Below are 56,684 nucleotides of genomic sequence, written 5' to 3'. Positions count from 1 at the left end.
TCAGTGCCCAGCGGTTGATCTCAAGATCAGCAATCGCGGCGGCCACAGTTTGGGTGATAAACATGGAGGAGAGCGCGTAGGCGAACACTTCGGCGGTGGCGATCACCAGCATGATCATCACGCTTTCACGCAGCGAGTCGCGCATGATCAGTTTGATCGGCCCCAGCTGCCACATGCGGTAGATCAGAATAGCCAGCGCCAAACACAAAAATGCGCCTACACCTGCTGCTTCTGAAGGTGTTGCCACCCCGCCATACAAGGCAAACAGGATACCCGCGACCACACCCAGGAAAGGTAGAACGCGCACTAGCGCTTTCAGGTTGGTATCAACATTCTGCTTAACGTTCTGTTTTAGCCGTTCGACGGACTCAGCCATGGGGTTGTTATAGCCACCGGCCATCTTGCAGGCGATCATCGTCCAGATCATAAACAGCCCCGCAAGCATAAAGCCTGGCACCACCCCGGCAATAAACAGCCGACCAATGGAGGTTTCGGTGGAAATGCCGTAGATAATCATGGTGACCGACGGTGGAATTAGAATGCCCAAGGTGCCGCCCGCGGCAATACAGCCCGCCGCCACGCCATCCGGGTAGCCGCGCATGCGCATTTCGGGAATGCCCATTTTACCAATCGCCGCACAGGTGGCCGGTGACGAACCCGAGAGCGCAGCAAAGATAGAGCAAGCGCCGATGTTGGAAACTGCCAAGCCGCCGGGCAGCTTACCCATCCATAAGTCCAGCGAGCGATAAAGATCACGCCCGGTGGGGGAGGAGGCCACCGCGGCCCCCATCAGAATAAACATTGGAATGGCGACAAAACCAAACTCGGCGATGCGGTCAAAAAAGGTTTCACCGAAGTAGGTGAGCTCGGAAAGGCCGCGATCATAGAGCAACGCCAGCAGCGATACACCGCCCAGGGCAAAAGCGATAGGGGTGCCAATGGCCATCAGCGCAATCAGCGCGATGGCGACAATAATGCCTAACGTAATGGGATCCATGCTTAGCTCTCCCCGCGCAAAATTTCAGCCACATACTGCAACGACAGCAGGGTGGCGCCGACGGCCATGGGCAGCAGGGCAGGCCAGAGCGGTGGGTTCCAGACGGAACCCGTGGTCCAGCCGCCGTGGAGCGCCTCAAATACATATACCCAGCTGGCATATGCCAGGGCGGCACAAAAACCCAACCCAAACAGCGAAGCGATCAGTCGCATAATGGTGCGGGTAATACCGCCCAGGGCATCGGGAACAATAGTGATGGCGACATGGCCGCCGGTCATCAGTACATAGGGGCTGCCCATTAACATCGCCGCCGTCACCGAGAAGATGGTGAATTCGGTCTGCCAGCTGGTGCTCATCCCCAGTAAGTAGCGAATAAAGACCATCTGGCAGATCACTAATACGCCAGCGATAAACATGGCACAGGCCAAATAGGCGGAAAGCCGCGAGAGCTTATCCATGACGCGAATGTAGCCGCCGATGATGCCCCCGCGCGCCAGGGCATTGTGAGTCGTTGCAGGTGCCATATTTCCCTCGTCAAGCTGGTTATTTCGCCAAGCTAAGCAAGCATCAGTTGAAAACGGCCACCCCGAAGGGCAGCCGAGCCGTTAGGCGTTTATGGGTTGCTTACTCGACGGCCAGCGCTGCATCGATAATGGCCTGGCCATTGGGAACATTGTCGGCAAAGTTTTTGTAGGAGGTTTCCTTGGCGATATCGAGCCAGGCGTTGTAGTCGTCTTCGCTCATGCTGACCACCTCAACGCCGTTCTCCTCGTATAGATCGACCATTTCCTGATCAATGGCGGCGGCCTCTTCAGCAAAGAAGGCTTCTGCGGCTTCACCGGCTTCTATCAGCGCCGCCTGCTGTTCCTCGTTAAGCTCTTGCCATACCTGCTCAGAAATAAGAATGGGTTCGTACATGTACCAGAGCGCGAAGTCACCCGGTTCGGTCAAGCATTCAACCTGTTCATAAAGCCGGAAAGAGATAAACGACATCGACGAGGTATTGGCGGCATCCAGCACACCTGTTTGCATGGCGGTATACACCTCGGAAGAGGGCATGGAGGCAATGGAGGCGCCAGCGGCCTCAAGCATTTGTTCAAACGCAGGTCCCGCAGCACGGAAATTTTGGCCCTCGACGGTATCCGGGGAGGTAACGCACTGTTCGCTAGATGCAAAGCCACCGGATAACCAGGCATCTGCAAGTACTCGAGCGCCGCCTTCGCGAATGACTTCTTTAATCATGTCCATATATTCAGAGTCATTCAGACGTTGGGCATGGGCCTGATTACGCACTAAGCCCGGCATCAGCGTAGCCGAAAATTCCGGATGCCGACCACTAGCGTAGTCCAGCGGTAGAGAGGTGATATCGAGGCGACCACGAGCGATAGCGCCCCACTGTTCACGCGCTTTGAACAGCGATTGGCCCGGATAAACTTCTATGGTCAGCCCTACATCCGCATCGGCTACTTTGCGGGCCATCATTTGCACCATTTCGTCGCGAACATCTCCCTGCCCCCCGGGGAATTGATGCGACGCGCGTAGCACGGTATCGGCAGAGGCGTGGGAAGCGGCAATGGCGAGACCGAGAGCGGCAGCAGTTGAGATCAAATAGCGTTGCATGAGGCGTCTCCAACAGTTGTTGTTGTGTGTTTGGATGGGCTATATGTATCTATCAGTCGAGCTGATATATATATCAATAGGCGCTATGTATGCTAATGTCAACTGTATGACAGCATTAAAACGGCTAAGACGAGCCGCGATCCAAGGAGGTAAAAGATGACCGGCACCAAGCGATCCAATGCTCAGCGATTAAGAGATTCTCTTGAGGATGACATCATCAATGGCCGCCGTTTACCGGGAGAGCGCCTGGATCCAGAGGCCTTGGGGCGCGAGTTTCAGGTTTCGCGAACGCCTGTGCGCGAAGCCTTTCAACAGTTGGTCGCCAGCGGCTTGGTCACCGTTTCCCCGAAGAAGGGCACCTTCGTTGCGAAAGTGGGGATTGATCAACTGATCGAGATGTTCGAGGTGATGGCGGAGTTGGAGGGCATGTGCGGCCGCTTGGCGGCACGCCGCATTACCGAGCTGGAATTGGCCGCATTACGCGAAGCGCATCAGCGCTGTGAAGCAGCGGCCCTGGCCGGCGACAGCGACGAGTATTACTACGAAAACGAAGGCTTTCACGACTGTATCTACACCGCTAGCCACAACACTTTTTTGGCCAGCGAAGCGCGCCAACTTAAACAACGTTTAAAGCCTTACCGGCGCTTGCAGCTCCAAGTGCGCCAGCGGGTCAATAATTCCCTCAGCGAGCACCAAACCATCGTCGAGGCTATTGAGCGGGGTGACTCTGTGGCGGCCCAGCAAGCACTGAGCGACCATGTATTGATTCAAGGCGAGCGCTTTAGCGATTTCGTTTCCAGTGTACGCAGGATGGAGTCACCGTTAGAGAGAACGGGCTGATTTATCTTATAGCTTATTGATTGGTATGCCTGTATCGGTTGGGTCGCGGTTGTCTTCACAGAACATAGTTTTTCACAAAGGTTTTTTGAGAAAAGCTATTCAGAAAAACAGGGCGGCAAACGATATTTCCAACTGGGCAAGATTGATTGGTAGGCTTGACCAAGTTGCAATAGCGCTAGCTCGGCTCGATGGGGTGCGATTACCTGAATGCCCATCGGTAGGTCGTTATCATTAAAGCCCGCAGGTACGTTTAATACAGGGCAGCCTGAGAGAGAGCCAGGTATGACAATTTGCATCCACCGGTGATAGGTATCCATTGGTTTGCCTGCAATTTCGCTTGGCCACTGGGTTGTCACAGGAAAGGGGAAGCACTGCGCGCTGGGCAGCATGACATAGTCGTAATGCAAGAACAGTTTATTTAGCTCTGTATACCACTGGCTGCGCGTCACATTGGCTTTATGGACATCCAGTGCAGACAAGGCAAGCCCTTGTTCTATTTCCCACTGCGCTTCTGGTTTCAATAAACGCCGCTTTTCAGGGGCTTGATAAGTGTCTACCAAGTTACCGGAAATAGCCCATTGCCGCAGTGTCAGCCAGCTTTCCCAAAGTGATTCCATCGACATCGGCATATCAGGTTGCTCAATGGTGCAGCCAATCTGTTCAAACTGTTTAACTGCGTTTTCGCATAGCTCAAGTACGCCGGGTTCGAGGGGCAATTCTCCCTGCCAATCGCCAAGCCATGCAATGCGTTTACCGTGCTGGCAAGCGTTCAAAGAGCCAGAAAGGTTGGTTAAGGAGTCGGTTATAGAGAGTGGAACACGTGGGTCGTGACCAGATTGCGTGACCAGTAGACCTCGAAGGTCTTCGATATTTCTGGCCATAGGACCTTCGGTGCTCAACTGATGCCCAAAAAGATCGGGTGCTGATACTGAAGGAATGCGCCCAAATGTAGGTCTAAGACCGTATAAATTTTGATAAGCAGCCGGGTTACGTAAAGAGCCCATCATATCGCTACCGTCGGCGACCGGTAGCATGCGAAGTGCCAGGGCTACCGCGGCTCCGCCGCTTGAGCCACCGGCTGTTAGATGTGGGTGATAGGCATTGCGCGTCGCACCGAAAACAGTGTTGAAGGTTTGGGAGCCCAAGCCGAATTCAGGGGTATTGGTTTTTCCTATGATAATGGCGCCATCGCGCTTAATCCGTGACACCATAATCGTATCAGTGTCAGGTATTTGGTTGGCCATAAGGGGAGAGCCAAGCGTCGTCCTTATACCTGCTGTAGAAGATAAATCCTTGATGGCTTGAGGAATCCCGTGTAGCCAACCGCGAGATTGCCCTTTAGCAAGTTCCCTATCTAATTGCGTGGCTTCAGTAAGCAAATCATCAGTGTCACGCAATGAGACAATCGCGTTAACGATAGGATTGAGTAGTGAAATATGGGCGAGATAATCCGCGATTACTTCTTTGCAACTAATATCACGTGAGTGAATCGCGTTCGATAGTTCTATCGCATTCATCCCAACGGTAGGAGGCATGCTATAGGCCTTGGGCCAAGGAAGAGGTTCGGGTAGTGAAAGCGGGGAAGGTGAAAGTATATTCATCGGTGAGAAATATCCATTTTTTGCTAAGTTATATACTTCATAAGCTATAATGGATATTTAAAGGGCTGGCAAGCCGCTTTAAGATTTGAAGTAAAAGTAAGTAAGCATCAAGGAAAATAAATGCTTCTATCCTCCGACATGATGAAACTCTCCCTAAAGGTGCTACTCCCTGCAGTTGTAGGTACATCAGTGAGTGGATAAGTTACGCTTGGCAAGCTGTAAGCTGTCATGGCAGCTCCGTTAGATAAAACAGGCTGATTAATACTCTTCGAATAGCGTATCTAGCGAAATGTCCATATCGGTGGGGTAATAGTCCTTGCCGACATTGGGTGCAGCGCTGACACTCTCTCTAATGCTTCGATTCCCCGTTAGCGGAGAGAGACTGTGACTCGCCATGTTGCTCTATTTGCCTACCCCGACTGCCAACTGCTGGATGTCAGCGGCCCCTGGCAGGTGTTTGCCAGCGCCAATGCGCTAAGCCTCCAGCCGTTGTATCAGTTGACCCTGGTCGCCGATGCCGTCGGCCCGGTTGTCACCAACGGCGGCCTAGCCGTACATGCTACGCACACCTACCATCAACTTACTCATTTACTGCCCCTGGATACGCTGTTGGTGGCGGGTGGCAGTGGCGTGATGCAGCAGCGTGAAATAGCCGCAGTAAAGCGGGTGCTTTGTGAGGTCGCCCCAGAGGTGAGGCGGCTCGGCTCTATCTGCTCCGGGGCATTTTTGTTAGCCGCTGCAGGGTTGCTGGATGGCTGCCGCGTCACCACTCATTGGCGCCATGCACCTCAACTGGCAGATGAGTACCCCGCACTAAGCATCGAGCCCGATGCACTCTATATCGAAAGTAACGGCCGCTACACCAGCGCCGGTGTAACGGCGGGGATTGATTTGGCGCTTTCGCTGGTAGAGGCAGATCACGGTGCTGATCTGGCTGGCCGAGTGGCCCGTGAGCTAGTGGTGTTTTTACAGCGCCCAGGAGGGCAGTCGCAGTTCAGCGAGATACTGCGACACCAACAAGAGGCGGGGCCGCTGCGCCGCTTGCTGGATCAGCTCCACGCCGACCCCAGCGTAGATCACGGGCTTGAGAGCATGGCCGACCTGATGGCGGTCTCCCCGCGCCATTTAACCCGGTTATTTAGGCGCTACTTAAATACCACCCCCGGCGCTTACCTGACCCAGCTACGCCTCGAGCAAGCGCGCTTGGCGCTGCTCAACGGGCGCGAAAACGTATCCCTCGAGCGCCTGGCACAACGCTGGCGGCTGGGCGGCGCGGAGCAACTGCGCCGCCAGTTTCAGCGCTACTACGGCGTATCACCCTCGGTATATCGCCAGCGCTTTGCGTCTTCCCATACAGATGATTCTATTCAGGAGAGCGTTTCATGCCTTTAACCGTCACCCTATTGTCGCTCTGCCAGGCGCTACTGGTTACCGGTAATGTTTTGCTGATTGCCGTCTCGCCGCTGATTGGGGCGTCTTTGGCGCCAAGTGCGTCATGGTCGACCGCGCCGGTCGCCACCCAGTGGCTGGGGCTGATGTGTGCCACCATTCCCGCCTCGTTAATTATGGCCAGGCTGGGCCGAAAGCGCGGCTTTATACTGGGCAATCTTTTGGGATTGGTGGGCGCACTGGTTGCCGTGCAGGCGCTGATTGGCGAGCGTTTTGGGCTATTCTTGCTGTCGACCTGGCTAATCGGAATCGGCATTGGCTTTGGCCAGCTCTATCGCTTTGCCGCGGTGGAAGCCGCCCCCGCGCCGATGCGTGACCGGGCGATTGGTTTGGTGATGGGTGGCGGTGTGTTAGCCGCGTTTGCCGGGCCATGGCTGGCCAGGGTGAGCCGTGAGCTGGGTGAGGTGCCGTTTCTGGGCAGCTTTGTAGGCTTGGCAGCGCTCTACGCACTGGCGTTAGTGGTGCTGATGCTGACGCAACTACCGCCTGCTTCCCGCACCCACGGCGAAGGCAATGCACTGCCGCTGGGTAAGATACTCCGCCAGCCTGGATTTATTGTGGCGGTGAGCGCGGCGATGGTCGGATACGGCGTGATGAATCTGGCCATGACCGCCACGCCGCTCGCCATGGCGGGGGCTGGACACCACTTTAACCATGTTTCAATGACCATTCAGTGGCACGTGGTAGCGATGTTTTTACCCTCATTCTTTACTGGCCATTTGGCCACCCGCTTCGGCGCCAAGCAAGTCATTGTGGCAGGCTGTCTGCTGCTGGTGGCAAGTGCTTTGGTCGCTCAGTTGGGTATCAGTTTAGCCGGTTTCAACGTGGCGCTGATTTTGCTGGGCTTGGGCTGGAATTTTACCTTTCTGCCCGCTACCGGGCTGCTCACTGAGAGCTACCGCCCGGTGGATAAAGCGCGCACCCAGGCCGCCAACGAGTTTTTAGTCTTTGGCACCGCCGCTATCACTGCGTTGCTCGCTGGGCCCTTGGTCAGCGGCTTAGGCTGGGCGACACTTAATCTACTGTTGATCCCTATCTCGCTGGTGCCCTTGGCGGTGCTGGTGTGGCAGCACCGAACCAAGCTGGCAAACGCTTAAAAATCCCCCGGCGCGCACTGCAGGCAAGTAAGCCCGAGCGCGCGCCACTGGGCGACCACGGCATCACGGTCATCCAGCACCAGCCAAGGCGTAAAGCCGTCGCTGCGCATTTGATTGAGTAGCGCGGCTTTCACCTCTTCATCATCTATATGGTCATCGCCCTCAGGGCGCAGGTACATGGCATCAAAGGGGATAGTGTGGCGCTCTAGCCAGCGCTGGGTATGCTCACGATGGCTATCCGGGCGGCCGCTGCAAATCACGATCTGCTGGCCTTGGGCCTTCAGTATCTTGACCAGCTTGGCCACCGCTTCGATCACCGGCGCTTCGGCCATATGGGCAAAGAAGGGCTCCCACTGTTTTTGGCTGCCCAGCACCCAGTCACTGACCTGGTGGGGGTGAAACTCGGCTAAGGTGCCGTCAACATCAACAATTACTGCGGACATGCAAAACTCCCTAAACTGGAAAGGGTGACTAGACGTGAATGAGCAGATAAACGCTGGGCAGTGCAGAGGCGCTCGCCTAGTAGTCCATGCCAGGCATTCAATTCGTTATTGGCAAGCTGGGTAAATAGCGGCACCACTTGAGTGGCGCCCAACTGATCGGCAAGCGCCACCAGGTGCGACGCGCGTAGGTGAACATTCCAGCGCTGCCAACTGATTTGGCCTGCCGCTAGCTCGGCGCGGCGATCAGGAGTCAGATAGCCGGTGTGGAGCAGGTGGTGGTCGGGCCACTGTTCCGGCGTATCGCTGCGATCGCACATCAACATAAGGGTTGGCGGGCAAGCGTTTTGCCGCGCTAAAAGCGAGCGAATCGAGTGGTCGAGCCCAGGCCGACGCAGTGTTGCAGGCAGTGCCAATAGCGCGGCCAGGTTGTCGCGAATCACCGGGTCGATGGCGAGCGTTAACTGCCGCTGGTCAGCTTCTTCCGCCAGCCATAGTGCCATTTCCAGGGCACGGCCGGTTTCCGGCACTGGAAATGCCAGCGGCTGATAAAGATGCTCACTAATGGCCTGTACACAATGTGCTTGGGGTTGGTCGTAGCTGCCGTAGGAGGCATCCAGTAGCGCAATAGCCGCTTTCGGCGGAGTATCAAAAGGAAACAGTCGCGACTCAAAACAGGCGTCGCCGCTATAGTAAACACCGCCCCCTACCGCTAAATGTAGCCACACACCGCCTAGCGAGTGCCCCGCTTGGCCGGTAGTAACGGTGATGCCTTCCACCTCTAACGTACCGCGTTCGGGCAAGGAGCGCCACGCGCGGTTGTGAGGCAAGGCCTTGGCTACCAGCGGTGTGCAATAAAGTGGCACGTTCTCCGCTAGCTCGGCCACGCCGCCGATATGGTCAATATGGTCGTGGCTAATCAGCACGGCATCCACATTCAGGTTGTTTGCCCAAGTAATGGCGTCATCCGGGTGGAGTACACCGCCTGCATCTAGCAGTAAGCGTTTTCCCTGGGCTGCTACCACTATCGCGGCAGGCCCTTTGGCGCCTAAACCACTGAGAATCTCGATAGTGACACTCATTGGTCGGGCTCCAGGCACCAGCCCTGCTGAAGGTCGACGGCAACCTGGCTACCCAGGTCGGGCGCGGTGTGGTGGTAGGCCAGCAGTGTTTCCCCGCTGGGCAGGCGCAGTGTGAGCTCATAGCGCTCGCCGCGGAAAATCACGCTCTCCACCTGTGCGGCAAGCTGGTTATGAGTGGGAGCCGCGGAGGATGCTAGTGCCGCGCTGATCTGAATATGTTCCGGGCGCACCAGCACGCTTTGGGTTCGTTCGGACTCGATGGCGTTCAGCCCGCGCATCAGGGCCGCGCCCTCAAGGAGCTTCCCTGGGTGACCGGCGGCGACCTTTAATTGGCTGCCCTGGCCGATAAAGCCCGCCACCCAGGCGGTTCTCGGCTGCCTGTAAAGGGTTTCAGGGGCGCCCCATTGAACCAGCTTGCCCGCTTTCATCACGGCGATTTTGTCCGCCAGCGCCATGGCTTCGGTTTGGTCGTGGGTGACATAGACCAGCGTGGCGCCAGTGCGCTGGTGAAAATCGCGGAAGCTGTGCTCCATGGTGGCGCGCAGGTGCCGATCAAGGTTGGCCAGCGGCTCATCCAGCAGCACCACCGAAGGGTCGCTCACCAAGCAGCGCGCCAGGGCCACCCGCTGGCGCTGGCCGCCGCTAAGGGCTTGGGGCATGCGATCGGCGTAGGCATCGAGCTCCACCAGGGCTAGGGCCTGCTGCACCTTTTGCTGATACGCCGCCCCGCGCAGGCCGCGTAGCTTGACCGGGTAGCCGACGTTGTCAGCCACGCTCATATGCGGCCATAGCGCATAGGATTGGAACACCATGGCCATATTGCGCTGTTCAGGTGGCACATGGGTATCGGCGCTGGCCAGGGTGCGATTGGCTAATTGAATCGTACCGTCGTTGATCGTTTCAAAGCCTGCCAGCATGCGTAGCATGGTGGTTTTGCCACAGCCGCTGGGGCCGAGCAGGGCGACAAACTCGCCTGGATTGATCGTCAGCGACAGCGCATCAACGGCCGTCTGCTCGCCAAAGCGCTTGGTGACACGGTCGATCGTTAGCCCTGCTGTGCTTACCGCTGATGTGTTCAGCTCTGCCATGGAATGACTCCTTTAGGTAAACGCGGCGCCAGTAAACTGAGTGTCAGCATCAGCGAGGCGACCATGATTACCACCAGCACTGACACCGCAGAGGCCAGCACGCTTTCGCCGCCTTCGTCGAGGTTGAAAATCAGCACGCCGAGGGTTTCGTTACCGGCGCTCCATAGCAGGGCTGACACGGTCAGTTCGTTGACCGCCAGCAGAAACACCAGCAGGCCGCCTGCGAACAGCGCGGGCGCGACCAGGGGTAAAATAATGCTGCCCAGGCGCCGCCAGGGGCCTGCACCCGCGAGCTGTGCCGCCTCTTCAAGGGAAGGATCCAGCTGCGCCAAGCTGGCGGCGACGGGCTTGACGCAGACCACCAGAAAGCGCGCCAGGTAAGCGATAAAAATCAGCCCCAAGGTGCCGTAGAGCGCCACATTGATAATCGGCAGCGGGCGAACAAATAGCAGGATGCAGGCAATGGCCAATACCACGCCGGGAAGCGCATAGGGAATCTCAATGGCACTGAGTACCATACCCCGCCAACGCTCCGGCAGGCGCTGTAGCCGGTAAGCCAATGGCAGACTGAGCAGCATCAGCACCACAGCCGCGCTGCCCGCCAGCCACAGACTGTTGTTCACCGCTCGCCATGTGGCGCCTTGGCGACCCACCACTTCGGCGTAAGCGTTCAGGGTGGCGGTCTCGGCGTTTAATGGCACGCCCATGGCGGGTACCAGCGAGCTGATGATCAGGGCAAGCAGCGGCGCGACCAGAATAATCAGTAAGATCCCGACGAGCGTGGCGGTCACCAGCGAGCGCCAGCTTCCCAGGGTGAAATCATGGGAGCGCCCACTATGGCCGCCCAGCCCGAAGCGGCTGCGATTCATCAATTGCTGCTGCAACGCCACCCCGGCCAGTGCCAGTAAACCAATCAGCAAGGAGAGCGCAGCCATTTCTGCCAACACCCCGGTGCCAAAGTTGGCCATACGCTGGTAGATCAGCGTGGGCAGCACGTAATAGCCTGCGGGAATACCCAGCATGGCGGGGATGCCGAAGTTGCCGAGACTTGAGATAAACGCCATCGCGCCCCCGGCGATCAAGCCGCTACGGGTCACGGGTAGAATAATATGACCCCACACTTGGGTTTGTTTGGCGCCGCTAATGCGAGCGGCTTCAATAAGCTCCCGGGGCAGCGAAAGCAGGCTGGTGCGCAGGGCCAGAAATACCAGCGGAGCGCTCTGAATGCCTAGCAGTAAAGCGATCCCTTCAGCTGAGTAGAGCGGCTGCGGGCTGCCCAGTGGGGGCGCCAAGCCTATGCTTTTCAGTAGCGGGCTGGCCGGACCAAAGAGCTGCAGCCAGCTCAAGGCGGTAACCTGGGGCGGAATCATCATTGGCAGCATAAAGCAGAACACCAGCCACGATTTTCCGCGCACATTGGTGAGCGTGATGGCAAAGGCGAACAGGCTACCCAGGATCAGGGCGATCAGCATGCCGAGCCCCGATGTATATAGGCTATGCCAGAGTGCTCGCCAAGTGCTGGCACTGCTGAGCACCTGCCACAGCGGTGACTGGCGGCCCTGAGCAAGATCGCTCAACGCCTCCATCAGCAGACGCAGGCTGGGTGCCAGGCTCAACAGTACAATGGCGATCAGCAGGCTTGAAAGCAGCCAGCGGTGCTGGCTGCCGTACTTGTTGTCGCTGCCGTACTTATTGTCATAGTTGAGAGCGGACGTCATGATTACCCGCCGAAGAGGTCACTAAAACGCTGTTTAAGCTCTTCTTCCTGCGCCAATGCCTGCTCGGTATCAACCGGCATCAGGGTAATACTATCGCGCTCGGGGAAGCCTTCCGGTGGGGTAACGTCGTTGTGAGCAGGCAGATAGCCTTGCTGGCTGACCAGCTCCTGACCCTGCTGGGAAAGCACAAAATCAACAAACTTTTGCGCGGCATCGACATTCTCTGCGCCTTGCATAATGGCGACCGGCTCGGTCACCGCGCTTACGCCCTCTTCCGGGAACACGAATTCGACCGGCGAGCCTTTGGCTGCTTCACGAATTGGCAGGAAATCCACCACGATGCCGTAGGGCTTGGTGCCCGCGGCCACGGCGTTAAATACGCCGCCATTGCCGCCCTGGGCTTCGGTGCGGTTTTCATGAAGCGCTTCGTAATACGCCATGCCAAGGTCAGGGTTGGCAGTGATCGCCGCCATATGGATCAGTGCCGCGCCGGAGTAAAGCGGACTAGGCATGGTGACCAACCCTTCGTAGTCAGGCCCCAGCAGGTCTTGCCAGCTCTGCGGCTGATGCTCGGCGCCGGTGTTATAGACAATCCCGGTGGTGATCAGCTTGGTGCCGTAGTAGTAGCCTTCTGGGTCATACAGGTCGGCGTCATAGGCCTGGCGCTCATCGCTTAGGTAAGGCTGTAAATGGCCCTCTTGCTTAAGTGATTCCATGGTCATGCTGTCGGCAATCAGCAGCACGTCAGGGTTGCTCACCCCGGCCGAAAGCTCCGAGCGCAGCCGAGTCATCAAGCGCGTGGTACCGTCGCGTACCCACTCCACTTCAATATCGGGATAGGCTGCTTCAAAGGCGTCAACGGTTTGCTGTGCATCGCTATTGGGCTGGCTGGTGTAGAGCGTTAGCGTTTCGTTCGCCGCTACCTGAGCCGAAAGGGAAAAGCTGGCTACCGCGATGGCAGTAGTAAGGGCAGATGTCGGAATAGATAACAGGGGGCGCTTCAACATGGGTAAACCTCCAGTGAGTGAACCCCACCTAAGCTACTGTCATCTGCTTACAACAAAGTGACACTATGCTTTCGTTCAACATTTTGTGGCTTTCGTTTGCTGCACTTTTTGCTTTCGTTGTGCCGAGAGGGGTTATGCGCCAGTTCGAACGTCGACAACAGCTGTTACAGCGAATCCACTCACAAGGGCGCCAGTCGGTAGACAGCCTGGCAGGCGAGTTTGGGGTTTCTGTGCAAACCCTGCGTGGGGATATTCGCCACCTAGCCGATAAAGGCCTGGTGCTGCGCCGCCAAGGGGAGGTGCTGCCGTTTCCCGAGCAGGAAAATATCGGCTACGACCAGCGTCAGATCGTTAACGTGGCGGGTAAACGGCAGATCGCGGCGCGGGCAGCGAGCTTGGTACAGGATCATCAAGCACTGTTCTTAGGCACGGGCACCACGGTTGAGCAGTTGGCCGATGCGCTGAGTGATAAGCAAGGCCTGCATATCATGACCAATAACCTGCATGCGCTGATTAAGCTGTGCCAGTTGAAGTGTGAGTTAGTAGTAGCCGGTGGGCGAGTGCGTCGTCGCGACCAGGATGTGATTGGCGGCGATGCCTGGCGCTTTTTTCAACGCTACCGTGCCGATGTGGGGATTGTGTCGGTGGGGGGAATGGATAGCCATGGCCAGCTTTATGACTACAACGACGACGAAGTGATGGCCCGTGAGGCGCTGTTGGCCCATGCCGGTTATCGCGTGTTAGTGCTGGATAAAACCAAGTTCGACCTGCCACTACGCTGCGCCGCGGGTCAACTGGGTGATTATGATGCCGTAGTGACCGATGTACCGCTGCCAGACAAACTACGCAGCCCCTTGGCTGCCCAAGGCGTTCGGTTTTTGGGCTAACGGTGCACGCTTCTCGTTACTGCTATGCTGATAGATTGCTAGTGCCGAAGCGAGGAGTGCGATTATGGCAGGTGGATGGGCAAAAGATGGCGCCGAACAAGAGCAGATGGAAAGCACGCTAGAGGATGCGGTGCAGCGTGCGCGTAGCCAGTTGCCCCGCGGCGAAAGTCTTGAGGTTTGCGAAGAGTGTGGCAATCCCATTCCTGAACCGCGCCGTAAAGCGATTCCGGGCGTTAGACTGTGTGTGGTGTGTCAGGGTGAATTGGACAAAAAGCAGTCGGCCTATAGTGGCTACAACCGTCGTGGTAGTAAAGATAGCCAACTGCGTTGAACGGGCTTGTGTCTAAGCGTCCTGGTCGGTGTCCGGCAACTGCTTAAAATAGACATAGCGGTGAAGGCGAATCGCTGGGCGAATCAGCAGTTGGATGCTACCTATCACAAACAGCCACACGCCGACAGTTTGAACCGCACCCTGGTAAAAAAAGCAGACACTGCCGATCGTAAACCAAATGCCCAGCATAAAGTCGTTGATCATGCTAAGCACCTCATAGCGTTGGTGCACAACGAGTTCGCGATGCCCAATGATGAAAGTCCAGTCGTTAGTCACCGGATCCTGTTGGCGCTGCATCATTAGTCTCCTGGTTGAATGTTCAATTAATGAAAATTGGGATGAGTTTCGTTTAACATGTGTACCAATATTCATTTTAACTAAACGCTATTGTGGCACACTATCGTCGTACTCAAAGGTAGTATTAGGCTTCTGATGTTCATTGATGATACATGAAAGCCACAAGTAACCGGGTGAGGCATTGAGGGCGAGTAATGATCAATGACACGCTGCTGACAGCGGTGGAAGATGAGTTGCGTAGAGGGCCTTGGCGGTTACGTTTTGCTGATGAAGTGGAAGCAAGGTTTGAAGAAGATACTCAGCGCCAACGTAGCCGTAGCATGGTCATGGCAGGGTTGATATCGGCGATCATCTACTGCTTGTTTTTGATCAACGACCACAGCTTTCGACCGGATACTTTCACCACCGCGCTGGCGTTAAGGGTGGGGGTAATGCTGCCTTTTGGTATGCCAATTCTGTGGTGGGTTTACCGTGGCGTGTCTCCAGCCCAACGTGAAACGTTAATGGCGAGTACGGTGATCGTTGCTACGGTGATTTCATGTTTGATTTTGGTGGAATCCACCGTTCCTTACTCTTACCTGGATGTTTTCTCTTTCGGCCTTATTTTGCTGGTGGGTAATATTGTTTACTCACTGCGGTTTAACTATGCCTGCGTCTCATCTGCCATTTGTATATTTATAATACTGCTTTTTGTTCTATCTTATGACCCCATGCCGCCAGAGGCGAAGCGGCTAGCAATATTTACTATTATCGCTCAGACGCTGTTTACGTTAGTGGCCAACTATCGTTTCGAGCAGAGCGAGCGAACCTCCTACTTGCATGTATTGAAAGAAAAGCTCCGCGCTGGCTATTACTTAAAAGATAACCAGGAACTGTCGCGCATGTCGGTGACTGATCCTTTAACCAATCTTGCCAACCGGCGCCAGTTCGATACGGTTTTTCCTGTGCGCTGGCAGGAGGCTACCGATAAAGGCCTTTGTTTAGGGCTGATGGTGATCGATATCGACCATTTCAAAGCTTACAACGACTACTATGGGCATCCTCAGGGTGACGAGTGCTTGCGCCAAGTCGCTACTGCCATGCAGGCCAATAGCCGTGATGCCGATTTAGTGGTGCGTTTTGGCGGTGAAGAGTTTGTAGTGCTAATAGCCAATGCATCGCCTGAGGCGGCAAAACCGGCGGCCGAGCGTATCCGGTGCAACGTGGAGGCCTTGGAAATTCCTAATCACGGTGTCTCGGCGCAAAGCGTTGTTACCGTTAGCGTTGGCGTTGCAGTACTCTACCCGAAAGTTAGCCTTGCCCCAGCCGAACTATTATCCCAGGCAGATGACGCGCTTTATGAAGCCAAGCGGCAAGGCCGCAACCGTGTATGGGTGGCTAGTGCGATTGATTCATCATCTGGCGATAATGCTATTGATGGCTTAAGCGTATCAGCCTAGTCGCGGAGATTAACGGGCCAACTGGCGGCTAGCCAAACACGTAAACGTTTGTGAGGAGAGAACTGTGGAGATTGATCAACATTACCGCGCGCTAAGCGTTGACACTCTATCCCAGCGGCTTGGTGATGTTGAGGCGGTGGTTAGACGTGTGGGCGAAGAACCCGCGAGCTGGGACATTCGCGAGGTGGGTGACGGCAACCTCAACCTAGTGTTTATCGTCTCCGGTGACGCGGGCAGTGTAGTGGTTAAGCAGGCGCTTCCCTATGTACGTATGGTCGGCGAGAGTTGGCCGTTGCCGGTCTATCGTGCCCACTTTGAGTACTACGCCTTGGTGCGTCAGGCCAAGCGTGCACCGGGCATTGCCCCTGAAGTCTACTACTTCGACAAGCCCCAGGCGCTGTTTGTGATGGAGTATCTGCACCCCCACACTATCTTGCGCCGTAAGTTGATCAACGGTGAGCGAGTCGCTCGACTTGGCGAAACCATCGGCAAGTTTTGCGCCCGCACGGCGTTTCGTGGCTCAGAGCTTTCGCTGAGTAGCCCAGAGAAAAAGGCGGATGTGGGGCTGTTTTCCGGCAATGTGGCGATTCCTGCCATTACCGAATCACTGGTATTTACCGACCCTTATTACGGCGCTGAAATGAATCACCACACCCCGGAGCTTTCACCGGTGGTGGACGAATTGCGTCGTAACGCGCGTTTAAAGGCCAAAGTACAGCGGCTGTTGATGAAGTTCACCGCGAACACCGAAACCATGCTGCACGGTGATCTGCACTCCGGCTCGATCATGGCCACGGATACCGACGTGCGGGTCATTGACCCCGAGTTTTCCCAGTACGGGCCGATGGCTTTTGACCTGGGAATGGCGGTGGCCAACTTCCTGATGGCCTACTTCAGCCAGCCCGCTCACCGTCAAGAAGGTGAGCTTGATGAGTATCAGGCGTGGATCCTTGATGTGGTCGATGCGTGCTTTAGCCACTTTGATGCCGAGTTCCGCCACCTGTGGCAAACCGAGCGGACGGGCATTCTGTTTCCCAAGTCGCTATTTGAAGAGCAGGGCAATAGCGCCGACGATGCTTGTGATGCACTGCTTGAAGAGATACGCCTGGATGCGCTGGCCTACTGCGGCATCGAAATGCATCGCCGTGTTTTATCACTGGCCCACAACGCCGATTTCGAAGAGATTGAAGACACCGCGCTGCGCGCCAAGCTTGAAGCGCGCAATGTGCTGATGGGCCAAACGCTGATTATGGAGCCGGAAGCCTATAGTGACCTTACCGCGCTGGTGGATTTAGCCAGGGCGTATAACCAGCAAGAGGTGCTGTAAGCGGTTTACAGGGGAGTTAGAACGAGCAGGTAGGGCCGGAACAAACCGTAGCGGGGGTCTTTCGCCATGGATGGCGAAAGTAGCGCCCAGGGATGGGTTTACAGCGCCCCCGCGTAGGTTTGTTCCGGCCCTGCCTAGGCTTACAGCAGAACTATTTAAAGCTGATCCAGGCGATCGAACTTCCCGGCGATATCGCTTTCGGTCCAGTGGGGTACCCAGCCTTCCACATTATCGAAGAAGCGCAGCGCAGTGAATTCTGGCGCAGGGCCCATATCGAACCAATGGGGCGTGTTGGTGGGTACGCTGATCAGGTCATTGCGGGTACACAGCACCTGATACACCTTGTCATCAATGTGCAGACAAAATAGCCCTTGTCCTTTGACGAAGAAACGTACTTCATCTTCATGGTGGCGATGTTCGTTTAAGAACTTTTGGCGCATGGCGTCTTTGTCTGGGTGCGTGGGCACCATATGCAACACATCAACGGTTTGATAGCCGCCTATGGCTTTGACGCGGTCGATGTCGTCTTGATAAAGCGCCAAAATATCTTCCTGGGTGGCGTCGTCGGCAATTTCGCCCGGCGCTGCCCACCGCTCAAACAGCACGCCCACCTTGTTTAGCTCAGCGCTAATCTGCTCGCCGTCGGTGGTGTCGATCAGGGCATCGTTAGGGTTCTGATCAGCAAATACTTTTAGTTGCGACATCGTAGGGTCTCCTAAAGCGCAATTTCATCAAAGCGAGTAACGCAAGCATGGGTGTTGCCCGCCTGTGTGCCTTCGCGCACCAACTGCAGGGTTTGCATGCCTGCCTGTTTGGCGGCGTCCAGTTCTTCGACCACGTCAGACAAGAACAGCACCGCTGCTGGCGGCAGGTCAAGCTCGGTGACAATGCGATGGTAAGCGGCAGCCTCACGTTTATGACCAATATGGGTATCAAAGTAGCCGCTAAATAGCGGGGTTAGATCGCCCGCATCGCTATAGCCAAACAGCAGCTTCTGCGCCTGCACCGAGCCGGATGAGTAGACGTACAGCGCCTTGCCCAAGTCTTTCCACTGGCGCAGTGCCGGTGCTACATCGCTATAGAGATGGCCTTTAAAGTCGCCGCGCTGGTAGCCATCGGCCCACACCATACCTTGCAGTGCTTTCAGCGGAGTAACTTTTTGGTCAGTCTCGATCCAGTGCAGCAATTGGTCGATCACTGCCTCCAGGGGGGCGTTAGGGGCGTCCATTTCGCTGCGCACGGCATCAATTTGCTCGGCAACTGCAGGTGTGTCTGCATTCGCACGTAGAAAGTCGGGCAACTTGGCGTGGGCGTAGGGAAAAAGCACCTTATGGACGAAGTTAATGTCCGTGGTGGTGCCTTCAATATCGGTCACAATGGCGCGAACAGTTGAATTACTCATTTAAGACCACCGACTCTCTTCAAGCACACAGGCAAGTAAAAACTCAATCGCTTCCAGGTGGCGGCGACAGCTGGCAATACTATCGCCCACGGCATAAATGCCATGCCCTGCGACCAAAAAGCCCCAGGGCATCGGCCAGCCGCTGCGTACGTGCTCGGCCAGTTCTTCCATATTCTGGGAGTTGGGCACCACCGGTAACCAGATGGTAGCCTCGTGGGTCACGTTGCCCGCTAAGGCTTTTTGCATTTCAAAGCCGCTGAGCTCGATGCCCTTAGGAAATCGCCGCGACAGCACCGTGCTGGCCACGGTGTGAGTGTGCAGCACGCAGTTAATCGATGCGTCTAAGCGATAGAGCGCGGCATGCAGATCGCTTTCCGCGCTAGGCTTACCATCACCTGATAGCACCTTGCCATCCAGGTTGCAGAGCAAGAGGTCATCGGCCTGAATGCGGGTTTTATCCCGGCCAGAGGCGGTGACAAGATAGCCTGTCTCGGTACGGGCGGAAAAGTTACCGCCAGTGGCTGGCGTCCAGCCTTGCTGCGCCGCCCATGAAATGGCGGCCAGCAGTTCAGTTTGTAGCGTCATCATAGGATCTGCGTCGCCTCTTCTAGTGGCAGCCATTCTATATGATAAGCTTCGCGCCTGATAAGCCGCGCCGTTGTTACGCTAGTTAAGTGCTCAAGGAGTCCATCAATGCCCCACTTACAGTCACGCAGTTTACGGGTCTATGCCGACCACCTTGAGTATTTGGATCAAACCCAACTGCCCCAGGTGGAGCAGTGGGTGCGTTGTGACTCGCCAGAAGAGTGGCAGCATGCGGTGAAAACCCTGGCGATTCGCGGGGCGCCGCTGATTGGTTTGAGCGCCGCCTTTGTGCTGGCCCAATACGCCGCTCGCCATCCACAAAGTGATTGGCAGTTGGTAAGTGATCGCTTACGCGCCACACGCCCCACTGCAGTCAACTTAATGTACTGCCTGGATGCCATGGAAGCCTGCTTTGAGCAAGGCGCCAACGCCCTGGCCGAACGTGCCGCTGAGCTGTTTTCAGAAGACCGCGCGCTATGCCAACGCATGGCTGAGCGGGGTGCTGACTTGCTGAAAACGGGTGACCGTGTGCTGACCCACTGCAATACTGGCGCGCTGGCGACCGCCGGGGTGGGGACGGCCATTGGCGCGTTGGCAGTGGCCAAACAGCGCGGTGTAGAGCTGCATGTGTTTGTGGATGAAACCCGCCCGCTGCTGCAAGGCGGCCGCTTAACCGCCTGGGAAATGGCCGACCTGGGTATTCCCTACCAGCTAATTACCGACAGCATGGCCGCCAGTCTAATGGCAGCAGGGAAAGTCGACAAAGTGATGGTGGGCGCCGACCGTGTCTGCGCCAACGGCGACTTCGCCAATAAAGTGGGTACTTACATGCTGGCGGTGATCGCTCACTACCACCAGGTGCCGTTCTATGTGGTGGCTCCCTACACCACGGTTGATCCCGCTTGTGCCACTGGTGCGGACATTCCTATTGAACAGCGCGACCCCGCCGAGATCCGCGGCGTCGCTGGCGCCTTTGGTGAGGTTACCTGGGCACCCGATAATGCACCGGTATGGAACCCCGCCTTTGACGTCACTCCCGCCAAGCTCGTGACGGCTTGGGTGTTGGATACCGGCGTATTTGATGCCGCCGCGATAGCACGCGGCGAACACTGCCTGGGGCGCGGCGAAAATTAGGAGCGAAAGTTAATCGCTAGCCCAATAGCGTTAGCTCATAGACATGGCGGATATGCTGACCATCCCAGTCATAGCCAAGATGCCGTCCTTGCCTTGTGGCGGAGAGCACGGGCGGCCGTAGCACAGCGGCACACTCGCCTTCAGGGTCTCGAACGCTAGGGTAAACGATGCCGTCCGTGTGTTCCTCCCAGGCTTTTCTCCCCAAGGTTTGCCCAGCTGCCCAGCTATCCGGTCTGAGAAGCGTTTGGGCCGCATCCTGTCGGCGTAAATCAATTAGTTGGCCCGTTAAATCTGACAGATAAACACGCTGCTGAAGCATCATGGGCGGTTCGTTTGACTCCCCCATAAAGCGCTCTGCGTGGTAAACGGTTTCGGCAATGGCGGTGGCTTCGGTGAGTGCGCAGTAGTAGGCGCCAAAGGTGCCATCGCTAAAACGCGAACCGGTCGCGGGGAAGTGGCAGAAGGCCGCCATGACGGGCGTCCAGCCGGGGCCGTAGCGACGGTCGTCATCACGAACCAAGTGAATAGCTCCCGTTTCCTCACGTAGCCTTGCGGAGGTTTCACCCTCCAGCTCATTGAGTAAGTCCCAGTCATCAGCGTTGCTGTTGACGCCTTCGAATAAATCAATGGGAGGGAAACGCGAGGGAATAACGCGGTAACTGGGCCGCCACGTAACGTTGCTCAACGGGAATGTCACGCATGCCCCCCACCACGCGCGGCATCCAAATGCTGGCGAACAACGTAGAGGTCGGAGACTTGTCCGTTTAACAGGCGCTCCATTGGTGTGTGACCGGCAAAAAGAGGGTTACGGTTGGCTCGCTGCAACCAACTGTTAGCCGCTTCTTTGTTGGGCAACAGTATATGCAGCGCTTTGTAGATGCCGAGGATCAACGACATTCGCTCCAGATGATTGGCATCCAGGCGGGCATTCTCTGGTGCCTGCTTCCAACGCCGATAGGTGGAATCAGGCACCCCGAGCAGAAGAGCAGCTTCACTCTCTTTCAAACCCCATGCGTGTGAAATGTTGGGGTAGGTGCGCATCGCAGCGACCCCCATTTCGCGGCGCTTGTCGGCGGTTTTGTGTTGAATAGCCATCTATCTTCCTCCTCACTTATGTATAGAATACGCCAAGTGAGCGATTTTTGAAAATATTGACCATTTGAGCTTTTTTTAATGCCCGGCGCGCTGGTTCAACTGCTTTGCTCGGTTTCCTGATGCGCCAGAATGACGTCCAGAAAGCCCTCGCCGTAATCCGCCAGCTTGCGTGCGCCGATGCCGGAGATCGCGCCTAGTGCCGCTAGGCTTTGGGGTTTCTGCTCGATCATTTCAGCCAGGGTGGCGTCGTGGAAGATCACATAGGCTGGTACGCCCTGGGCTTCGGCCAGTTCCCGGCGGTGCTGTCGCAGGGCTTCCCACAGCGGGCCGTGGCCCTGCGGCGCAGAGGCATTTTTGCTTCCTCGTCGCGCGGTTTTGGCTTTGCTGGGTTTGTTGCTTGGCTTGCGCAGAGTGAGGCTCTGCTCGCCGCGCAACACCGGCTTGGCATTGGCAGTGAGCTTAATGCCGCCGTGGCCCTCCATATCCACGCTCAAAAAGCCGCTGGCAATCAGCTGGCGAAAGAGCGCCTTCCATTCGTTGGCGGAGAGGTCTTTGCCTATGCCGTAGGTGCTGAGGCGGTCGTGGCCAAAGCGGGTGATGCGCTCGTTGCTTTTACCTAGCAGCACATCCACAAGGTAGGTTACGCCGAAGCGCTGCTCGGTGCGGTAGACACAGGAGAGCGCCTTTTGCGCCGCCACGGTGGCCTCCCACGTCTCGGGTGGGGTCAGGCAGTTGTCGCAGTTGCCGCAGGGGGCGTCCAGATGATCGCCAAAATAGTGCAACAGCGCCTGGCGGCGGCAACTGATGATTTCACACAGCCCCAGCATGGCGTCGAGCTTCTGCTGTTCGATGCGCTTTTGATGGTCAGCGGCGCTGGAGTCTTGCTGCATCTGGCGCAGCGTGATCACATCCTGAAGACCAAACGCCATCCAGGCATCGGCGGGCAGGCCGTCACGCCCGGCGCGGCCGGTCTCTTGGTAGTAGGCTTCGATACTCTTGGGCAGGTTGAGGTGGGCCACAAAGCGCACGTCGGGCTTGTCGATGCCCATGCCAAAGGCGATGGTGGCCACTACCACGACACCATCTTCACGCAGAAAGCGGGTCTGATGCTGCTGGCGCTGCTCGGGGGGAAGCCCCGCGTGGTAGGGCAGTGCCGTCAGCCCCTGGCGTTCCAGCCAGGCGGCGGTCTCCTCCACCTTGCGCCGGGAAAGGCAGTAGACGATACCCGCCTCGCCGTCGTGGTGCTCGCGAATAAAGCGCAGCAGCTGTTCCCTGGCGTTGCCCTGATTCTCGGCGATATGGTAGCGAATGTTGGGCCGGTCAAAGCCGCTGTTGTAAAGCGCCGCCTCCTGGAGCTGCAGATGCTCCATGATATCGCCCCGGGTGGGCACATCGGCAGTGGCAGTGAGGGCGATGCGGGGCACCTGGGGAAAGCGCTGATGAAGCTGGGAGAGCTGGCGATACTCAGGACGAAAATCGTGGCCCCACTGGGAGACGCAGTGGGCTTCATCAATGGCGAACAGCGCAATCCGGGTCTGCTCCAGCAGCATCTGCATACGCGCAGTGGCCAGTCGCTCGGGCGCGACATATAACAGATCCAGCTCGCCCGACCGCAGGCGGTTCTCCACCTCGACCGCCTCGTGATAATCGAGGCTGGAGTTCAGGTAAGCCGCCCTGACCCCGTTCTGCTGAAGCGCCGCCACCTGATCCTGCATTAGCGCGATCAGCGGCGAGACCACAATTGCGGTGCCTTCGCGCAGCAGTGCAGGGATCTGATAGCACAGCGACTTGCCGCCGCCGGTAGGCATCAGCACCAGCGCATCGCCACCGGCCATTACATGCTCGATGATGGCCTGCTGTGGGCCGCGAAAGCTGTCGTAACCAAATACTTCCTGCAACACCTTGAGGGCTGCCGGGTGAGGGTCGCCGTGCATCAATGCTCTCCTTATCTCGTGCTTGAGGAGGAATTGTCGCACGAAAACTCAAGGGATTTTGCCTAGCGAATCCCTGCGCGCAGATAACGACTGCACAAACTGGCGCTGGAAGAGCAAAATCTCTACCGAGTTGGTGACCTATAATGGCCGGATAAAGTTGTTCCAGTGGTGGCTAATCGAGACCAGCCCGTAAGCAAGGTAGGTGGGCTTGGCGAGCGGTACATACACCTTCCACAAAATTTCCAGCCAGTACGAGAGGGAACCGCGCTCGCCAGCAGGCGAGCGCGCGGATAGCCAAGACTCAGGCCAGGAACTGGCTGCTCTCGACCAGTTCGGCGATGCCAATGCTCTCCACCGTGACATAGAGGCCGTCCCGGGCGATGACCACGTCATTGTCCATCTGATTGGCGCTGCCGAGCAGATCTTCCTGATCCGCGAACAACTCACCCATGAACACCAACCAGTCCTGATCCCCCGCATGCTGGTTGAAGTCCTTGATCACGGCACTGCCTTGATACCCCTCGTCGAACATGAACAGGTCATCGCCCACTCCTCCATAGAGTACATCGTTGCCGCCACGCACAATCAAGGTATCGTCGCCCTCACCACCATAGAGTTGATCATCGCCCAGGCCGCCTACCAGCGTGTCATCTCCCTCGCCGCCATGTAGCAAACTACCGCTCTCCAGCGCCGTCAGGGTGTCGTTTCCTACACCGCCGAATGCCACTGTTCCAGTGAGTTCGTCGTCGCCAGCGCTGCCTTCTACATGCTCGCCATACTCCAGGTCTTGGCTGAATAGACCGAATGGGTCGAAGCGTTCGTCCTCGAGTCCGCGCTCGCCGACACTGTAGCGCTGCTGGGTCAATGAAATGTCGAGTAGCGACAGGCCTTCGAACTCCACGTAACTGACATTGTCCACTTGCTTCAATCCAAGATCCTGCTTGGAATTGAGGAACAGCGTGCCGTCCGAGAGTTGATAGGCATCCCAATCCGCCCCATCGCCTTTGAGGCGCAGAGTGTTGACTCCCGAGCCACCATCGACGCGATCGGCACCGCTGGATAGCCGAATCAAGTCATCTCCCCCACCAGTGTAGATGTAGTCGCTATTCTCACCGCTGCGAACCTTGTCAGCATGTTCGGTGCCAATTAGAAACGCGGGTTGGCCGAAATGGTTCGAGCTCGAGGTCTGCTTGTCCTCTACCCAGACCGACGAGCGTGATAGAGAGGAAAGACTGGAAACAACCACCGCGCTGTCACGGTCGGTGTATTCATAGAAGGGCGAATCAGCGATACGCTGAATGGCATCCGTGATTATGCCATCGACATGGGCATACCAGCTCACCGGAATGTTCAGCAGTGAGAAAGCTGGTAATGGCCACAGTGGTGAACCATACATATCGTTGAACAGTACGACATTGTCCCCGCTCGACTCGTAAGAGGTGTTGGGGTGGGTCAGCAGTGGCCCTTCTTGTTCCTGCAGCGCCTCAAGGAAGGTATCTGCGTCTCCTGCCACACGATGCACCGCATCATTCTCGTAGCCGTAGTTGTACACCACTTCGGGGTCGTCATAGATCAGTGGCGACTCGTGACCGATATAGTTGGCCTCAGCGAAGAAGCCGTCGGCCAACTCCTCGCGAAAGCGCGCCATAATGTTCACCATCCCGCCCCCCAGGCTGTAGCCGGTGATCAGTGTGTCCTCAGCCTCCAGGCCGTTGGTCTGACTGTAATTCTTGAGCGCAACGAGCAGCGGCTCAAGGTTGGGTGCGATGGTGCCAGCATTGAGTTGCAGGTAGTCGATAATATCCACCGGCGAGTTGGTGCCGGTGAAGGTCAGCGATACCCGGGTCAGCTGTCCCTGCTCATCGAACTCGCCCAGCAGCTTGGCTTGGGGGCCAGTCGGCAGGGTGCCGGTAATCGGGCTCTCGATGATGTAGTGGCCGGCCCCATCGAGGGCGCTCGCGGGTAGGCCAAGCTCGGTCGGCGTCAGTTCCCGCCATCCCCCGGGCAGTCCGGTATCTATCTCATTGGGGTAGGCACCATCGGGGAACAGGTCTGTGAATCCTTGTACTATTTCCCGAGTCTGCGGAATGCCAAGGGCGCCCGACAGGCTGGCGTAGGTGGCGAGCTTGTGGGATGTCAGCAGCAATTCGATGGATGCTTCACTGGTATAGTTTTTGTAGTCGAGCATTGCCATTAAGATACCTCCGTATCTCGTGCTATATGGTTGTTATTGTTGATCCATGATGCTGAAGTCACTGCATCTACGAGTGTGCCAAGGGCAACTCGAGGTATGAAATGACTGATTAAAACACTCGTATCATTCGAGTGTTTTAATAGCACAAGATATCCCCGCAGGAGGCAATGCGACATTAGTGGCGAGACCTTGGTCGAATGAGACAGGCCGCCTTACTGGGTAAGTTGTGGAGGGGGGGGTAAAACAGGGAGTGCAAGGCGCCCCCATCCTTCGTTGTTGGCTTGCCGTCTTGAATAAAGCGGGTTTACCTAATCCCCGCCCGTAAAAACGACTGCACAAACTGGCGCTGGAACAGCAGGAAGGCGACCAGCAGCGGGGCGATACTGAGCAGTGTTGCGGCGCTGACCGTGGCCCAGTTAACGCCGGTTTCCGGGGCGGAGAAAACCCCAAGGCCGACCGTTAACGGGCGGCTCTCTACCGAGTTGGTGACCACTAACGGCCAGATAAAGTTGTTCCAGTGGTGGCTAATCGAGACCAGCCCGTAAGCAAGGTAGGTGGGCTTGGCGAGCGGTACGTAGACCTTCCACAAAATTTCCAGCCAGTTGCAGCCTTCGATGCGGGCGGCGTCTTCCAGCTCTCGGGGGATGGTTTTAAAGGTTTGGCGGAGCAGAAAAATACCCAAGGCGCTGGCCACGTAAGGTAAGCCAATCCCGGTGATGGTGTTGATCAGCCCCAGTTCGCTGGCGATGCGGTAGTTCTCGACAATCAGCACTTCGGGGAACACAAAGAGCTGAATCAGCACCAGCATAAACAGAACGTTTTTGCCGGGAATCGGAAAGCGCGCAAAGGCAAACGCCGCCAGGGTACAGACCACAAACTGACCTATCACTACCCCTGTCACCAGCGCAAAGGTGTTCAGGTAGTAGCGGGCAAAGGGCGCTTGAGACCAGGCGTTAGTGAAGTTCTCCAGCGTCAGTGGGGCGAAGAGCTCAAAGTTCACCATAAACTCGCTGGGGTGGAAGGCGGCCCAAAAGGCATACAGCAGCGGAAAAATCCAAATAATCGCCAGTAGCCACGCGGCCACTGTTTCCAGCGCTGGCATTGAAACGAAGCGAGAGCGGGGCGCATAGGTCGTGGTCGTATTCATTGATAGTGCGTCCTGCGATCTAAAATCGTGAACTTAAGCGTGGCCACTACCGCGAGCACCAGCAGAATCACCACCGTAATGGTGGCGGCCGTGGTGCGGTCAAAGAACGAGAACGCATTCTCGTAGACGTAATAAAGCAGCAGGTTGGTGGCGTTGTTGGGCCCGCCCTTGGTCAAGATAAATAAGTGATCCACGACCCGCACCGAGTTAATCAGCGCATTGATGAGCACAAACAGCGTGGTGGGCATGAGTAGCGGAAAGGTGACACGCCAAAAGAAGCTCCAGCGGCTAGTGCCTTCTAAGTCAGCTGCCTCTTTTAACTCGAGTGGCATGCTCTGTAGCGCCGCCAGGTAGAAAATCATAAAAAAGCCAGCTTCTTTCCACACCGACATTACGATCACCGAGCTTAACGCAACGCTTGGATCGCCCAGCCAGTTCACCCCAGAAAAGCCCAACATGCCGAGCAGTTTATTGAATAGGCCAATCTGCGGCGCGTAGAAAAACATCCAGATATTGGCCGCGGCAATCATGGGTAGAATGGTCGGAGTGAAATACGCCATGCGCACAAAGCCCCGCCCGCGAAGCTTGCCATTGACGAACAATGCCATGCCTAGCGCCAGTGCGATGGAAGTAGGAATCGTACCGACTGCGTAGATTAAGTTGTTACGAGCTACTTTCCAAAACGTCGGATCGTCGAACAACACCTGATAATTTTCAAGGCCTACGAATTCAGTGGGTGCACCGCGAAAGCCGGGTAAAAACAGGCTGTTAATGACCGTTGTTACGGTCGGTAAATAAGCAAAAGTCGTTAGCAGTACCGCCGCGGGCAGCAGCAGAAGCGTGCCATAGAGCTGCATTTTGCGGTGGTTGGTGAATGACATAGAGACGTACCGCACGTTGGAAAAGCCGGGGCATGCCCCGGCGAACAGTAAAATGCCTAACGATTAGCGGGCGTAGCGGCGCAACACGCTGTCGGCTTCTTGCTGCGCCTGACTAAGCGCTTCTTGCGGCGTCATTTGACCGGTTAATGCCGCTTGCACGGCGTTATCCAAGGCGCGGCGAATGCGGCCACCCTGATAGGTGGAAAGCTCCGCCGTGCCGTGTTCAAGCTGGTCGCGTGCGACCGCTGCTGGCGCGAACTCTTCCACGTAGCTTTGCAGCGCGTCGGTCTCATAAGCGGCGGGGCTAACGCCCATATAGCCAGTCTCAATCGACCAGGCAGCGGCACGCTCGGGGGCGGTCATCCAGCGAATGAAGGTCATCGCCGCGCGCTGTTCTTCTTCCGTCGCATCTTCAAAAATGTAGAAATTGCCGCCGCCGGTGGGGCTGCCGCGCTGGGTTTTCATCGGCAGCATGGCGACGCCAAAATCAAAATTGGCTTCGCTGCGTACCGCGGTCAGGTTGCCCGTGGTGTGCCACATCATTGCCGTGGACTCTTCAAGGAAGTTCTGGCGCAGGGTGCCCCACTCGATGGTGCCGTCGGGCATGGCATTGTGCTCGGTGGCCAGTGACACCCAGTACTCCAGCGCTTCAACCGCTGCGGGGTCGTCGAAGTAGACCTCGGTGCCATCTTCGCTCATCAAGCGGTGACCGTTCTGAAAGGCGAAGGCCTGGAACATCCAGTAGGGGTAGCCAGTCGACGGCACCATCACGCCCCACTGCTCACCGTTGGAGGCTTCGCGCACGGTAGCGGCCATCTCGGCCATCTCTTCCCAGTTTTCCGGGGGTGTTTCGGGGTCTAGGCCAGCGGTTTCAAAGGCGTCTTTGTTCCAGAACAGTACGATAGTGGAGCGCTGGAAGGGGATGCCGTAGGTTTTGCCATCCAGTTGGCCATTTTCCATCAGCCCTGGGTAGAAGCCATCGAGCCATTCGCGCTCTTCATCGGTTTCGACCAGGTCGTCAAAGGCGACGATGGCGTTCTGCTCAATCAGCTCGTACAGATCGATGGAGAACATGACCGACAGCTGGGGCGTTTCGCCCGCTTCCATCGCCGACATGGCGCGCACGCGGGTGTCGTCGTAGTTACCGGCGTAGATCGCTTCCACGTTGATATCGGGGTGTTCGCTCTCAAACTCCTCCACCAGATTATCAACGACGTCGGTGAGTGCACCGCCCACCGCGACCGGGTAGTACATGGTCAGATCGACGCTATCCGCGTTTACCTGGGCGGCGCTTAACAAGCCCGCTGCCAGGGCGGTCATTGCAAAAGGGGTACGCAAACGCATAAGGGACTCCGCAAGTGTCAATACTGCTGTCAGTGTTGGAAAGAGCCCACCGCCGGTGGACGAGGAACGCTTCGAGATGAGCTGGGTAAGGGGGTCGGTGTCAGGTCGTCCCGCCGCAGGCCGTCGGCATCGAAAAGGTGTGTATTCTTTGAAGTCCAATAGAGGCTGCATGGCTGGCCTGTCAGTGCCTGCTTGCCGCTAAGTCGCACGCGTAGGGTGTGCGACCCCACCGCGACATAAGCAATGGTGTCCGCTCCCAGATACTCTTCACTTAATACGTTAGCGGGTACGCCGGAACCGGGTGCGATTCGCAGCTCGATATCTTCCGGGCGGATGCCCAAGTGGCCACCAGCGGCTTCCATGGGAGCAACTGGCGTACTCGGTTCGCCTTCGATAACGGCACCCTGTTCACCTTTAACGAGTGGTAGCAAGTTCATCGCGGGGCTGCCAATAAAGCTGGCGGCAAAAGCGCTAGCGGGGCGGTTATAAAGCTCGTCTGGGGTACCGTCCTGCACGATTTTGCCGTGCTGCATCAGAATGACGCGATCGCCCATGCTCATGGCTTCCACTTGGTCGTGGGTGACGTAGATAACCGTCATATTCAGGCGGTTCTGTAATGCTTTGATTTCCCGGCGCATGTCGCTGCGCAGCCGGGCGTCCAGGTTGGATAGCGGTTCATCCATCAGGCAGATCGGGTGTTCGGAAATAACCGAGCGCGCCAACGCAACCCGTTGGCGTTGGCCGCCGGAAAGCTGGGCAGGTTTGCGGTTCAGATAATCGGTTAAATCAACCAGTTCGGCCACTTTGGCTAGCCGCTCGCGCTGCTCGGCTTTGGGTACCTTGCGGCTGCGCAGGCCAAACACGATATTGTCAGCCACACTCAAATGCGGAAACAGCGCGTAGGACTGAAACACCATGCTCAGCCCACGGTCGCCGGGCGGCAGGCGTGTGACGTCGCGCTCGCCGATATGAATACGTCCGTTGCTGGCCTCTTCCAGGCCCGCGATCATGCGTAGCGTGGTGGATTTACCGCAGCCTGAAGGGCCGAGCAAAATGACAAATTGCCCAGGCGTGACGTCGAAGGAGATTTCATCGACGGCAGTGGTCGCGTCCCAACGTTTAGTGACGCGTTCCAGGCGAATACGCGATTGGTTTGACATAGCACACACATCACCGGCTGTTGGTTGTTATTGGTTCAGCTTGTGTTGAAGGTGTTGCCGTTTCATGACACTTACATGGATGGTTTATGACAGCCGCTGTGTCAAGCAGAAAATCACTTGGCGACTTTAATGCCATAGCGCTGCAACCGACGCACCACGCTGGATTGACTAATGCCCAGCCGCTTGGCAATGGCATAGGTGCTGGGGAGCGTGTTGCACAGCTCTTCTAGCGTTTCACGCTCCAGCCGCGCTAGGTATTGCTTGAGGGTTTCCTGGGGCTCGAGTGCTACTGCCGACCTTGCTGGCGAGGCGCTCGGTAAGTTGGCCGGATGCTGCTCGGCGTGAGGGAGTGCGGCGGGTACTTCGATTTGATCGGTGGGGCTGGAAAGCCAGGCTCTCTCTAGCCAGTTCTCCAGCTCGCGGACATTCCCTGGCCATTCGCCACCCATCAGCGTCGACCAAACGCGGGTATCAAGGATTTTTTGCCGGCCATAGCGCTGGTTGAGCCGATTTAAGCACGCTTCAACCAGGTCGGGGATATCCTCCCGGCGGTCACGCAGCGGCGGCAGGGTGACCGGGATCACATTGAGGCGGTAGTAAAGATCCAGACGGAAAAGTCCGGCCTCTACTCGCTTGCCCAAATCCTGGTTGGTCGCCACGACCAAGCGAAAATTGACCTTGCGTGATCGGGTGTCACCCAGCCGAGTCAAACTACCGTCCTGAATCACCTTGAGCAGTTTGGTTTGCATCAACAGCGGCAGCTCGCCGATTTCATCCAAAAACAGCGTGCCGCCCTCTGCCTGCTCTAACAGCCCGGCTTTGCCCTGGCGGGCGGCACCGCTGAAAGCGCCGGGCTGGTAGCCAAACATCTCGGACTCAAACAGATTCTCTGGAATCGCCGCGCAGTTAACGTCAATAAAGGGGCCGTCACAGCGCTGGCTCCAGCGGTGTAGTTGCTTGGCAAAGGCGGTTTTACCCACACCTGATTCCCCCAGCATCAGCACGTTGGCATCCGAAGGGGCGACCCGCTTAAGCAGCAGCGCAATTTCACGCATCACGCTGCTGCGCACCTGCAAATTGTCCAGGGCGTCATCCAACGCCTGTTCTTCCGCGTCTGGCGCTGCCTGACTGCGCTTTAGGTGTTCGCTAAAGCGTTTTTGTAGCAGCGCATACTCGTCCTGCAATAGCTGCAAGTCGGTTAAGTCCCGCGAGCGGCTGATAATGCGCTCCAGCTTACCGTCGACGAATACAGGGTAGGCTTCGGCAATCACCCGGCGACCTGTTCCGGTGACCTGCATAAGCTGCGCAGGCCGTCGGGTGCGCATCACTTCCATGGTGATGGAGGGCTTGAGTACCCCGGCCGCTTGCAGTTGCTGCACACTGCTGGAGAGCAGCTCTTCTCTGGATACCCCGTAAACCGCTTCGGCCCCTGGGCTGATGTCGACTACTTGCCCATCGCCACTGACGATAAAGAAGTGGTCGTTTGCGGTCTCCACAATGGTTTGCAGTACACGTCTGTCTATTTCACTCATCACAGCCGACCCCCCTGAGTAATTCATTTTTGAATCTTCGATGCAAAAATGAATTGATAAAGCCCCTGATTGATTCATTTTTGCATCGTTTGGTCGTTAATTACACCACTTTATAGGCATCTTCGACTTGGCATGGTCTGTGCAATGTCTTTAGAGGAGTAGTGAAAAGAGCTAGGCCAATACCTACACCGTGCTCACCACCAAAAAATATAAGGAGATGTGTATGTCGGAGTTTAATCAGCCTCTGGGCGGAAACACCATGCCGCGCTTTGCAGGCCCTGCCACCATGATGCGCCTGCCCACCCAAGAGACAGCCGAGGGTCTGGATGCGGCATTTATCGGCATTCCTATGGATATAGGCACTTCAAACCGCCCCGGCACGCGGCTTGGGCCGCGCCAGATTCGCGACGAGTCGCGCATGCTGCGCCCCTACAACATGGCGACCCGCGCAGCGCCCTTTGAAAGCCTGCAGGTGGCCGATATCGGCGACGTGCCTATCAACACCTTTCATCTGCCAAAAAGCGTCGACATCATCACCGCCTTCTATGACGACGTGCTCAAGCACGATTGCATTCCGCTGACCCTGGGTGGGGAGCACACCCTGACGTTGCCAATTCTTCGCGCCATGGCCAAAAAACACGGCCCGGTGGGGCTGATTCATATTGATGCCCATGCCGATGTCAATGAGCACATGTTCGGCGAGCCAATTGCCCACGGCACGCCGTTTCGTCGCGCCCAGGAGGAGGGCTTATTGGCCCATGGCAAGGTAGTGCAAATCGGACTGCGCGGTACCGGCTATGCCGCTGAAGATTTTGACTGGTGTCGCGACCAGGGCTTTCGTGTCGTGCCCGCCGAAGAGTGCTGGTATCGCTCGCTAGCGCCCTTGATGGCCGAGGTGCGTGAGCAGATGGGTGATATCCCGGTTTACATCAGTTTCGACATTGACGGCCTGGATCCTTCTGTTGCCCCCGGAACCGGAACGGTGGAGATGGGTGGACTGACCTCTAGCCAAGGATTGGAGCTGGTTCGCGGTGCCGCTGGGCTGAATATTGTCGGCGGCGACCTGGTGGAAGTGTCACCACCTTATGACCCCAGCGGCAACACCGCGCTGATGGGCGCCACGCTGCTGTATGAAATGCTTTGCGTACTGCCGGGCGTTAAACACAGCGAGTGACGCCGACCAAATAGCTAACAAAGAAATAGCGACTAAATAAAAAAGTACTGACCTAGCTACGCCGCCAGCCACCTCCAATAATCACTTCCAATGGGTGACCCCTATGTCGTATAGCAACGTTAAATCGGAACAGCCGACCTCGTCGGCACCGATACCCCGCGCGCACTTACTGAAATTTATCATTCCATCGCTAATTGGGGTGCTGCTGTTTCTCGTCCCTTTTCAAGTGGGCGATACCATCAATATCGGCATGGGGCTCATGGCCGATAGTCTGCAGGCTTTGCTGGGCTCGGCGCTGCCGGCCATTGCTGTCGTTGTGCTCTGCCTGTCGGTGGTAGCGACGATTTACGCCAAGCTAGCTAACCCTTCCTGGGCCAAAAAGGGCATGCTGCACGAAATGTTTCATGTCGGGCCAGTGTGGTTGGTGATGCGCGTTTTAGGCGCGCTGTTTGCTGTGATGACCTATTTTCAGTTCGGGCCTGAGTTCGTGACCGCTTCCTTTACCGGTGGCGTGATGCTCAATGACCTGGCGCCGGTACTGCTCACCTTCTTTTTCTTTGCCGCGCTGCTGCTGCCGTTTCTGGTCGAGTTTGGCTTTATGGAGTTCATCGGCAGCATGGTACGTAAACCGTTTCGGATAATTTTTAACTTGCCGGGACGCAGCGCCATTGATGCCACCGCTTCATGGATGGGCTCGGGCACTGTCGGTGTGCTGATCACCACGCAGCAGTACGAGCAGGGATTCTATAACCGCCGGGAAGCCTCGGTGATTGCCACCAATTTTTCCGTGGTGTCGATTGCGTTTGCGCTGCTCGTTACCAGCTTCGTGGATATCAACCACCTGTTCGTGCAATTCTACTTTACGGTGGTGGTTTCGGGGTTAATCGCTGCGGTCATTGTGCCGCGCTTGCCGCCCCTGTCGCGCAAATCCAATGACTACTACGAGCCTGTAGGCTGCCAACTGAATGAGGAGCGGACGGAGAAAGTGGGTCTGTTTCGTTACAGCTTGATTCAGGCCACCAATCGCGCCGCCGGTGCTCCCGGCCCCCGTGAGCTGGCACGTTTGGCGCTCCTCAACGTGATGGATATTTTCCTCGGCTTACTTCCTCTGGTGTTTGCCATTGGTACGGTGGCGCTGATTCTGGCGGAATTTACCCCGCTATTTACCTGGCTTTCCTACCCCATGGTACCGGTGCTTGAGCTGCTGCGGATTCCTGAAGCAGAGGCGGCGGCGCCTGCCACTCTGGTGGGTTTTGCCGATATGTTCCTGCCCGCGGTGCTGGCGACCAATATCGAAAGCGAACTCACCCGCTTTGTGATTGCCTGCCTGTCGCTCACTCAGTTGATCTACATGTCGGAAATCGGCGCACTGCTGCTCAAGTCGAAAATCCCTATTAAGCTCTGGGAGCTGGTCGCCATCTTCCTGCTGCGTACGGCCATTACGCTGCCGATCATTGCCTTTATGGCCCATACGTTTTTCTTCTAAGGGGCCTGTAATGAACGCTGATGCAACGAATACTGATGTAACGAGCAATCAAGCGACGATGACCTGTGCCGAACTGCTGATTCACCTGCTGCGCGATACTTACGGGGTACGTGCCCTGTTCGGCATCCCGGGCGTGCATACGGTGGAGCTTTACCGCGGCCTGGAAGGCAGCGATGTGAGGCATGTCACGCCACGCCATGAGCAGGGCGCAGGGTTTATGGCCGATGGCTATGCCCGAGCCAGCGGCCAGCCCGGGGTGTGCCTGATTATTACCGGGCCGGGGATGACCAATATGGCCACCGCCATGGGCCAGGCCCTGGCGGACTCGATCCCTATGCTGGTGATCTCCAGCGTTAACCGCCGCGATACCTTGGGCTTAGGGCAGGGGCGTTTGCATGAACTGCCTAGCCAGCAGCAGATGATCAGCGGCGTGGCGAGGTTCAGCCACACACTGTTGGACGCCAATACGCTACCCGAGGTGCTGGCCCGCGCCTTTGCCGTGTTCAACGGCGCGCGGCCGGGCCCGGTGCACATCGAAATTCCCATCGATCTGTTCAATGCACCGGTGAACGCGCCGGTGAGTTGGCAGGCGCCTAGGCTTTACCGCGCCGCGCCTGATCCAGAAGGGCTTGCCGAAGCCGCTCGCTTGTTACACGCGGCGAAACAGCCCCTGGTGCTATTAGGCGGTGGCTGCGTTTCAGCCCCAGAAGCAGCGCGAGCATTCGTCGACAAGCTAGATGCCCCCACGGTGACCACTATCAACGCCAAAGGCCTGCTGGGCCGTGACCACCCGCTGGATTTAGGTGCCAATGCCGCGTTGCCCGCTGTGCGCGAGCTGGCGGCCAATGCCGATGTGATTCTGGCGGTGGGCACCGAACTTGGCGAGACCGATTACGACGTGGTGTTTGATGGCGGCTTTCACCTCAACGGCACGCTGATTCGTATTGACCTCGACCCAGAGCAGCTGGTGCGCAACCAGCGCGTAACGTTGGGGCTAGTCGGCGATGCCGGGCGTAGCATGGAGCTTTTGCTAGTTCACTTTCCCGAGAAGCTGAAGCGTAATGGCATTGAGCGAACCGCTGCGGCTTTGAGCGCTTTAAATCTGGAAAACGACCCTGCCTTTAGCGATTTCGTGCCGCTTTATAAAACGCTAGCTGATTATCTGCCTGAGGCGATTTTGGTGGGCGATTCCACCGCGCCGGTGTATGCCGGTAACCACCTGGTCAGCCAGCCGGCCCCCAGGCGTTACTTCAATGCCTCTACCGGCTACGGCACCCTGGGCTATGGGCTACCGGCGTCGCTGGGCGCACAGCTGGCGCGAGCGGATCTGCCGGTGGTGGCACTGGTGGGCGATGGCGGGGTGATGTTTACGCTCTCGGAAATCGCCACCGCCGTAGAAGAGCGCCTGCCCGTGGTGATTGTGCTCTGGCATAACGCTGGTTACGAAGAGATTCGTCGCTATATGGATGCCAACGGTGTGGCGCGCCTGGGTGTGGATATTCAGGCGCCCAATTTCCTCACCCTGGCCGAGGGCTTTGGTTGTCCCGGCGTACTGGTAGAAAGCCCCGTGGAACTTGCCAAGGCGCTCGCCAACCGGGAAACCAGCGGGCCTCTACTGATCGAAATTGACGCCGCTGCCTGGCAGAAAAACCTGATGTCACCAGGAGATAACAATGAAGAATAACCATGTGCTCGGCCAGGACACCCTATCTGCCGACGACGTTGAACACAGCCTTGGGCTGCCGGGAACCTTTGCGCTGTGGCTCGGCGCCAATGTGGTAGTGACCACTATTCTAACCGGCATGTTTTTAGTCCCTGACCTGACCTTTCAGCATGCGATGTTGCTGATATTGATCGGTTCAGCGGTAGGGATTATCCCGCTGGTATTGATCGGGGTGATGGGCCAGCAAACCGGCATGACCACCATGGTGCTGGCGCGGGGCACCTTCGGCAGAAAAGGCGCTAATTTCCCCGCCTCGGTGAATCTATTAGCGCTGATTGCCTGGAGCTGGATCCAGGCGCTGCTCGCCGGCATGAGTCTGGACTACGCCGTGGAAAGCCTGACCGGTTACTCCAATGTCGCGCTCTTCACAGTCATCTGTGAATCACTGGTGGTGCTGATTGCCCTGCGTGGTCACCTGGGAATCGAGAAAGTCGAGAAAATAGCGGCATTACTGATGCTGGGGCTCTCGGCGGTGGTGCTGTTCGCGCTCAATCGCCATTATGATCTGCCGAGCATCACCCAGTTGGAACCCGAAGGCGTGTTGGGCGGCGGCGTGGTGTTCGATATTGTGGTCGCGACGGCTTTTTCCTGGATTCCATTGGCGGCGGACTACAACCGCCACTGCCGCTCGCTAAAAGCCGCTGTGGTGGGCACCTGGGCCGGCTACGTGGTGGCAACGCTGGTAGCGATGGGCCTGGGCGCCACGGTGTCAGCGCTGTCAATCAGCGTGGGTATGGAGCCCACCTACGACCCGACGACCCTGCTCAGCGGCTTCGGTTTCGGCCTGCCCGCCGCCCTGGTGATTTTCTTTTCGGTGCTGACCACCAACGTGATGTGCGTCTACAGCGCGACGCTTTCATTCATGAGCGTGCGTCCCAAGGTGCCGTTCTGGAAACCGGCGTTGATTATTGGCGTGGTATCGGTGGTGGGCGCGCTCATCCCTGGCATTCTCGATCAGTTCCAGACCTTTCTGTTGATTATCGGCAGCGTCTTTATTCCGGCCTTTTCGCTAATGATCGTCGATTACTACCTGCTTGGCCGCCAGCGTTATACCTCGGCACAACTGATACAGGCTGAACATAGCCTTCCCGCCTTCAATTGGCTGGCGCTGGGCAGCTACGCGGTCGGGGCGTTACTGGCTTACTACTGGAACTGGGTCGCGCCGCTTGATTTTGGCGCGTCGCTGCCGGTTTTCGTGATCACCGGCGTGCTCTATTTTGTGGTCAGCAAGGTTGCGGTCGCCAAGCGGGTGCCCGCATGAGCCTTGAGCGCATCAATGCCCAGCAGTGGTACCGTACTGCCGCCAAGGCGGACGGTATCACCCTGATCGACGAGCCGTGGATCAAGCCGTTTTATCGCTGCAATATCTGGCATGTCCAGGGCAGCAAGCGGGGCATGGTCGTGGACTTTGGCCTGGGCGCAGTGCCGCTACGCCAGCACGTGGCGCAGCTTGCCGAGCGTGACCTGCTGGCGGTAGCCAGCCACACGCACTTTGACCATATCGGCGCAGCCCACGAGTTTGGCTGTTGCCATGTGCATGCCGCTGAGGCGGACATCCTGGCCTCCCCCGATAACACGAGCACCCTGGCTGACCAGTTTCTCAGCGATGGCATGTTTGAGGCGCTACCTCCCGAACCCTATTCGCACACGCGCTACCGCATCACGGCACCGCAGCAGGTGTGCCCGCTGGCGGATGGTGAAATACTGGACTTAGGGAACCGTCAATGGGAAGTGATCCATACCCCGGGTCACTCCCCCGGCGGCATCGCCCTGTGGGAGGCGGCCACCCAGACGCTGATCTCGGGCGATCTGATTTACGATGGCCCGCTCATTGAAGACCTCTGGCACAGCGACCTTACCGACTACGCTGCCAGCATGCGGCGGCTGCGCAGGCTGCCCGTCCGCACCTTGCACGGCGGCCATTTCCCCAGCTTTAGCGGCCAGCATCTCACAACGCTCATCGATGATTGGCTTCGCCAACACGACCTATAAAGGAGCCACGATAATGCCCATGACCTCCCTGATTGATTACCCTTCGGTTGTTGACCACCAATTCATCAACAACCAGTGGGTGCCCTCGGCGGGCACCCGCCTGCTCGACGTGATGAATCCTTACCGCGAAGTGCGGATTGCCCAGGTTACGGCAGGTGACGCCGCGGATGTCGACGCCGCCGTCGAAGCCGCAAAGCTGGCGCAGCCCGCCTGGCAGGCGCTGGGCGGAACCGCACGGGCTAAATACCTTGAGGGGTTTGCCGATGCACTGGCAACGCGCCGAGACTCGATTATCACGCTTTCAGCGACCAACAACGGTAAGCCACTGGCAGAGGCGGAGATTGACCTGGACGATGCGATTGCCTGTTACCGCTACTACGCGAAACAGGCTAAAGCGCTGGATGCACGCCAGGGCGAGCTGGTCAGCGTGGAAATGGAAGGCGTTGAGGCGCGCACTTATCACGACCCCGTGGGCGTCGTGGGGCTGATCGCGCCGTGGAATTTCCCGCTGGTGACCAGCGCCTGGAAGCTGGCGCCCGCCTTGGCGGCCGGTTGTGCCGCGGTGCTCAAACCGTCCGAAGTCACTCCGCTCCCCGAGCAGGTGCTGGCAGAAATAGCCCTGGAGATTGGCCTACCTGCTGGGGTGCTCAACCTTTTAAACGGCGACGGTGATGGCATCGGTGCACCGCTGACCAACCATCCGGATGTGGATAAAATTTCCTTTACCGGCAGTAACCGCGTCGGTGAAGCGGTGATGCAAGCGGCAAGCGCCCGTACCGCCAGCGTCTCCCTGGAGCTGGGGGGGAAATCGCCGATCCTGGTGATGGAAGACGCCGACCCGGAACAAGCCGCTGACTGGGTAATGGCCGGGATCTACTTCAACGCCGGGCAAATCTGCTCCGCAACTTCGCGTTTATTGGTGCACGAAAATGTGGCCGAAGCCCTTTATGCCACGATTGCCGAGCGTATGGATGCGCTGACGCTGGGCGACCCTCTCGACGAAGGTACGGATTTAGGGCCGTTGACCAGCGCCAAGCAGCGCGACGCCGTACAGCGCTATCTGGATCTGGCCGAACAGGAAGGGCTAACGGTCGTGCGCGATGCGCAACACCGCACGTTGCCCGCTCAAGGCTACTTCCTGGCCCCCACGCTTTATCGCGATGTACCGGTGGAAAGCCGCTTGTGGAAGGAAGAGATTTTTGGCCCGGTGCTCTGCGGACACAGCGTGGCAAGCGAAGCCGAGGCGGTTCAGCTTGCCAACGACAGCGTCTTTGGTCTGGCAGCCACGGTGATTAGCGGCGACCCCGGGCGGGCAAAGCGCATTGGCCGCCAGCTTAAAGCCGGTAGCATCTGGTACAACAGCGAGCAGCTAGTACTACCTGAAACCGCCTGGGGCGGCTTCAAGCGCAGCGGTATTGGGCGTGAACTAGGCCCTTGGGGGCTAAGTGCTTATCTGGAAGTGAAGCATGTGATTGGGCCTGCCTAACGCTTAGGCGTGAGCTTTAGGCATGAACTTATGGCATCGCATAACGCCGAGTCGATTTCCCGGCTTTTACCACCTGCCCCGGCACATCATGGCCGATAAGGTCGGGAAGGGTGGCGGCGACTTCAAGCAGTGCATCCAGATCAACACCGGTATCGACGCCCATGGCTTCAAACATATGCACCAGGTCTTCGGTGCATACATTACCGCTAGCGCCGGGGGCGAAGGGGCAGCCACCGAGCCCACCTAGTGAGGCATCAAATCGGCTAATACCTGCTTCCCACGCCGCCAGGGCGTTGGCCAGCCCCATGCCGCGGGTGTTGTGGAAGTGCAGCGTGAACGGCGTTTCTGGCCAGCGCTTAAGCACTGCTTCACACAGGCGTTTGACCTGCGCAGGGTTGGCCATGCCGGTGGTATCGCAGAGCGTGACGCCCTGAATGCCAAGGTCGATAAGTTTCTCAACCAGTTCCAGCACCCGCGCTTCGGGGATGTCGCCTTCAAAGGGGCAACCAAAGGCGGTGGAGAGCGACGCGTTGATAAACACACTGCTGTCTTTACTGACTTCTAAAATCGCCTCGAACTGCTCAAGGGACTGTTTCGGCGTCATGCGCAGGTTGGCCAGCCCGTGGCTGTTGCTGGCGGACATCACCAGATTGATTTCATCCACCTGGCAGGCAAGTGCCCGCTCGGTGCCCTTTACATTAGGCACCAGTACGGTGATATCGACCCCTTCCCGACGCTGAATGCTGGTGACTACATCTGCGGCATCGTGCAGGTTGGGAATCGCTTTGGGTGAAGTGAACGAGGTTGCTTCGATGCGTCGTAGGCCGGTGGTGGAGAGCGCATCGATCCAGCGGATTTTCCCTTCGGTGGGCACAAAGCGTGCCTCAATCTGCAGGCCATCACGGGGGGCGACTTCGTTGATTTCTATCTTGGCGGGGCAGGGTGATAACTGGCTCATAATAAACTTCCTAGATAATGCCCGCTTGGCGTAGTTTGGCGCGGGTTTCGTGGTCAATGCCCAGCTCATCCAAAACATCGTCGGTATGCTGGCCAAGCGCCGGGCCGCCGTCGCCAAGTCGCCCAGGGGTAGCGCTAAGCTTAGGCAACACGCCGGGAACTTTGAGCGGTTTGCCGTTGGGGCGGGTAAAGGTTTGAATCATCTCGCGGGCTAAATAGTGGGGGTCATGGGCGATATCTTCTGCAGTGTAGGGGTAGCCTGCGGGAACGCGGGCCTCATCCAGGGCTTGCAGAATGGCATCCCGAGGGCGTTCTTCCGTCCAGGACTGAATGGCGGCATCAATCATATCGGCTTGCTGGCTGCGCCCATCGTTATGGGCCAGCGCCGGGTCGTTGGCGAGGTCATCGCGACTAATCACGCCCATCAAGCGCTTGAAGATGCTGTCGCCGTTACCGGCAATCAGCACATAATCGCCGCCCTGGCAGCGGTAGGCGTTTGATGGGGTAATGCCGGGCAGGGCGCTGCCGCTGGGTTCGCGTACCTGGCCGCTGGCATCGAACTCCGGCAGTAGGCTCTCCATCATCGCAAATACTGATTCATACAGGGCAACGTCGATCTCTTGGCCCAGGCCGCTGCGGGTGCGCTCCTGAAGAGCGAGTAGTGTACCGATGACGGCGTACAACGCGGAAAGCGAGTCGCCAATGCTCACGCCCACGCGCACGGAAGGCTCCCCAGGCTGACCGGTAAGATAGCGCAGCCCGCCCATGGCTTCGCCAATCACCCCAAAGCCAGGCTTGTCGCGGTAGGGCCCCGTTTGCCCGTAGCCGGAAATATGCACCATGATCAGCCGCGGGTTGAGTGTGGAGAGCGCTTCCCAGCCTAGCCCCCAGTTGTCTAAGGTGCCGGGGCGGAAGTTTTCCACCACCACGTCGGCTTCGGCGGCGAGCTTGCGCACCAGGCCTTGCCCCTCTTCACTGCGTAAATCCAGCGCCACAGAGCGCTTGTTGCGGGTTTGCACATGCCACCACAGCGAGGTGCCTTCTTCCAGCATTCGCCATTTGCGAAGTGGGTCGCCAGTGCCGGGCGGCTCAATTTTAATCACATCGGCACCGAATTCGCCCAGCAGTTTGGTGGCGAAAGGCCCTGCAATCAGTTGGCCAAGCTCAAGTACTTTTAAGCCCTGTAGCGGAAGCTGGCGCGCTTCGGAAGCATTCATTAAGGCTCTCTCTTATCATTGGATTATCACTATTAGCCAGCATGCGTGAGCTAAACAGGGGCGACAATTAGGCAATGGATAACAAAGGGTTCGTGGCTGGCGAAGGTGTGGGCTACCATAGGGAGCTTGCTTTCAAGGAGTTCGTAGGATGCGCCGCTTTGATTTTGTCACCCTTAAACTGTTTATCTCCGTGGCGGATGAAGGTCGACTGACGGCGGCGGCGGAGCGTGAACACTTAGCTCTCGCCGCGGTGAGCAAACGCATAAGTGACCTGGAAACGTTGGTCGGCACCACGCTGCTCTATCGTCGCCCCAGAGGTGTAGAACTGACTCCCGCAGGTCAGGCGTTTTTGCATCATGCCCGACGTATTATGGATAACATTGAACGCCTGCAGGCCGAGCTCAGCGAGTATGGCGAAGGCGTCCGCGGCCATGTGCGTATCCACTCCAATACTTCGGCGATCATTGCCTTTCTTCCCCAGGATCTCAGCGCCTTCTCACGCCTCTACCCGGAAATCAAAATTGATCTTCAGGAGCGGGTCAGCAGCGAAATTATCGCTGCCGTTCGCGACGGACTGACCGATATCGGTATCTTTGCTGGCCATGTAGCGGCGCCTGACCTTCAACAGCTCTCCTATCGACAAGATCGACTCGTGTTAATGACCCCTATCGATCATCCTTTGGCTGGGCGTGAAAGCATCGCCTTTAATGAAGCGCTAGCTTTCGATTTTATCGGCTTGCAGCAGGATGCCTCGCTGCAGTCGCTGTTGAACGAGCAGGCTAACCTAGCGGGTAAAGCACTGCGAATGCGTATTCAGGTACGCAGCTTCGATGCCATTTGCCGCATGATCCACCATGGTATGGGTGTTGGCGTACTGCCTGAGCAAACCATCTATCGTGATCTGGGAGACTTACAGCTTAAAAGTATCCCGCTTAGCGATCCATGGGCTCAGCGCGAACTGGTGATTGGCATGCGTCGCTATGCCTCGTTGCATGTGACTGCCCGGCATTTGGTGGATCACCTTACCCAGAAAGAGGATGAGCAATAGCTCAAGAAATTCTCCTTGTGGCTTCGTGGTTTGAGAAAGCAAAGCTCCAATAGCTACCCTTTCAATGGCCTAAAGCAAGCTAAACAGTGGTTGATTAAAGGAGCTCGGTATTCATCTTTGGTCGTACGGCCGTGATGGAATGGATTTAAAAGCCCGTTATAGCAGCGTTTCTAGCCATCGTGTTTTACGAAGTCAGCCTTCTTGAACGTCGATTTGAGCCCTTGGGATGCATGTTTCAAGATCACGTAAGCGTTACCTGAAAGTTACAAGAACCACACCCAATAACGACAACCGTAGAGAGTCTATCCCATGCGGAAACAACTGCTTGCCACGCTGGCTACCCTAGGCATGCTAACGACGGCGCCGTTCGTCTTGGCGAATCCTATCGAAATCCAAGTTAACAACACCATGAGTGAGGGCGGTTCGGAAAGCGCAGCGGTGGAGCGCTTTTCTGAGTACTTAGAAGAACAGGCACCGGGTCGTTTCGATGTTCGTCCCTTCCTGGCGGGTTCATTGGGCGGCGAAAATGCCGTTTTGGAACTACTGAACCTTGGTCAAACCCAGCTCTCTATCACTGGCGGTAACTGGCGCCAGCAGTACGCGCCTGAATACGATGCCATTACTGTGCCCTTTGTGTTCTCAACCTGGGACGAAGTCGATGCCTATATGGAGAGCCCCTCTGGCCAGGCACTGATTGAAAAGGCGGAGAGTCAGGGCGGCCTCAAATACTTCGGCACCCAGCACCGGGGCCCGCGCCACATGACCGCCAATAAAGCCATCGAAACCCCGGAAGATCTTGATGGTTTCCGCATGCGCCTTCCTGCGCTGCCAGTATGGATGGAAGTGTGGGAAGAGATCGGCGCCCAGGTCGTCAATGTGCCGGCCCCCGAGATTTATCTGGCCATGCAGACCGGTCAGGTTGACGGCCATGAGAACTCGCTCTCATCGCCCTATACCCGCCGTCTATGGGAAGTACAGGATCACATCATTATGACCAGCCATGTTCAGTTTCCGTGGAATTGGGTGGCAAGTGCGCGCTGGTGGGAAGGGCTTGAATCAGACGATCAGGCATTGATCGAAGAGGCCATTCATGTCGCCCGTGAGCATGGCACAGAGCGTGAACGCGAACTCGATGAGTACTACCTGGAAGCGCTGCAGGATGAAGGCATGACGGTTATTGAGCCTGATATTGCCGCCTTCCGCGAAGCCGCGCTACCGGCGATTGATCGTGTCATGGCCGAAATGGCCGACGGCGTTCGTGAAGACGCCTTGGGTAACCAGAGCGAGTAACCCTCCTTTGGCAGAAATAGCGGCGGCCCACTGGGCCGTCGTTGTTCTTCAAGATAAATAGGTTTTGCAAGACAAGAAAGTTTTATAAGACACCTAAGTTTTCATAACCGAAAAAAAGACGTCAGGGTAAGGAGTTCTGCTGTGGAAGACGCTGTAGCACCCAGCCAAGGGCCGGATCGAATCGCTTTCTATACGCTGCGCGGCGTCACCCGCCTGTGCGATGGGGCCGGCGTGGCGTTAATGGCGGCCATCCTGCTATTGATCGTGGCGGCGGTCATTGCCCGCGACTTGTTGGGGCTGGGCATGCCCTGGACCGAAGAAGTAGCGTCTATGTTGGCCATCTACGCGATTGGCTTTGGCTCGCTATCGGCGTGGGTGCGCAGTGAACACCTGGTGGTCGATCTGTTTAGCCACAAGCTTTCCGGGCTGGGTAAGAATATTCAGTATCGGTTTACTGCACTGGTTTCCTGCGGTTTTTTTGCGCTTGCTGCTTGGGGGGCATGGATCATGTCGGACATGAGCGCCAACAATAAAACCGTCTCGTTAAGTATCAGCTTCAGCTATCTCTATTACGGCATCTTTTTCAGCTTTGTGGGCATGGCGCTGATTGCCCTTTGGCAAACTTTGCGCGGCCCGGTGGCGTGGTTGGAAACGTCCCATGAAGAGGAGGCTTCTCAACCATGACCGAACTACTGATTTTCGTCGGTGGCCTGTTAGTACTGATGGCCATTGGTTTGCCTGTGGTGGTCGCCATTGGCGTGACCTCCTTTATCGCCCTGGTGGCTACTGGTACCGGTGGGCTGCCCGTTGAGTTACTGCCGCTGCGCATGGTGCAAACGCTCAATAACTTTACCCTGCTGGCGATACCGTTGTTTATTCTGGCCGCCAACATCATGAATATTGGCTCCACCACCACGCGTATTTTCGACTTCGCCACCGCGCTGGTGGGCTTTACCAAGGGCGGCCTGGGTCACGCGAATGTGGTGGCTAGCTCCATTTTTGCCACTATGTCGGGCACTGCCGTTGCCGATGCCGCAGGGCTTGGCAGCATTGAAATCAAAGCCATGAAAGAGCGTGGCTATGCGCTGGATTACTCCACCGGTGTTACCGCTGCTTCCAGCGTTATTGGGCCGATTCTGCCGCCCAGTATTGCCTTGGTTGTGTACGGCTGGTTAGCCAATGTGAGCATTGGCGGGCTGTTTATGGCGGGGCTACTGCCGGGTATTTTGATGGCGCTGCTACTGATGGGGATGACCGTGCTTCTGGCTGCCAGTGGCAAGGTGGTGATGCCCAAGCCCACACCCTTTGATGCCTGCGAAGTCGCCCGCACCGGTAAGCGTGCCATCTTGCCGTTAATGATGCCGGCGATTATCGTCGGTGGTATTTGGGGTGGTTTCTTTACACCCACCGAGGCGGGTGCTATTGCCTCGCTCTACGCGGTAATTCTAGGCGGGCTGATCTACCGCGACTTGAACTGGCGAGACCTCTATAACGCCTTCCGCCGTACCCTGATGTTCAGTGCAGTGATCCTGCTGATTATTGCTGTCTCCAGCTTTTATGGCTGGATCCTGGTGCGTATGGGGATCCCTCAGGCGTTGGCGGGGCAGGTGGCCAGCATCGATATGCCGACGATCCTGCTGTTGCTCTGCTTTGCGCTGTTCTTCCTGCTTATCGGCTGCTTTATGTCGGTGATCGAAAGCATCCTGATTTTTACCCCGATTGTGGTTCCCGCGGCGCTAAGTGCCGGATTAGATCCCGTTCATTTCGGTATTGTGATGGTGATCACGCTTTCAGTAGGGGTTATTACCCCGCCCTTTGGCACGGTGCTGTTCCTGATGGTGGGCATCACACGGCTGCGCTACGGCCAGGTGGTCACGGCGATCATGCCGTTCTTACTGCCGATTATCGCCACCATTCTACTGCTCATCGCCGTGCCGGGGCTGGCTACTTGGCTGCCAGACATTATGGGGTATTAAAAAAGATAATTGCCCCACCTATATAGTTAGGTGGGGCAAAATTACCGCAGTACTCTAGTTAGCTTTCACGCTTACCATCGACTAGGCGCGATACCCCACAAGGGTTACCGTCACGAATCGCCTCGGGCAGTAACCCTTCAGGCAGCGCCTGGTAGCACACCGGGCGCAGGAAGCGGAAAATTGCCGTGCTACCTACCGAGGTGGTGCGGGAGTCCGATGTCGCCGGGTAAGGGCCGCCGTGCACCATGGCGTGGCACACTTCCACCCCGGTTGGCCAGCCGTTGGCCAGGATCCGCCCCGCCTTGCGCTCCAGGGAGGGCAGCAGCTGCTTGGCGGTCGCCAAGTCGCCGTCATCCATCTGTAGCGTAATGGTGAGCTGGCCTTCGAGCTGGGCAGCCACCTTCGCCACTTCCTGGGCGTCAGTACAGGCGATGACCAGCGACGTCGAACCAAACACTTCTTCCTGGAGGGAGGGCTCGTTGAGGAAGGACTCGGCCTGGGTAACGAACAGCCCCGCTTGGCAAGGGTTAGCCGTTTCACCTGCCTGGCCACGAGCCACTTCGGTGACCTTGGCGTGGTTGGCGAGTCGGTCAACGCCCTGCTGGTAAGCGTCGTGTATGCCCGGTGTCAGCATGGTCTGGGCTGCGCTGCCCTTAACCGCTTCCCCGGCTGCTTCAACAAAGGCATCCAGATCAGGGCCCTGAACCGCAATCACCAGCCCGGGGTTGGTGCAGAACTGCCCGGCACCCATGTTAAGTGAGCCAACAAAGCCTTCTGCGATGGCTTTGCCACGAGATTTGAGCGCTTCCGGCAGCAGGAACACCGGGTTGATGGAACTCATCTCGGCATAGACCGGGATCGGCTGCGGCCGCGCTTGGGCAGTTGCCATGAGTGAGGTGCCGCCGCTACGTGAACCGGTGAAGCCCGCTGCTTGAATACGCGGGTCAGCCACCAGCGCCTGCCCGATTTCGCGGCCCGAGCCAAACAGTAGTGAGAAAACGCCCTCAGGCAACTCGCATTTGGCAACGGCGCGTTGAATCGCACGGCCTACTAACTCGGAGGTGCCGGGGTGGGCGGAGTGGCCCTTAACTACCACCGGGCAGCCTGCAGCCAGTGCCGATGCGGTATCACCACCGGCCACGCTGAAGGCGAGTGGGAAGTTGCTGGCGCCAAACACTGCCACCGGGCCCAGGGCAATATGCCGCTGGCGCAGGTTGGCACGCGGCATCGGTTCACGATCAGGCAGAGCGGGATCGATACGCACATCGAGCCACTCGCCGGCCCGAACCACGTTGGCGAATAAGCGTAGCTGACCACAGGTGCGGCCGCGTTCGCCCTCTAAGCGCGGGCGCGGTAGGCCTGTTTCGGCCATGGCGCGCTCAATCAACTCATCACCGATCCCTTCGATCTCGGCGGCGATGGTTTCGAGGAATACAGCGCGGTCTTCAAGCGACGTTTCGCGGTAAGTGGCGTACGCCGTTTCGGCAAGTTCACAGGCTTGCTCGACCTCGGCCTTGCTGCCGCCAGGGTAGGCGGGTGCAAGTGTTTCGCCAGTGGCGGGGTTCACCGCATGAATGTTGGCCTGTTGGCCGCTGATGGCCTGCTGGCCGATGAGTAGTTTGCCTTCCAGAGTCATAAAATTTCCTGTATTAGGGGGTCTTCTTGTAGTCGTACTTAGTGGGGCAGCCGATACCAATGCAATGCATTATCGTGAAGAATGTTCTGTCGATGACTGGCTGCGGAAAAAGAAATAGCGTCTTCGATTAATTCCAGCCACCCGGAATAACTAATTGACAGTCTGGAAACCGGAAAATTACTGGCGAAAAGGCAGCGCTTTGGGCCAAATATTTCGATTGTTTCGCAAAGTAACTCAAGGTTCGCGGGGGAGTTCCATGAATGCCATGGCGTACCGAGTTCGGAGAGTTTGACGGCGATATTGGGATTGGCAGCTAGCGAACGCATTCCCGTGCGCCAAGTGTTTAGCCCTTGAGGCGTACGATCCCAAGGTAAACCGGTATGGTTGAGGATCACGCGCAGTTGGGGGAAGTCCTGAAGCGTGTCGGCCGCTTGTGCCAAATGCCAGGCGGGTACGCGGAGATCCCAGGAAAGGTCACGCTCCTCTAACAGTGCTAATCCTTTCTGCCAATGACGGTCTTGCAAACTGCCTTTATCACCCCGAATGTGATTCGCCGTATCGGGCGTGGTGGCGGTCACAGGTTTTACCCTCACTCCCCGAAAGAGAGGCGAAGTCATCTGAGCGTTCAACTGTTTAGCACACTCAGGGCTTCCAAAATCTACCCAGCCAACATGTGCGGTAGGTAGCTCATGCTGGTCATGGATTGATGTAACCCATTGCGTTTCTCGCATGGCATGGGAGCGATGTGCTTCGGCTTCACAATGAACGCTGCCTGCTAAGTGATAGCCTGCGGGGATAAGACGCTTCAAGTCACTCGTCAAGAACGGCTGCCGAATCGCTTTATAGTCGCCCAAAAAGAAACCACTGACGGGATGCTCCTCCAGCCATGGGTAGTTGACGCCGCCATCAAGGGCCCAAAGATGATGATGGGCGTCGATGAGTAGCTGGTCGACGTTCATTGCCGCCTCTCCTCTTGGTGTTGAGCTTGTTTATAAGATGGCTATGCGTCAATTGCGCACAAGTAACTGAGAGACGTCAGGCTCGGCTCGGCAGGCGAAGCTATCAACCACGCGTCCAGATTCGAGATGTAGCACGGCTATTGTGTCGCCTTTCATAGACACGAATGCATGTTGTCCATCTGGATGAAAGCTCATGGCAATGGGGATGTTGTCCAACTCGATCAGCTCAAGTGAATTAAGCTCCTGATCAAACAGGGATAGCGAACTCTCCCCATAGTTGGTAGTAATGAGACGATTAAGTGGATCCGAGTAAATTCGATTAGGATCGCGTCCGGTGGTAGCGCTTTTTTCGACGGTCATCGATTGAGTATCGATGGCGACGATGGTGTCATCATCTCGGTTGCTGATAAATAGTGTGCGCTCGTCCGCCGACAGTGCGTTGCCCTCGGGTCGGCGTCCCGGGATCATCGCAATCGGTGTAAAAGTGGCATCGTGAGGTTTGAACTTGGTGATGGTATTGCTGAGTAGATTCACACCATAAGCCCAATCACCTTTGCGAGTAAGAGCAAATAGGTGGGTTTTATAGCCTCCTGAAGAAACAGCAAGATTGGGCGTTGTGGCAGTGAGCGGATCATTAAACAATAACAATGTGTTGTGCCCTTCACTCATAGCATAGAGCCGATCCTGGTCATCAATACCAAGACCATGAATACGGTAATAGGGCCATGTGCTGAGCGTGTTAACCAGCTCAAAGGTATTGAGATCAATCACAAATACTGAGCATCCGCCTGGGTCACCGATACAATCAGCACCTAAAATCCCGTAGTGGCCGACGAAAGCATATTTACCTTGAGAATCGACAACGAACTCATGAGGGTAGTCAGGTAGACGAATATGTTTGAGCTCTTCACCGCTTTGAACATCGTAAAGACTTAAGGTGTGGGCGCATTTCTGATTTAGAAGCAAGTATTCACTGGCCATTTGTTCGATACTCCAAGCGTTAAACAGGTATCCGCGTTAAGCGGATACCTCAGGTGATTCATCACTGGTAAGGATGACGCTTACTGCAGTGCCTCTTGGATAGCATCAGTCCATTCGCTGCCGTTTTCCTCTATATAGCTATCCCAAGTAGGACGAATGACCGCTTGAAACGCAGCGGTATCGACTTCTTCCTCGATCTGCATACCATTGGCACGCATTTGATCCAGGATTTCCTGCTCTTTTTCGATATTCAATTCGCGCTGATAATCTCCTGCTTCGCGTGCAGAACTCAGAAGAGCCTGTTGATATTCTGGAGAAAGGCTGTCGAATTTTTCCTGATTCATCACCATGATCAACGACGTATAGGCTTGATTGGTTAATGAAAGATAGTCTTGAACTTCGTGGAAACCCGCAGACCAAACAATACCGACGGGGTGATCCTGAGCATCGACAGTACCGGTCTCAAGCGCTGTGTAAAGCTCCCCGATCGGCATGGGAACCGGATTTGCACCGAGTAAAGAGAAAGCCTCGATCAGCGATTCGTTAGAATTAGTGCGCATGACAAGCCCGCGCACATCTTCGGGGGTTTTAATGGGGCGTGTGTTATTGGTCATGGCACGAAAACCCACTTCCCAAAACGCCAGCCCCTTGAGATTTTTATCGTCCAGCAGGTCAAGCGCACGTTGGCCTACTTCCCCGTCCAGCACTTGGTATGCTTCTTCACGGTTAGCGAAAATATAAGGTAGGTCGAAGGCACCCAGTGCTGGTTCAAGACCGGTAAAATTTGGATTGCCTGATAACTCAATATCGATCAAGCCATTGCGCACGGCAGAAATCATTTGTTGGTCGCCGCCTAATACGCCATTACCGAAAATATTAACGGTGATCTCGCCATTGGTACGCTCTTCGACCAGCTCTGCAAAGTGTTCAGCGGCGGCTTGCTGAGTGTCGCTTTCTGGTGCCGCATGCGCCAGCTTTAGCACCGTATTAGCCTGTGCTTGAGATAACGAACCAGCGATGATTAAAATAGAAGCTGAGGTTTTGATTAATGGTTTCATGAGGTCTCGCTTATTGTTGGTGTTGATAATTATTCACGTGGACTTTGAGGCCCGTGAACAGGGTGCTAGCCCGCAATGCGGGCATGCTGGCCAACGACCTATCACCCGGCTAGCCAGTAAAGTGGTACGGTAATGATTTGTGGGAAGGCAACAAATAGTAGAAGGATTACCACGTAGGCTAGAGCAAACGGCATAACGCCTGACACGGCTTTCTCGAATTTAAGATTGCCGACGCTGGTAATAACGTTAAGCACGTTGCCTACCGGTGGAGTGATCAACCCAATAGCGCAGTTGAGAACAAACATGATGCCGAAGTAAACAGGGTCAATACCTGCGAGCTTGACGATGGGCATCAATATAGGCGTTAACACTAAAATAGTGGGTGTTAGATCCATCACCATGCCAACAATCAGCACTACGCCCATAATTGCGAGCATTAATAAGCGTGGGTTGTCGGCTAAGGGAGACAGCAAGTCAGCGACCATCATGGGTAACTGAGCGATACTGATGAGCCATGAGGCCACCATGGCCGCGGCGACCAGGAACATCACGATAGCAGTGCTGCGCGCGGCTTGAGCCAATACGCTGTAAAGCTGGGGTAAGTTCAGCTCCCTATAAATAACGGTGGCGACAAAAATGGCGTATACGGCAGCCACGACGCCAGCCTCGGTAGGGGTAAAAATTCCGGTTTTGATTCCGCCGATAATGATGACGGGAAGCAAAATGGCCCAAAAGCTCTTTTTTAATGCCTCAAGACGTTCTGCGCGGGTTGCTTTTTTCGCGACCACCAAATCTTCCTTACGTGTCATGAAGAGCCACATCAGTACTAACGTGGCGCCCATGATGAGTCCAGGCACAATGCCCGCCAGGAATAGTTTGCTAATCGAGATTCCGCCAGCAATGCCAATGATGATGAGCGGAATGGAGGGCGGAATGATCGGAGCGATAATACCACCGGCTGCCATTAGTCCGGCGGAGCGTCCCAGCGGATAACCTGCCTGGCGCATCATTGGTAACAGCATACTGGCCAATGCAGCCGTATCCGCCACGGCGGAGCCCGACAAGCTAGCCATGATGATCGCCGCAAAAATAGCCACAAAGCCGAGGCCACCTTTGCGGTGGCCGACAAGGGTCATCGCCAGTGCAACGATGCGTTGTGACAAACCACCGCGTGACATGACCTCCCCGGCAACCAAAAAGAAGGGAATGGCGAGCAGTGTATAGCTGTCCGCTCCATTGACTAAGTTCTGAGCCAATATTTGCGAGTTGAGCAAATCCAGGTGCAGCATCAAAGCAACCGCACTGACCAGTAATGCAAAGGCAATGGGGACACTCAGACCGATAGAAGCCAGCAGCGAGCCCAGGAAAAGAACAATCGTCATTACACCTCTCCTTTATTCAAGTGGGCAGTGCTTTGAAAAGCCGTGGGCATGATCAGTCGATATGTCAGAACCACAGACATCAATACGCCTGCCACCAAGCCCGCCAAGTAGAAAACGCCGACAGGAATGCCGCTAATCGGTGAAATGTTGTCCCAGTTCAGTACCGTCTGCGCATAGCTACCTTTCAGTAACATCACGCTGCAGCCCAGCATGACGAGTGTAACGACTCTCGTTAGCACGGCCTGTATTGGTTCAGGCAGGCGTTCTGAAAGTGTCGTGACGTTTAAATGCTCGTGGCGTAGTAACGCGGTGACGGCACCTAGAAAGGTGACCCATACAAAAAGGAAGCGAGATAGCTCAACGCTAATTGAAATGCCGCTGTTGAAGCCATATCGAAGGATTACGTTGGTAAACACCAAGACGATCATACTGATCAACGCCAATACCATCATTAAGTTAAGTAAGCGCTCCACGCCGCTAGCCAAGTTGGCTACTTGATGAGCGATACCCTGTGAGCTTCTTTGCATGTTCATATTTGGCGTGGTCGCTTTTTTATCGTGTTGATGCATGAGCTGATGCTCCTAAAAGACGCATGAAGCACGTATCTTGCTACGGTGGTCATCGTCAATTCTTTTCGTATGACCGCGAGATTTAACGATGACGATGACTGTTAATGGCATTACCAAAATCAGAGACGAATGATGGACTCAGCTCACTGACATGTTGATCCATCATGTCGGATAGCTGCGCTTGCATACGCTGGCGCTCAGACATAGGTACTTCATTAATCAGAATTTTCTCATTCAGTTCAGCGATTAAGGCTTGGTTGAGCTCGCGGCTTACACGGCGCTGGTAAAGAGTCGCTTCACGGGCAGCACTTTGAACTGCTGCACGGTTCTGTTCATCCAGGCTGTCTAGAAAGCTCGAAGAGGCGATGAGTACGAGAGCGTCATAAGCGTGTGCTGTCTGAGACAGATAGTCTTGAACTTCATAAAAGCGCTTTGTATCAATGACGGTATAAGGATTTTCTTGGCCATCGACGGTATGGGTTTCTAGTGCAGTGAATAGCTCATTAACCGGCATGGGCACGGCGTTAGCATTTAAGTCGTTAAACAGATCGATGTATAAGGCGTTCTGCATGGTGCGGATCTTGAGGCCGTCTAGATCTTCTAACGTCTCGATGGGGCGTTTTGAATTGGTGATATGTCGAAACCCATTTTCCCAAAAGCCAAGACCGGTGATCCCCTTTTCTTCTAAGCTTGCAAGCAGTGCTTCTCCCACGGAGCTATCGAGCACGGCATCGGCATGTTCTTCATCATCGAATTGGAACGGCAGGCTGATGATGCTGAAATCGGGATTTAGGCTTGAGAGGGTAGCCGTTGAAGGGATAGTGAAATCCAGGGTTCCCGCCTGAACCATCGAGGTCATGTTGACATCATTGCCTAGAATGCCATTGCTAAAGACTTGTACTTCAATGGCTCCGTTGGTCTTTTCTTCCACCAGCGTGGAAAATCGCTGGGCGCCTAATGTTTGTGGATGAGAATCCGGCAGACTGGTGCCAAGTCGAGCGCTGATATCTGCCGCCAGTGTTTGACTGACCGCTGCGGTCATTCCACACACAAACAAGGCAGCGTTGATAAAGTGAGTATGGCGTGTCATGAGTATTGTCCTTATATACGTGATGAAAGATAGTTAGTTTGTTGTGCTTATGAGTTAATGAGGTGATTGATATTAAATTGACCGAGCTGATAGCAACGTAAAGTGTTATCACAAAAAACAGCCAGTCTTTCGCGAGTCGATAGGTGCGAGCTGAGTTGTTTGAAAGCGCTCCATAACGAGTCCAAATCGGTCACTAACCCATCTACAGGAAAATTGCTGGCAAACATGCATCGATCAGGGCCGAAAAGCTCAATGGCCGTGCGAATCAACCAGCGATTATCGTCAGAGCGCCAGGGCTCGCCGTTGATGCCCAGCCCCGACAGCTTGAGCATGACTTGGTCATAGGCGGCTACTTGCTCTAATGCGTTCTTCCAGCCTGCCAGCGTTTCATGTTGGCGATCACCGGGCACGCCTGCATGGTTGATCACGACTGGTATGTCTGGATGGCGCTCCAATAACGGAATCAACTCATGTAGATGCCACCAGGGAGCTTGGAGCTCGAAGATGAACCCATGACGAGCAAGCAACGCGAAACCACGCTCGAAGTGGGGGCAGGTTAGAGAGCCTGACAAGCCATGATTGGCTCGGTATTCAGCGCGAGGCATAGTTGCTGGTTTATGACGCACTCCACGGACTAACGGCCAGCCCACCAACGTATCTAACTGAGCGTCAATATCCTTGGCATCTAACCAAGCTTGGGCAATCATGGCATTGGGCCAGCCGGTTCGATCATGCAGCCCGTGAATCCAGCGAGCTTCGTCCGCCGCGCCGCCAGGCTGCCATTCAGCCTCCATGTACACGCATCCTAAGACGTTGTGTTGGCCGCACTGCTGTTGATAATCCTGGGGAAAAAAGGGCACGCGAATGCGGCTATAGTCTCCATAACGGAAAGGAATCATGGGTTCATCACACAACCAAGGATGGTAGTTAGATCGTGGATCCCAAAAATGTAGATGCGCATCTATGATCGGTAGATCCTCATCCTTTCCGCTTTGAAGAAATTGCCGCCGCTGTTCGCTGATATTCATACCTTATCCCCACTGATACGCCGCCATTGGGCGAGGACTAATTCGCCGTTTTCGCGCGCTCAACTGCCTCGACTAGCTCGCTACCGTGTTGAGCAGTAAATTTGCTGCGAACGGCGTCAGCGACCCTATCGCGCATGGAGGCACGATCTGGTTGTTCAACGATCTGCATGCTCTGCTGCCGGAGAAACTCCAGGTCGTTAGACATTCGCTCTTGGTTAAGCTGCCGCTGGTATCGAGCGGCCTCTTGAGCCTCATCGCGCAGTAGTTGCTGCTGTTCGTCAGTGAGGCTATCGAAGCGATTTTTATTCATGACCAAGGGGGCCGCCGTGTAGGCATGCGCCGTTAATGAAAGGTGGTCTTGAACATCGGCCAGGCTGGCCGAGCGAATTAAACTAACGGGATTTTCCTGACCATCTACGGTGCCAGTTTCAAGGGCCGTAAAAAGCTCGGCAAAAGGCATCGGTATTGGGTTGGCGCCCAATGCCTCAAAAGCCGCGATATGGGCGGGATTGGGCGTGGTTCTTAGCTTCAGTCCTTTAATATCATCAGCCGACTCGATTGCACGACGCGAGTTGGTCAGATTGCGAAAACCAATTTCCCAGAAGGCGAGTCCTTCTAAATCCTTTTCACGCATGCGCGCTAGTAAGCCCAGGCCAACGTCTCCATCGAGTACTCGATAGGCTTGTTCGTAATCATCAAATAGAAACGGCAGATCCAGCACATTGAGTTCGCTCACTAGGCCACTGAAGTACGGGTTGCCCGATAACTCGATATCAATGGTTCCACCACGAACACCGGCGATCATGGCCTGATCATTGCCAAGTTGTCCGTTCGGGAATACCCGAATATTGATTTCGTCTCCGCTACGCTCTTTGACGCGCTCGGCAAACCGCATCGCCGCCAAGTGCTGAGAGTCCTCTACCGGGTGGGCATGAGCCAGCGTTAATGTGGTAGTCGCTTGCGCGTCATTGAACGGAGAAAACATGGCTACTGATAGTGCGGTAGCCAAGATGCTGTTTAGAAATGTTTTTTTAGTTGTCATGACGGTAGCCTTTGTTTTAATTCGTTGTTTTTATAAAGGTCGCACGTGTTGTATGGTCAGAGGTTCGTCTTCCATGAACTTGACAGAATTGCGCAGAGCACGGCCAAGAGCAGGTAACTCAATTTCAAAGCGGTCGCCGTCTTGTACGCTGACTCCGTCCGCAAAGCTGAGTGTGGCAGTGCCGAAATAATGCACATGCACATCGCCTGGTTGACGAAACTGTGGATATTTAAAGTGGTGATGTTCCAAATTGGACAGGCTGTGTGCCATGTTGGCTTCGCCGGTGAGAAACGGCTTTTCCCATAGCGTCTTGCCTGCGCGAACGATACGGCTTGTGCCCTCTAAATGGTCGGGCAGCTCACCCAGCAGCAATTCAGGGCCGAAGCTGCAAGCGCGTAGTTTGGAGTGAGCCAGCCAAAGGTAGTTAGCGCGCTCGGTGACATGGTCAGAAAACTCGTTGCCTACCGCATAGCCCAGCCGGAAAGGCGTCCCGTCATCCGCATTGATATAAATGCCAACCAGTTCCGGTTCTTCACCAGCGTCTTGGGCGAAATGCGGCACAGCAAAGGGGCTCTCTGGCGCGACGACAATGCTGCCATCGCCTTTATAGAACCATTCGGGCTGGGCGCCTTCTTTGCCGGGACGAGGTTTCCCGCCTTCCACCCCCAGATTGAACATGCGCATAGAGTCGGTCAGTTCATCATCGCTCACCTTGGCTTTTGCATGCATGGCAGAGCGTGTGTCGGCACTGCCCAAGTGGGTCAAACCGGTACCGGTGACGTAGCAGTGAGCAGGATCAGGATGGGTGACCGGAGGCAACAACAACCCCATGTCCAGCGTTTGATGGTAATCCAGGAGTTCATGGCTACGATGGCATTCAATGAACTCGATGAGAGACGTACCCGCTGCGAGTGCGGCCTGTGCCAACTCATAGGTGCCGCCGGGATAATCAATCAACCGAA

At 56.3% G+C, this 56,684-nt stretch carries 53 protein-coding genes and 1 pseudogene (2 of these 54 only partly in view); 18 read left to right on the top strand and 36 right to left on the bottom strand.

Translation table 11 applies throughout. The features are described from left to right. The 3 genes from RO22_RS21120 to dctP all read right to left on the bottom strand — a co-directional run. On the bottom strand, window positions 1-997 hold the 5' portion of the coding sequence (locus RO22_RS21120; protein ID WP_041159333.1) for a TRAP transporter large permease. 338 nt of this gene lie to the left of the window's left edge; the window shows 997 of its 1,335 coding nt (coding positions 1-997); its start codon is at window positions 995-997; its stop codon lies off the left edge, out of view. 2 nt (window positions 998-999) lie between these two features. Beyond that, entirely contained in the window at window positions 1,000-1,521 is a 522-nt protein-coding gene (locus tag RO22_RS21115; protein ID WP_041159332.1) for a TRAP transporter small permease subunit, read from the bottom strand. A gap of 100 nt (window positions 1,522-1,621) precedes the next feature. Further along, the gene (gene dctP, locus RO22_RS21110) at window positions 1,622-2,617 is read right to left on the bottom strand and encodes a TRAP transporter substrate-binding protein DctP (protein WP_009285859.1); all 996 of its coding nucleotides are present in this window, start codon (window positions 2,615-2,617) and stop codon (window positions 1,622-1,624) included. 156 nt (window positions 2,618-2,773) lie between these two features. Between dctP and RO22_RS21105 the strand changes: the two genes are divergently transcribed. Continuing rightward, window positions 2,774-3,457, top strand: coding sequence for a GntR family transcriptional regulator (locus RO22_RS21105; protein ID WP_041159331.1), 684 nt, complete (start codon window positions 2,774-2,776; stop codon window positions 3,455-3,457). A gap of 95 nt (window positions 3,458-3,552) precedes the next feature. Here RO22_RS21105 and RO22_RS21100 read toward each other — a convergent pair whose 3' ends face one another. Both RO22_RS21100 and RO22_RS24720 read right to left on the bottom strand, forming a co-directional pair. Continuing rightward, window positions 3,553-4,992 carry an amidase gene (locus RO22_RS21100; RefSeq protein ID WP_041159330.1) on the bottom strand — a complete coding sequence of 480 codons (1,440 nt, stop codon included), beginning with the start codon at window positions 4,990-4,992 and terminating at the stop codon, window positions 3,553-3,555. A 324-nt stretch (window positions 4,993-5,316) separates the two neighbouring features. Next, a complete protein-coding gene (locus RO22_RS24720; protein ID WP_161793662.1) occupies window positions 5,317-5,454 on the bottom strand; it encodes a hypothetical protein in 138 nt (45 codons plus the stop codon). On the opposite strand from RO22_RS24720, the gene RO22_RS21095 reads away from it, so the two are divergent. Together RO22_RS21095 and RO22_RS21090 are read left to right on the top strand one after the other, a co-directional pair. Next, on the top strand, window positions 5,443-6,450 hold the full coding sequence (locus tag RO22_RS21095; RefSeq protein WP_041159329.1) for a GlxA family transcriptional regulator: 1,008 nt from the start codon (window positions 5,443-5,445) through the stop codon (window positions 6,448-6,450). The genes RO22_RS24720 and RO22_RS21095 overlap by 12 nt on opposite strands. Continuing rightward, window positions 6,441-7,604 carry an MFS transporter gene (locus RO22_RS21090; RefSeq protein ID WP_041159328.1) on the top strand — a complete coding sequence of 388 codons (1,164 nt, stop codon included), beginning with the start codon at window positions 6,441-6,443 and terminating at the stop codon, window positions 7,602-7,604. The genes RO22_RS21095 and RO22_RS21090 overlap by 10 nt, the downstream gene beginning before the upstream one ends. Here the strand turns inward: RO22_RS21090 and RO22_RS21085 are convergent. The 5 genes from RO22_RS21085 to RO22_RS21065 are packed head-to-tail and all read right to left on the bottom strand — an operon-like array spanning window position 7,601 to window position 12,939. Continuing rightward, a complete protein-coding gene (locus tag RO22_RS21085) occupies window positions 7,601-8,047 on the bottom strand; it encodes an HAD family acid phosphatase (protein WP_027957001.1) in 447 nt (148 codons plus the stop codon). The two genes, RO22_RS21090 and RO22_RS21085, sit on opposite strands and share 4 nt — an antisense overlap. Continuing rightward, window positions 8,035-9,126 (bottom strand): MBL fold metallo-hydrolase, encoded by a 1,092-nt coding sequence (locus RO22_RS21080; RefSeq protein WP_041159327.1) that lies wholly within the window; start codon window positions 9,124-9,126, stop codon window positions 8,035-8,037. Before RO22_RS21080 ends, RO22_RS21085 begins: the two co-directional genes overlap by 13 nt. Beyond that, window positions 9,123-10,214 carry an ABC transporter ATP-binding protein gene (locus RO22_RS21075; RefSeq protein WP_041159326.1) on the bottom strand — a complete coding sequence of 364 codons (1,092 nt, stop codon included), beginning with the start codon at window positions 10,212-10,214 and terminating at the stop codon, window positions 9,123-9,125. The genes RO22_RS21080 and RO22_RS21075 overlap by 4 nt, the downstream gene beginning before the upstream one ends. Then, on the bottom strand, window positions 10,202-11,932 hold the full coding sequence (locus tag RO22_RS21070; protein ID WP_041159325.1) for an ABC transporter permease: 1,731 nt from the start codon (window positions 11,930-11,932) through the stop codon (window positions 10,202-10,204). The genes RO22_RS21075 and RO22_RS21070 overlap by 13 nt, the downstream gene beginning before the upstream one ends. Window positions 11,933-11,934: 2 nt before the next feature. After that, a complete protein-coding gene (locus RO22_RS21065) occupies window positions 11,935-12,939 on the bottom strand; it encodes an ABC transporter substrate-binding protein (protein WP_041159324.1) in 1,005 nt (334 codons plus the stop codon). Window positions 12,940-13,073: 134 nt separating this feature from the next. Between RO22_RS21065 and RO22_RS21060 the strand changes: the two genes are divergently transcribed. Together RO22_RS21060 and RO22_RS21055 are read left to right on the top strand one after the other, a co-directional pair. After that, complete coding sequence (locus RO22_RS21060) at window positions 13,074-13,826, top strand: DeoR/GlpR family DNA-binding transcription regulator (RefSeq protein ID WP_035538847.1); 753 nt, start codon at window positions 13,074-13,076, stop codon at window positions 13,824-13,826. Window positions 13,827-13,890: 64 nt separating this feature from the next. Then, a complete protein-coding gene (locus tag RO22_RS21055) occupies window positions 13,891-14,157 on the top strand; it encodes a DksA/TraR family C4-type zinc finger protein (RefSeq protein ID WP_022521873.1) in 267 nt (88 codons plus the stop codon). Window positions 14,158-14,169: 12 nt separating this feature from the next. Here RO22_RS21055 and RO22_RS21050 read toward each other — a convergent pair whose 3' ends face one another. Next, window positions 14,170-14,457, bottom strand: a complete 288-nt coding sequence (locus tag RO22_RS21050; protein WP_309599324.1) for a YrhK family protein — start codon at window positions 14,455-14,457, stop codon at window positions 14,170-14,172. Window positions 14,458-14,648: 191 nt separating this feature from the next. On the opposite strand from RO22_RS21050, the gene RO22_RS21045 reads away from it, so the two are divergent. After that, window positions 14,649-15,893, top strand: a complete 1,245-nt coding sequence (locus RO22_RS21045; protein WP_022521875.1) for a diguanylate cyclase — start codon at window positions 14,649-14,651, stop codon at window positions 15,891-15,893. Between the two features lie 64 nt (window positions 15,894-15,957). Next, the gene (mtnK, locus tag RO22_RS21040; RefSeq protein WP_041159323.1) at window positions 15,958-17,220 is read left to right on the top strand and encodes an S-methyl-5-thioribose kinase; all 1,263 of its coding nucleotides are present in this window, start codon (window positions 15,958-15,960) and stop codon (window positions 17,218-17,220) included. 155 nt (window positions 17,221-17,375) lie between these two features. Here mtnK and RO22_RS21035 read toward each other — a convergent pair whose 3' ends face one another. From RO22_RS21035 to mtnB, 3 genes are read right to left on the bottom strand one after another with little or no spacing between them, the layout of a single operon-like run. Further along, a complete protein-coding gene (locus RO22_RS21035) occupies window positions 17,376-17,924 on the bottom strand; it encodes a 1,2-dihydroxy-3-keto-5-methylthiopentene dioxygenase (protein ID WP_022521878.1) in 549 nt (182 codons plus the stop codon). Window positions 17,925-17,935: 11 nt separating this feature from the next. Beyond that, entirely contained in the window at window positions 17,936-18,622 is a 687-nt protein-coding gene (gene mtnC / locus RO22_RS21030; protein ID WP_041159322.1) for an acireductone synthase, read from the bottom strand. Beyond that, window positions 18,623-19,210, bottom strand: a complete 588-nt coding sequence (gene mtnB, locus RO22_RS21025) for a methylthioribulose 1-phosphate dehydratase (RefSeq protein ID WP_052475740.1) — start codon at window positions 19,208-19,210, stop codon at window positions 18,623-18,625. Window positions 19,211-19,315: 105 nt separating this feature from the next. Here mtnB and mtnA point away from each other — a divergent pair, with 105 nt between their 5' ends. Next, window positions 19,316-20,341, top strand: a complete 1,026-nt coding sequence (gene mtnA, locus RO22_RS21020) for an S-methyl-5-thioribose-1-phosphate isomerase (RefSeq protein WP_041159321.1) — start codon at window positions 19,316-19,318, stop codon at window positions 20,339-20,341. A 16-nt stretch (window positions 20,342-20,357) separates the two neighbouring features. On the opposite strand, the gene RO22_RS21015 is transcribed toward mtnA, so the two are convergent. The 10 genes and pseudogenes from RO22_RS21015 to RO22_RS20975 all read right to left on the bottom strand — a co-directional run bounded on the left by RO22_RS21015 (window position 20,358) and on the right by RO22_RS20975 (window position 31,628). Next, the gene (locus tag RO22_RS21015) at window positions 20,358-21,038 is read right to left on the bottom strand and encodes an RES family NAD+ phosphorylase (protein WP_041159320.1); all 681 of its coding nucleotides are present in this window, start codon (window positions 21,036-21,038) and stop codon (window positions 20,358-20,360) included. Then, window positions 21,035-21,436 carry an MbcA/ParS/Xre antitoxin family protein gene (locus RO22_RS21010; protein ID WP_041159319.1) on the bottom strand — a complete coding sequence of 134 codons (402 nt, stop codon included), beginning with the start codon at window positions 21,434-21,436 and terminating at the stop codon, window positions 21,035-21,037. The genes RO22_RS21015 and RO22_RS21010 overlap by 4 nt, the downstream gene beginning before the upstream one ends. A 95-nt stretch (window positions 21,437-21,531) precedes the next feature. After that, the gene (recQ, locus tag RO22_RS21005; RefSeq protein ID WP_041159318.1) at window positions 21,532-23,370 is read right to left on the bottom strand and encodes a DNA helicase RecQ; all 1,839 of its coding nucleotides are present in this window, start codon (window positions 23,368-23,370) and stop codon (window positions 21,532-21,534) included. A 62-nt stretch (window positions 23,371-23,432) separates the two neighbouring features. Then, window positions 23,433-23,619, bottom strand: a pseudogene (locus RO22_RS25105) (carbohydrate ABC transporter permease); the annotation flags it as partial. Window positions 23,620-23,671: 52 nt separating this feature from the next. After that, window positions 23,672-25,564 carry a calcium-binding protein gene (locus RO22_RS25265; protein WP_041159317.1) on the bottom strand — a complete coding sequence of 631 codons (1,893 nt, stop codon included), beginning with the start codon at window positions 25,562-25,564 and terminating at the stop codon, window positions 23,672-23,674. Window positions 25,565-25,868: 304 nt separating this feature from the next. Then, entirely contained in the window at window positions 25,869-26,711 is an 843-nt protein-coding gene (locus tag RO22_RS20995; RefSeq protein ID WP_041159316.1) for a carbohydrate ABC transporter permease, read from the bottom strand. After that, entirely contained in the window at window positions 26,708-27,592 is an 885-nt protein-coding gene (locus RO22_RS20990; RefSeq protein WP_041159315.1) for a carbohydrate ABC transporter permease, read from the bottom strand. Before RO22_RS20990 ends, RO22_RS20995 begins: the two co-directional genes overlap by 4 nt. 63 nt (window positions 27,593-27,655) lie before the next feature. After that, window positions 27,656-28,936 carry an ABC transporter substrate-binding protein gene (locus RO22_RS20985; RefSeq protein WP_041159314.1) on the bottom strand — a complete coding sequence of 427 codons (1,281 nt, stop codon included), beginning with the start codon at window positions 28,934-28,936 and terminating at the stop codon, window positions 27,656-27,658. A 29-nt stretch (window positions 28,937-28,965) separates the two neighbouring features. Beyond that, window positions 28,966-30,096 carry an ABC transporter ATP-binding protein gene (locus RO22_RS20980; RefSeq protein ID WP_041159313.1) on the bottom strand — a complete coding sequence of 377 codons (1,131 nt, stop codon included), beginning with the start codon at window positions 30,094-30,096 and terminating at the stop codon, window positions 28,966-28,968. A gap of 113 nt (window positions 30,097-30,209) precedes the next feature. Continuing rightward, complete coding sequence (locus RO22_RS20975; protein WP_041159312.1) at window positions 30,210-31,628, bottom strand: sigma-54 interaction domain-containing protein; 1,419 nt, start codon at window positions 31,626-31,628, stop codon at window positions 30,210-30,212. 223 nt (window positions 31,629-31,851) lie between these two features. On the opposite strand from RO22_RS20975, the gene speB reads away from it, so the two are divergent. The 6 genes from speB to RO22_RS20945 all read left to right on the top strand — a co-directional run bounded on the left by speB (window position 31,852) and on the right by RO22_RS20945 (window position 39,489). Next, on the top strand, window positions 31,852-32,802 hold the full coding sequence (gene speB, locus RO22_RS20970) for an agmatinase (protein ID WP_041159311.1): 951 nt from the start codon (window positions 31,852-31,854) through the stop codon (window positions 32,800-32,802). Window positions 32,803-32,905: 103 nt separating this feature from the next. Continuing rightward, window positions 32,906-34,288, top strand: coding sequence for a YjiH family protein (locus RO22_RS20965; protein ID WP_041159310.1), 1,383 nt, complete (start codon window positions 32,906-32,908; stop codon window positions 34,286-34,288). Between the two features lie 10 nt (window positions 34,289-34,298). Beyond that, the gene (locus RO22_RS20960) at window positions 34,299-35,972 is read left to right on the top strand and encodes a 5-guanidino-2-oxopentanoate decarboxylase (protein WP_235270539.1); all 1,674 of its coding nucleotides are present in this window, start codon (window positions 34,299-34,301) and stop codon (window positions 35,970-35,972) included. Beyond that, window positions 35,962-37,272 carry a purine-cytosine permease family protein gene (locus RO22_RS20955; RefSeq protein WP_041159309.1) on the top strand — a complete coding sequence of 437 codons (1,311 nt, stop codon included), beginning with the start codon at window positions 35,962-35,964 and terminating at the stop codon, window positions 37,270-37,272. Before RO22_RS20960 ends, RO22_RS20955 begins: the two co-directional genes overlap by 11 nt. Beyond that, window positions 37,269-38,003, top strand: a complete 735-nt coding sequence (locus tag RO22_RS20950) for an MBL fold metallo-hydrolase (RefSeq protein ID WP_041159308.1) — start codon at window positions 37,269-37,271, stop codon at window positions 38,001-38,003. The genes RO22_RS20955 and RO22_RS20950 overlap by 4 nt, the downstream gene beginning before the upstream one ends. A gap of 13 nt (window positions 38,004-38,016) precedes the next feature. Continuing rightward, on the top strand, window positions 38,017-39,489 hold the full coding sequence (locus RO22_RS20945; protein ID WP_052475739.1) for an aldehyde dehydrogenase family protein: 1,473 nt from the start codon (window positions 38,017-38,019) through the stop codon (window positions 39,487-39,489). A 28-nt stretch (window positions 39,490-39,517) separates the two neighbouring features. Here the strand turns inward: RO22_RS20945 and RO22_RS20940 are convergent, their stop codons facing one another. Both RO22_RS20940 and RO22_RS20935 read right to left on the bottom strand, forming a co-directional pair. Then, complete coding sequence (locus RO22_RS20940) at window positions 39,518-40,447, bottom strand: hydroxymethylglutaryl-CoA lyase (RefSeq protein ID WP_041159307.1); 930 nt, start codon at window positions 40,445-40,447, stop codon at window positions 39,518-39,520. A 10-nt stretch (window positions 40,448-40,457) separates the two neighbouring features. After that, the gene (locus RO22_RS20935; RefSeq protein ID WP_041159306.1) at window positions 40,458-41,663 is read right to left on the bottom strand and encodes a CaiB/BaiF CoA transferase family protein; all 1,206 of its coding nucleotides are present in this window, start codon (window positions 41,661-41,663) and stop codon (window positions 40,458-40,460) included. Between the two features lie 148 nt (window positions 41,664-41,811). Between RO22_RS20935 and RO22_RS20930 the strand changes: the two genes are divergently transcribed. From RO22_RS20930 to RO22_RS20915, 4 genes are all read left to right on the top strand, one after another. Further along, the gene (locus RO22_RS20930; RefSeq protein WP_022521899.1) at window positions 41,812-42,711 is read left to right on the top strand and encodes a LysR family transcriptional regulator; all 900 of its coding nucleotides are present in this window, start codon (window positions 41,812-41,814) and stop codon (window positions 42,709-42,711) included. Window positions 42,712-43,020: 309 nt separating this feature from the next. Further along, entirely contained in the window at window positions 43,021-44,001 is a 981-nt protein-coding gene (locus RO22_RS20925; protein WP_041159305.1) for a TRAP transporter substrate-binding protein, read from the top strand. Between the two features lie 141 nt (window positions 44,002-44,142). Further along, complete coding sequence (locus RO22_RS20920) at window positions 44,143-44,685, top strand: TRAP transporter small permease (RefSeq protein ID WP_041159304.1); 543 nt, start codon at window positions 44,143-44,145, stop codon at window positions 44,683-44,685. Beyond that, window positions 44,682-45,977, top strand: a complete 1,296-nt coding sequence (locus RO22_RS20915; protein ID WP_041159303.1) for a TRAP transporter large permease — start codon at window positions 44,682-44,684, stop codon at window positions 45,975-45,977. The genes RO22_RS20920 and RO22_RS20915 overlap by 4 nt, the downstream gene beginning before the upstream one ends. Before the next feature lie 58 nt (window positions 45,978-46,035). Here RO22_RS20915 and RO22_RS20910 read toward each other — a convergent pair whose 3' ends face one another. The 10 genes from RO22_RS20910 to araD1 all read right to left on the bottom strand — a co-directional run. Next, complete coding sequence (locus tag RO22_RS20910) at window positions 46,036-47,613, bottom strand: aldehyde dehydrogenase (NADP(+)) (protein ID WP_041159302.1); 1,578 nt, start codon at window positions 47,611-47,613, stop codon at window positions 46,036-46,038. A gap of 38 nt (window positions 47,614-47,651) precedes the next feature. Then, window positions 47,652-48,572 (bottom strand): amidohydrolase family protein, encoded by a 921-nt coding sequence (locus tag RO22_RS20905; protein WP_041159301.1) that lies wholly within the window; start codon window positions 48,570-48,572, stop codon window positions 47,652-47,654. A gap of 48 nt (window positions 48,573-48,620) precedes the next feature. After that, window positions 48,621-49,553 carry a YncE family protein gene (locus RO22_RS20900; RefSeq protein ID WP_041159300.1) on the bottom strand — a complete coding sequence of 311 codons (933 nt, stop codon included), beginning with the start codon at window positions 49,551-49,553 and terminating at the stop codon, window positions 48,621-48,623. A gap of 80 nt (window positions 49,554-49,633) precedes the next feature. Continuing rightward, entirely contained in the window at window positions 49,634-50,611 is a 978-nt protein-coding gene (locus tag RO22_RS20895) for a TRAP transporter substrate-binding protein (protein ID WP_041159299.1), read from the bottom strand. Window positions 50,612-50,712: 101 nt separating this feature from the next. Further along, complete coding sequence (locus RO22_RS20890; protein WP_041159298.1) at window positions 50,713-51,993, bottom strand: TRAP transporter large permease subunit; 1,281 nt, start codon at window positions 51,991-51,993, stop codon at window positions 50,713-50,715. After that, complete coding sequence (locus RO22_RS20885; RefSeq protein WP_200890274.1) at window positions 51,993-52,562, bottom strand: TRAP transporter small permease; 570 nt, start codon at window positions 52,560-52,562, stop codon at window positions 51,993-51,995. The genes RO22_RS20890 and RO22_RS20885 overlap by 1 nt, the downstream gene beginning before the upstream one ends. Window positions 52,563-52,644: 82 nt before the next feature. Further along, window positions 52,645-53,652 carry a TRAP transporter substrate-binding protein gene (locus tag RO22_RS20880; RefSeq protein ID WP_041159297.1) on the bottom strand — a complete coding sequence of 336 codons (1,008 nt, stop codon included), beginning with the start codon at window positions 53,650-53,652 and terminating at the stop codon, window positions 52,645-52,647. 47 nt (window positions 53,653-53,699) lie between these two features. Then, the gene (locus RO22_RS20875; RefSeq protein ID WP_052475738.1) at window positions 53,700-54,680 is read right to left on the bottom strand and encodes an amidohydrolase family protein; all 981 of its coding nucleotides are present in this window, start codon (window positions 54,678-54,680) and stop codon (window positions 53,700-53,702) included. Window positions 54,681-54,717: 37 nt separating this feature from the next. Next, the gene (locus RO22_RS20870; RefSeq protein WP_041159296.1) at window positions 54,718-55,722 is read right to left on the bottom strand and encodes a TRAP transporter substrate-binding protein; all 1,005 of its coding nucleotides are present in this window, start codon (window positions 55,720-55,722) and stop codon (window positions 54,718-54,720) included. 30 nt (window positions 55,723-55,752) lie between these two features. Then, window positions 55,753-56,684: the 3' portion of an AraD1 family protein gene (gene araD1, locus RO22_RS20865; protein WP_041159295.1), read on the bottom strand. The gene runs 67 nt beyond the window's last position; only the last 932 of its 999 coding nucleotides appear in the window; the start codon falls outside the window, past its right edge — the gene reads right to left on this strand; its stop codon occupies window positions 55,753-55,755.

The sequence above is a fragment of the Halomonas sp. KHS3 genome (assembly GCF_000830495.1).
Lineage (GTDB): Bacteria > Pseudomonadota > Gammaproteobacteria > Pseudomonadales > Halomonadaceae > Vreelandella > Vreelandella titanicae.
The sequence above is the reverse complement of the archived record's forward strand: the minus strand, read 5'-3'. Positions and strand labels throughout refer to the sequence as shown.

Bases quoted from the DNA above. Each gene is read 5' to 3' on its own strand.
- RO22_RS21115 (WP_041159332.1), bottom strand. From the start codon at position 1,521: ATGGCACCTGCAACGACTCACAATGCCCTGGCGCGCGGGGGCATCATC.
- dctP (WP_009285859.1), bottom strand. From the start codon at position 2,617: ATGCAACGCTATTTGATCTCAACTGCTGCCGCTCTCGGTCTCGCCATT.
- RO22_RS21105 (WP_041159331.1), top strand. From the start codon at position 2,774: ATGACCGGCACCAAGCGATCCAATGCTCAGCGATTAAGAGATTCTCTT.
- RO22_RS21100 (WP_041159330.1), bottom strand. From the start codon at position 4,992: ATGCCTCCTACCGTTGGGATGAATGCGATAGAACTATCGAACGCGATT.
- RO22_RS24720 (WP_161793662.1), bottom strand. From the start codon at position 5,454: ATGGCGAGTCACAGTCTCTCTCCGCTAACGGGGAATCGAAGCATTAGA.
- RO22_RS21090 (WP_041159328.1), top strand. From the start codon at position 6,441: ATGCCTTTAACCGTCACCCTATTGTCGCTCTGCCAGGCGCTACTGGTT.
- RO22_RS21085 (WP_027957001.1), bottom strand. From the start codon at position 8,047: ATGTCCGCAGTAATTGTTGATGTTGACGGCACCTTAGCCGAGTTTCAC.
- RO22_RS21080 (WP_041159327.1), bottom strand. From the start codon at position 9,126: ATGAGTGTCACTATCGAGATTCTCAGTGGTTTAGGCGCCAAAGGGCCT.
- RO22_RS21075 (WP_041159326.1), bottom strand. From the start codon at position 10,214: ATGGCAGAGCTGAACACATCAGCGGTAAGCACAGCAGGGCTAACGATC.
- RO22_RS21070 (WP_041159325.1), bottom strand. From the start codon at position 11,932: ATGACGTCCGCTCTCAACTATGACAATAAGTACGGCAGCGACAACAAG.
- RO22_RS21065 (WP_041159324.1), bottom strand. From the start codon at position 12,939: ATGTTGAAGCGCCCCCTGTTATCTATTCCGACATCTGCCCTTACTACT.
- RO22_RS21060 (WP_035538847.1), top strand. From the start codon at position 13,074: ATGCGCCAGTTCGAACGTCGACAACAGCTGTTACAGCGAATCCACTCA.
- RO22_RS21055 (WP_022521873.1), top strand. From the start codon at position 13,891: ATGGCAGGTGGATGGGCAAAAGATGGCGCCGAACAAGAGCAGATGGAA.
- RO22_RS21050 (WP_309599324.1), bottom strand. From the start codon at position 14,457: ATGATGCAGCGCCAACAGGATCCGGTGACTAACGACTGGACTTTCATC.
- RO22_RS21045 (WP_022521875.1), top strand. From the start codon at position 14,649: ATGATCAATGACACGCTGCTGACAGCGGTGGAAGATGAGTTGCGTAGA.
- RO22_RS21035 (WP_022521878.1), bottom strand. From the start codon at position 17,924: ATGTCGCAACTAAAAGTATTTGCTGATCAGAACCCTAACGATGCCCTG.
- mtnC (WP_041159322.1), bottom strand. From the start codon at position 18,622: ATGAGTAATTCAACTGTTCGCGCCATTGTGACCGATATTGAAGGCACC.
- mtnB (WP_052475740.1), bottom strand. From the start codon at position 19,210: ATGATGACGCTACAAACTGAACTGCTGGCCGCCATTTCATGGGCGGCG.
- mtnA (WP_041159321.1), top strand. From the start codon at position 19,316: ATGCCCCACTTACAGTCACGCAGTTTACGGGTCTATGCCGACCACCTT.
- RO22_RS21010 (WP_041159319.1), bottom strand. From the start codon at position 21,436: ATGGCTATTCAACACAAAACCGCCGACAAGCGCCGCGAAATGGGGGTC.
- recQ (WP_041159318.1), bottom strand. From the start codon at position 23,370: ATGCACGGCGACCCTCACCCGGCAGCCCTCAAGGTGTTGCAGGAAGTA.
- RO22_RS25265 (WP_041159317.1), bottom strand. From the start codon at position 25,564: ATGGCAATGCTCGACTACAAAAACTATACCAGTGAAGCATCCATCGAA.
- RO22_RS20995 (WP_041159316.1), bottom strand. From the start codon at position 26,711: ATGAATACGACCACGACCTATGCGCCCCGCTCTCGCTTCGTTTCAATG.
- RO22_RS20990 (WP_041159315.1), bottom strand. From the start codon at position 27,592: ATGTCATTCACCAACCACCGCAAAATGCAGCTCTATGGCACGCTTCTG.
- RO22_RS20985 (WP_041159314.1), bottom strand. From the start codon at position 28,936: ATGCGTTTGCGTACCCCTTTTGCAATGACCGCCCTGGCAGCGGGCTTG.
- RO22_RS20980 (WP_041159313.1), bottom strand. From the start codon at position 30,096: ATGTCAAACCAATCGCGTATTCGCCTGGAACGCGTCACTAAACGTTGG.
- RO22_RS20975 (WP_041159312.1), bottom strand. From the start codon at position 31,628: ATGAGTGAAATAGACAGACGTGTACTGCAAACCATTGTGGAGACCGCA.
- speB (WP_041159311.1), top strand. From the start codon at position 31,852: ATGTCGGAGTTTAATCAGCCTCTGGGCGGAAACACCATGCCGCGCTTT.
- RO22_RS20965 (WP_041159310.1), top strand. From the start codon at position 32,906: ATGTCGTATAGCAACGTTAAATCGGAACAGCCGACCTCGTCGGCACCG.
- RO22_RS20960 (WP_235270539.1), top strand. From the start codon at position 34,299: ATGAACGCTGATGCAACGAATACTGATGTAACGAGCAATCAAGCGACG.
- RO22_RS20955 (WP_041159309.1), top strand. From the start codon at position 35,962: ATGAAGAATAACCATGTGCTCGGCCAGGACACCCTATCTGCCGACGAC.
- RO22_RS20950 (WP_041159308.1), top strand. From the start codon at position 37,269: ATGAGCCTTGAGCGCATCAATGCCCAGCAGTGGTACCGTACTGCCGCC.
- RO22_RS20945 (WP_052475739.1), top strand. From the start codon at position 38,017: ATGCCCATGACCTCCCTGATTGATTACCCTTCGGTTGTTGACCACCAA.
- RO22_RS20940 (WP_041159307.1), bottom strand. From the start codon at position 40,447: ATGAGCCAGTTATCACCCTGCCCCGCCAAGATAGAAATCAACGAAGTC.
- RO22_RS20935 (WP_041159306.1), bottom strand. From the start codon at position 41,663: ATGAATGCTTCCGAAGCGCGCCAGCTTCCGCTACAGGGCTTAAAAGTA.
- RO22_RS20930 (WP_022521899.1), top strand. From the start codon at position 41,812: ATGCGCCGCTTTGATTTTGTCACCCTTAAACTGTTTATCTCCGTGGCG.
- RO22_RS20925 (WP_041159305.1), top strand. From the start codon at position 43,021: ATGCGGAAACAACTGCTTGCCACGCTGGCTACCCTAGGCATGCTAACG.
- RO22_RS20915 (WP_041159303.1), top strand. From the start codon at position 44,682: ATGACCGAACTACTGATTTTCGTCGGTGGCCTGTTAGTACTGATGGCC.
- RO22_RS20910 (WP_041159302.1), bottom strand. From the start codon at position 47,613: ATGACTCTGGAAGGCAAACTACTCATCGGCCAGCAGGCCATCAGCGGC.
- RO22_RS20905 (WP_041159301.1), bottom strand. From the start codon at position 48,572: ATGAACGTCGACCAGCTACTCATCGACGCCCATCATCATCTTTGGGCC.
- RO22_RS20900 (WP_041159300.1), bottom strand. From the start codon at position 49,553: ATGGCCAGTGAATACTTGCTTCTAAATCAGAAATGCGCCCACACCTTA.
- RO22_RS20895 (WP_041159299.1), bottom strand. From the start codon at position 50,611: ATGAAACCATTAATCAAAACCTCAGCTTCTATTTTAATCATCGCTGGT.
- RO22_RS20890 (WP_041159298.1), bottom strand. From the start codon at position 51,993: ATGACGATTGTTCTTTTCCTGGGCTCGCTGCTGGCTTCTATCGGTCTG.
- RO22_RS20885 (WP_200890274.1), bottom strand. From the start codon at position 52,562: ATGCATCAACACGATAAAAAAGCGACCACGCCAAATATGAACATGCAA.
- RO22_RS20880 (WP_041159297.1), bottom strand. From the start codon at position 53,652: ATGACACGCCATACTCACTTTATCAACGCTGCCTTGTTTGTGTGTGGA.
- RO22_RS20875 (WP_052475738.1), bottom strand. From the start codon at position 54,680: ATGAATATCAGCGAACAGCGGCGGCAATTTCTTCAAAGCGGAAAGGAT.
- RO22_RS20870 (WP_041159296.1), bottom strand. From the start codon at position 55,722: ATGACAACTAAAAAAACATTTCTAAACAGCATCTTGGCTACCGCACTA.